Raw genomic sequence first — 43,178 nt, 5'->3', positions numbered from 1 at the left:
AACCCGCGACGGCTACACCGGAATGTCCCCGGTGATCGCCAACGCGCCGGCGGAAACCTTCAAGAAGTAACTGCCCTTAACGACGGCGGCACCCACGTTCCGGATTCCCGGAACCTGGGTGCCGCCGTCGGCGTTTAAGTCAGCTGCTGTGCTACTTTGACGGTTTGACCACCATGGCCGATCCGCCGCCGCGCCTGACGGGTTCGGCGGCCGCGAGGGTCCGTCCGCCCTCCAGGAATTCGATGGCGGTGGCCGCCCCGATCTCGGAGGCCGACGTGAAGGAGTCGCCCGATGGAGTCAGGGTGTGGCCGAAGCGCGACGTCAGTGCTGCGCCGTACTTGTCAATGAAGGCAGGCTCAGCAGTGACGCTGGCGGTATTCCGCTGGGAGGCGCGGGGCGCCGCGATGGCGTCCGGCGTGCTCATGCCCAGGTCGATGCGGTTGACCAGGGTCTGCAGCACGGTGGTGATGATGGTGGAGCCGCCGGGGGAACCCAGGGCCAGGAACGGTTCACCGTCCTTCAGGAGGATGGTGGGCGACATGGACGACCGTGGCCGCTTGCCCGGCTCGATCCGGTTTGGATCCGTGGCGCTGTAGACGGTGGAGAAATCGGTGAGCTCGTTGTTGAGCAGGAACCCGCGGCCGGGAACCACCATGCCGGAGCCGCCGGTCTGTTCAATGGTGAGCGTGTACTCCACCACGTTGCCCCACTTGTCCGAGACGGTCATGTTGGTGGTGGAGATGTTCTCCGTGTCCTTCTCATCGGCGAGCGCCGCTGGTTTGACAGGGCAGGCGCCGTCGTAGGATGCGACGTCACCCGGCGGAACCGGCTTGGTTGCCGCGTGCATCGGATCCAGTTCGCAGGCGCGCTCCTTGCCGAAGATGGGATCGGTCAGCGCCTTGGTGGGGACGTCCACGAATGCCGGGTCACCCACATACTTTGCCCGGTCCGCGAAGGCGAGCGCGCTGGCCTCGAGGTAGTGGTGCAGGACGGCGGGCTGGTCCTTTTTCAGCCCGGGAAGATCGAACACGTCCAGGATGTTCAGGGACTCCCCTACCGTGGTGCCGCCGCTGCTGGAGGGTGCCATGCCGTAGACGTCATAGCCGCGGTAGTCCACGTGGGTGGGGTCCTGGTCCACGGCCTTGTAGTTCTCCAGGTCCTTCTCCGTCATGGAACCTTTGGGGACCGGCAGGGTGGTGTCCTTGGACTTGGGCGGGTTCTGCACGGTCTTGGCGATCTCCTTCGCCAGCGGTCCATCGTAGAACGCATCCATGCCCTTGTCCGCGAGGAGCCGGTAAGTGTCAGCAAGGTCGGGGTTCCTGAAGACAGCTCCCACTTCCGGCAGCTTGCCGTCCCGCAGATACAAATCCTTGGTGGAGGTGAAGGCTTCAAACCGGAGTTGGTTGTCCGCCGTCTGCTGTCGGAACGTCTCATCCACGACAAAGCCGTCTTCCGCAACCTCAATGGCCGGTTCCAGCGCATCCCCCAGGCTGAGGGTCCCCCAGCGCTCCAAGGCCCGCTCCCAGGTTGCCGGCGTCCCCGGGACCCCCACCGAGACGCCACTGGTCACCAGGTCTGGAGTGAACTTGTAGGGCTCTTTAGTCTTCGGATCGATAAACGCGTCGCTTTTGATCTTTGCCGGTGCGGTTTCCCGCCCATCAATGGTGCTGACCTTTCCGGACTTCGCGTCGTAGTACACGAAATAGCCGCCGCCGCCAATGCCGGCACTGTACGGTTCGGTGACGCCCAGGGTGGCTGCGGCGGCAACGGCGGCGTCCACAGCATTGCCACCGTGACGGAGGACGTCAATGGCCGCCGCTGAGGCTTCCGGGTCCACGGTGCTGACCGCCCCGCCGTAACCGGTTGCGGTGGGGTTTTTGTCCGTTTGCCGGGGATCGGCGGAAGCGGGGCTGAGCGCCCCGGTGGTCACGCTCATGGCCAGCGCTGCAGTAACAGCTGCGAGCCGGCGTCCAAGATGTGGCATGGTGGCTCCTAAGTGGGGGTTTGAGTGATGTGGGCCACGCTACTCTTCGGGTGCGGGACACTCAACGGCTCCGGAAAGGGAGGGTGCACCATGGCAGGATCCAAGCTCGCAGTAGTGGGCGCGGGGAGCGTCGGGACGTCGTTGGCCTATGCCGCGCTGATCCGCGGCTCCGCCAGCAACATCGCGTTGTATGACGTCAACAGCCCCAAAGCGGAGGCCGAAGCCCTGGACCTCGCCCATGGCAGCCAATTCGCCGCGGCGTCGGCCACCGTCACCGGCGGCGGGGATATCGCCGTCACCGAAGGCGCCGACGTCGTGGTGATCACGGCGGGGGCCAAGCAGAACCCGGGCCAAAGCCGGCTGGACCTTGCCGGGACCAACGTGCGCATCCTGGAACAGCTGATGCCACCCCTGCTTGATCGGGCGCCGGACGCCGTCTATGTCCTGGTGACCAACCCCTGCGACGTCCTGACGGTCGCCGCCCAGCGCATTTCGGGGCTGCCGCCGGAACGCATCTTCTCGTCGGGAACCGTGCTGGACACCTCCCGGCTGCGCTGGCTGCTGGCCCGGCGGGCGGGGGTCTCCGTCACCAGCGTCCACGCCAGCATGGTGGGGGAACATGGGGACACCGAGTTCCCGCTGTGGTCCGGCGCAACGATCGGCCCGGTGCCCATCCGCGACTGGACGGACGGCGGCAGGCAGATCTTCACGTCCGGGTACCTGGATGAGGCTGCCCGGGAGGTGGTCCAGGCCGCGTACAAGGTCATCGCGGGGAAGGGGGCCACGAACTATGCGATTGGCCTGTCCGGCGCCCGCATTGTGGAGGCGCTGCTCCGCGACGACAACGCCGTCCTTCCCGTATCCACCGTCCTGTCCGGGCTCTACGGGATTTCCGGGGTGGCGCTCTCGCTCCCCAGCGTGGTGGGCCGAGGCGGGGTGCACCGCGTCCTGGAAACGCCGATGGACGACGGCGAGCTGGCAGCTTTGCAGCATTCCGCGGACACGCTGCGGACCACCATGGCACAGCTGGGGCTTTGAACCGGCGTCATGCAACGCCGCCGCAACCCTTTCCGGCACCTGGTTCACATATGCTCACCTGAGACATCCACGCTGGCTCAACGCGGAACCAACAGGAGCACCTCATGACCAATTGGCGGATCAGGGATTTCCATTCGGCGGACCTGGACGGGATCCTGCATTTGTGGGAGACCCTGAAGGCGAACAACGTCGAACCCGTTTACGCCCTGTCCGAGGTGCTTGCCTCGTGCGAGAAGGACCACGCCGTGGTGGCGGTGCTGGGCGAACAGGTGGTGGGCGCCGCCGTCGGGCGTGCCGCCCATGACCAGGGCTGGATCGTGTTCCTGGCCACCCTTCCCGAGTACCGCGGCAGGGGCATCGGCACCTCGCTGCTGGCCGCCGTCGAGAACCGCATGGCCCCGCACGGCCTGAACAAGCTGTCGGCCCTGATGCCCGAATCGGAAACCCGGGTGGAGGCGTTCCTGGGCCGGGGCTTCGCACTGAAGAAGAACCTGCGCTACTTCGAGCGCACCATCCCCGTCCAGCGCCAGGAACTCGGCGCCCTGGGCCAGCTGGGCGGCCGCGTCCTGGCCCGCGACCTGTGGGAAAACGTGGCGGGCATGCGCAAGGAGAAGGAACTGCTCGAACGGCGCCTGGTGCTTCCCCTGGCCGAGGCCGACCTGGCCGATGAGTTCGGGGTGGTGCCGCCGCGCGCCGTCGTCCTCTTCGGACCTCCCGGCACCGGCAAGACCACCTTCGCCAAGGCCATCGCCTCCCGGCTGGAATGGCCGTTCGTGGAGGTGTTCCCCTCGCGGCTCGCCGGCGATCCGCAGGGCCTGGCCGGCGCACTGCGCGAAACTTTCCTGGAGATCTCGGAACTGGAACACGCAGTGGTGTTCATCGACGAGGTGGAGGAGATCGCCTCGCAGCGCGCCGGGGATCCGCCGTCGCCCCTGCAGGGGGTCACCAACGAGCTGCTGAAGATCATCCCGGCCTTCCGCGAGCAGCCCGGGCGGCTCTTGGTGTGCGCCACGAACTTCATCCGGGCCCTGGACTCAGCCTTCCTGCGCCATGGCCGCTTCGACTACGTCATCCCCATCGGCCTGCCGGACCGGCAGGCGCGCGAGGCCATGTGGCAGCGCTTCATCCCGGCGGCCGTGGTGGACGGCGTGGACGTGGAGCTCCTGGTGGAGCGCACCGAAGGGTTTTCGCCGGCGGACATCGAATACGCGGCCCGCAGCGCCTCACAACGGGCGCTGGAAAAGGCAGTGTACGACGACGGCGGGCTGGCGTCAGCGGGCCAGGCCTCAGTCCGCGACGCGGTCAGGAAGGGGCCTTCCACCCAGGACTACCTCGACGCCATCGGGGAGACGCGGACCACCGTAAGCCCCGAGGTGCAGGCCGACTTCCTGGAGGACATTGAAGCCCTGGGACGGGTGTAGCCTGCCGGCCTTCCGGCCGGGGCGTGGGGGACCTTTGCCTCTTTGCCCGGCTGCTGCGCACCGCCAAAGTGGTGCCCATGGCAAAGATCCTGATCCCGTACGGAACCTCGGAGGGCCAGACGGCCCGCATCGCCGACTACATCTCCGACGTGCTGCAGGCCCACGGCCACCAGGCCGACACACTGGACCTCAGGCACGCAGACCACGACCTCCCGGACGGCTATGACGCCGTCATTGTGGGCGCCTCGGTCCATGCCGGAAAACACGAAGGCTACGTGGCCGATTTTGTCCGCAGGAACCTGCCCGCCCTGCAGGACCTGCCGGCCGCCCTGTTCTCGGTCAGCCTCTCAGCCCACGGCGACCCGGAGGACGCGGAAAAGTACGTCGCGGAGTTCGAGGACAGCACTGGCTGGCGGCCGGACAAGGTGGCGATGTTCGGCGGTGCACTCCTGTACACGCAGTACGGGTTCCTGAAGCGCATGATGATGAAAAAGATCGTCAGCAGCCAGGGCAGCCCGGATACCGATACCGGACGGGACTACATCTATACGGAATGGGACGGCGTCCGCCGGTTCGCGGAGGAGTTCCTGGTCTACATCAAGTCCGGTCCGGGTCCGGTGTCGTAGCGGAGGTTCTCGTAGTCAGTGTCGTCCGCCTCGTCCAGCTGCGCATCGAATTCCTCCAGTAGCCAGGGATTGACCCGCGCCAGGATCTTCCGGACCTCGTCCACCTCCACGGCGGCATAGAGCACGGGCCGGGCATCCCGGTACTTGGTCACCGGAGGCTTGTCCGGCCACTTCGCCGCCAGCGCCTCGACACGCTCAGGCAGCGAGTTATGCGCGTTGTCGGCGATCTTGACCAAGGCGGCGTCATGGTCCTGGGCGATCTCACGGATGCCGGACTGGTAATCGTCGGGGTTGCTGTGCAACCGGTTGGTGACGCGCTCAATGATGTCCACGGAGCGCTCAGGAACGCCCATTTCCAGCAGGGCCTGCCGTGTCATCGGCGTGTCCTCGGCGATGTCGTGGAGGTAGCCGGCGATACGGATCTCGTCGTCGAAGTCGGCCAGGGCATCTCCGACGGCCAGGACGTGGTCCCGGTAGGGCCGCTTCAGCTTGTCCTTTTGCCGGTTGTGGGCCACCTCGGCGAGGACTTTGGCGGTTTCCACCGTGAATGTTGGCGTCCGGCCCTGGGCCGGAATCTGCTCGTCTGACATCCACCAAGCTTAACCAGCCGGCGGACGCTCCATCCCGGGCCACACCCAGGGTTCGCGGGGCAACTGTGCCGGGTCGAGGGCGTGCAGGGCCTGGTCCAGTGTTCCGGCGGGCAACCCCAGGGACTCCAGCAGCAGGTTCCGCACCTCCCAAGCTGTTACGCCGGCTTGGGCGAGGTCCGCCAGCGTGACCGCCCCGTCGCGCTTGGCCAGCCGCGCGCCGTCGCGGTTCACCACCAGGGGCACATGGACATATTCCGGCACGGGAATATTCAGGAGGGAGGCCAGGTAGGCCTGCCGGGGCGTGGACGGGAGCAGGTCGTCGCCGCGGACCACCTGGTCAACGCCCTGCGCGGCATCATCCACCACAACGGCAAGGTTGTAGGCGGTCACGCCGTCGTTCCTGCGCAGGACGAAATCATCCACGACGCCGGTGAACGTCCCGTGCATGACATCCTCCACCGTGTATTCATGAACGTTGGCGCGCAGCCGGATGGCCGCAGGCCGGGTGGACCGTTTGTAGTCGAGCTCTGCCCGGTCCAGGTTGCGGCAGGTGCCGGGGTAGGCCCCCTGTGGAGCGTGCGGCGCGGACGGCGCCTCCTGGATTTCACGGCGGGTGCAGAAGCATTCGTAGGTCAGCCCCGCCGCTTGAAGCCGGTTGATCGCCTCGGCGTAAACGGGTCCGCGGCTGGTCTGTCGCACCACCTCCCCGTCCCAGGTGATGCCCACCGCCGCCAGGTCACGCAGCTGCACCGCTTCCGCACCGGCGCGGGCGCGGTCCAGGTCCTCCACCCGCAGCAGGAACCGGCGGCCGGTGGAACGGGCGAAAAGCCAGGCGAGGATTGCGGTTCGAAGGTTCCCGACATGGAGTTCACCCGATGGGCTGGGGGCAAAGCGGCCGGCGGAAGTCATGGAACAACCCTAGACGGAAGCACACAAGAGCCCCTCAGCTACCGATGACTTCCGGGAACCGGGCGTCGGTAGCTCAGGGGCTCTTGCCGTGTTTGCAGAATGAGCGTGGTGTGAACAAGCCTCAATCAGCGGCAGCCTCCTTGCGGGAAACGGTGTCCAGGAGCCGGGTGGTGTGCCGGGGAACCTGTAGCCTGCGGGGGACCAGCGGTAGCTTTTGCCCTTGTTGCCACTATTCCAGCAGACACCCTACAGTTGGGACAACCACCAGTACTTCAGTTGGTCAGACTGACCAATCCATGGAGTTCCCAGCGACAGGAAATGATCAGATTGCAGGAACTGGACCCCACCGACCGGCGCATCCTCAGCGCCCTTGACGAGGATCCCCGGGTTCCCATCATGGTGCTCGCGCAACGCCTGGGCCTTGCCCGGGGAACCGTCCAAAGCCGGCTGGAGCGGATGGCGGCATCCGGAGCCCTCCGCCCCAACAGCAGCCGGGTGCTGCCAGCGGCACTGGGCCGCGGCGTGGCCGCCGCCGTGAGCGCTGAACTGGACCAGAGCCACCTCAACGAGGCCATCGCGGCGCTGCGCGACATCCCGGAAGTGCTGGAATGCCATGCCCCTGCCGGGGACACCGACCTGCTGATCCGCGTAGTGGCCAAGAGCCCGGACGATCTGTACCGGGTGTCCGAGGAGATCCGGCTCTGCCCGGGCATTGTCCGCACCTCCACGAGCATGTTCCTTCGCGAGGTCATCCCATACCGGACCACCGGGCTCCTGACAGGCCGGCCGGAATAGCCGGCGGGCAACAGGGAACCTCTCCCCATCGCCGCCCGCAGGCTGCCCGGCTAGGCTGGCACGGAAGAGCCAACAGGGGGACAACATGGCGGGGAACTTTTACGGCGCGGATGTGGCGCAGCTGCGGCAGCTGGCCAAGGAGCTGTCAGCCGGCGCCAACCGGCTTAATGCCCTGGGGCAGCAGCTCGGCAGCAGCATCGGCTCTGGCCTTTGGAAAGGGCGCGACGGCGACAGGTTCCGCAGCGAGTGGACGGCATCGCACGCGAAACTGCTGAGGTCGGCCACTTCAGGGCTTGAATCAGCAGCCAGGACGCTCCTGGCCAATGCGGACGAACAAGAGAAGGCAAGCACCAGCGGTCCGGGCGGCGCCGGTGGGTCCGGGGCCGGCGGGGCTGGCGGGACCGGCGGGGCAAGCGCGCAGGACCTGACGGATATCCTCACCGCCATGACGCCTGCCGAGCGGCGCGCCTACCTGCAGAGCGATGAGTTCCGCCGGTGGGCCCAGGCAAACCCGGAAGCCGCCAAAGCCGCCATGGATGCCGCGGCGGACTCAGGCCTGATCAGCAAGAACTCCAAGGGGTACCAGGACTTCCTCAACGACTACTGGAACGGGCAGGCGATGCTGGCCATGGGCATCGATCCGGCCGACTGGGACACATCAAAGGGCACGGAATACAACTGGCAGACCATCGCAAAGGTCTACGACTTCTACGGCCGCGCCTACCTTGCCAATCCCGACCTGCAGTGGGCGGGCATGGCCAACATGATCGGTCCGTCCTTTGCCGGCGGCTTCCGGGACATGGCCATGCTGCGGGACCTGGCCCGGCAGATCACCGACAACCCCGCCTCTGACATCCCGCTCCCGGTCCTGGACCAGTTGGAACAGCTCGCTGGCATGACGGACGGCGAAATCCGTTTCTATGAGACCAGCATGCTGGACATGAACAAGGAAATCTTCCTGGACCAGGCCCGCCAGCACCAGGCGTACATGGACGGCGGCATCGAGGAAATCAACCGCCTTCGCGACTCCGGCGCCATCGACCATGCCACAGCCAACGCGTGGGCGCAGATCGATTCGGGTGATCCCGGCCAGGTCCGGGAAGGTAACACCACACTCCTCTACCGCGAACAAAACGAAATCATCGCGGACGACTACGACGCCATGCGCAGCCACCCCGGAGGCGAAGCGGTAACGTACATGGTCACGCTCGCCGGCGAACCATCCATCCCGGGAGCCAGGAGCTACCCCGAGGTGTTCCCCTACACCTTCAGCGTGGAAAGTCCTGGCCCGGAAAACATCCCGTTCACCAACTGGGACAACCCCGCCCAGTTCCGCACCGACTTCACCACCGGCTTCCCGGACGGCAACATCGCCGACGCGGACCAGCGCTGGAACCTCATCAGGCAGGACACCCTTCCCGCCTACCAGCACCTGCTGGCCACGGACCCCGACCGTGCTGCGCAGATCATCGGCTCCGATTTCAACGGAAGGGTGGACCAATACCGGCCCACCAACAATATTGCCGGCATCATGGACCGCTTCCTTGACGGCTTTGACGCGGAGGTCCACCAGTGATTGCCACCCACCGCGCCGCCGCACCCGGCCGGCGTGCCGCCGTCGCCAGTGCCCTGATGTCCCTCCTTGTCCTGACCGGCTGCCAGGCCGCCGCGCCGGCTCCGGCCGATCCCACCACCGCCACTTCATCCTCTGCAGGGAGCACCGTGAAAACATCTTCGTTCTCCACCCTTGACGCCGCCGGCGTGGAAAGCATCCGCAACAGCCGGACAGCCCGCCTGGACATGAGTTCGGGGCGCCTCGAGAAGGACGCGGTGCGCGTCACCAAGGACAGCTACGGCCCGGAGATCAACACCCGGGACTTAGGCAAGATCAGCCTCAGCATCCTGGCGCCCAGCGGGGAAATCACGGCGGAAACGGACCGGATCCGTTTCAACACCACGGACTCACGCACGGATTTCAGCGAGGTGACATACTTCCTCACCGCCGGCTCACCCGAGGAGTACTTCGAGCTGATCAGGGACGGCGTGCAGCGGTACGGAATAGCAGCAGATGCGGCCGAGGAATGGATCAGCAGCACCCAGGCGGACCCCGGCTCCAAGAGCGACTTCTCCATCACCCCAGGGACCGGCACCGGGCTGGTGGTGAACTACGATCTCCGCTACGACGGCAGCAAAGACACCCAGGTGATCATCGTCCACGTCCTCCCGGCATCCTGACCCACGGGAAGGTTTCCTAGACTGGCGGCCCGGCGTTGGACTTCAGGTTCTTCATGACGAGTGTTGAGGTCAGCCGCTCCACCCCGGGCAGGGACGTGAGTTCTGTGTCGTAGAAGCGCTGGTAGGCCGGCAGGTCCGCCGCGATGACCTTCAGCAGGTAGTCCGGCGACCCGAACAGCCGCTGGGCCTCCACGATGTTCGGGTTGTCCGCCACCCGGTTCTCGAAGATCTCCATGGTGGGCCGGTCCACCTGCCGGAGCGTGACGAAGACGATCGCCTCAAACCCCAGTCCTACGGCGGCAGGGTCGACGTCCGCCTTGTAGCCCCGGATCACTCCGGACTGTTCGAGGTCCCGCAGCCGCCGATGGCAGGGCGCCACGGTCAGGCCCACCTTCGAGGCGAGGGCGGTGGCGGTCATCCGGCCATCCTCCTGAAGGTGGCGCAAAATATTTCTGTCGATGTTGTCCAGCACGCAATAAACATACTGCCTCTGCTGCGGGGCGCGCGAAAAGGGGACAGCACTTTTGGGGCGATTCTTCCTATGGTTGCTCCTGAGAGACGTTCGACAGGAGAAACCGATGAATCCGCAGCTGTTCCTGGCCTTCCTGGTGGTGGCCGCAGCCTTGGCCTGCACGCCGGGAGTGGACTGGGCGTACACCATCGCGGCCGGACTCCGGCAGCGCAGTTTCGTGCCGGCGGTGGCCGGGCTCTGCGGCGGCTACGTCCTGCACACCGTCCTGCTGGTGGCCGGCCTGGCCGCCGTGCTGGCCGGGATGCCCGGCGTCCTGGGCTGGATAACCCTGGCGGGCGCGGGCTACCTGCTGTGGCTTGGCGTGGGAACCCTGCGGTCCTGGCGCGGCGCAAGCTTCAGCGCGGACGCTTCCGGGGGCGCCGGGACGCAGCTGCGCACCTTCCTCCAGGGAATGGGCACCAGCGGAATCAACCCCAAGGGGCTGCTCTTCTACGTGGCCCTCATACCGCAGTTCGTCAGCTCGGACGCCGCCCTGCCGGTGCCGGTGCAGTCCGGCCTGCTGGGCATGACATTCGTGGCGCTGGCCGGGCTGGTCTACACGGTGGTGGCCATACTGTCCCGCACCCTGCTGCAGAGCAGGCCCGGCGCGGCGCGGGCGGTGACGCTTGCCAGCGGCATCATCATGGTTGCGCTGGGGACTGTGCTGCTCGGCGAGCAACTGCTGCCCTTCCTGTCCGGCCACTCATAGGCAAACAGGGTCCTAGTCCCCGCTGAGTTCCTTCCAGTCCTGCTCCCAGATCCGGCGCATTTCCTCGTCCTTGCGGATGGGGATCGGGGCTTCCAGCTCACGCTGCGGTTCAGGGTCACCGCGCCGGCGTCCCCAGTCGCGCGGATTCAAGGAGCGCCGGCCCGATTCGAGCACGAGCAGCGCCCGGTCCGTCAGCGCATCGTTCCGCAGCGCAAGGTGGGTCTTGCGGCGGCGCAGGACCTCGGCGATCGCCTGGTGGGCCGCGTCCAGCCGGCCTTCCCGCCGCAGGGCACGGGCGCGGACCAGCAGCAGGGCGGCCGAAAGGTCGTCCGCGTTCAGCAGCCCCTCCGTCCAATCGATGACGGTGCGGCTGCGGCCAAGTGTGAGGGCCAGCGAGCAGCGGGCCAGGGCCATGGGGAGCGACGGCGGCAGTCCGGTCAGGGCGTCAAGGGCGGCTTCGGTGCGGCCGGTCTCGCGCAGCGCATGGGACAGGGCCAGGAACACGGACTCCTCGCTGAAGAGCACGGGAATCTCCACGCGCTCGGCCAGTTCCACCCGGGTGACAATCCGGGTGAGGTAGGCCGACGAGTAGCGGTTGGCCTCCTCGTCGTTCCTGGTGCTGAGACCCCGCTGCAGGAGTTCGGACGCGCGCAGGTAGCCGCCGTGCTTGTAGACCAGGAGCCCGCCCATGAGGTAGCAGAGTCCGGCCCACCCGGGATAGGTGCGGGCCAGGGTGATCAGGCGCTCCGGTTCCCGGCTGCTGAAAACCGCTTCGTGGACGGCTTTGGCGGGCCTGGGCACCAGGCGCTTGAGCCGGGGCACCTCGCCGTCGATGGACAGCAGGGCGGGGTTGCGGCCGCCCAGCACACCGGTCAGCAGGCCACCCACTCCCCCGGCAAGATCGTGGACCGGGGTGCGCAGCTGTGCCTGCCCGAAGGGCGTGAGGTCGCGGCTGTCCCAGTAGATCGGTGCGGTGTCCCCGGCGCTCATTCTTAAATGCTAACCGGGAGGAATGTCCTGCTTCCTGGCCATGAACCATTCGGTAAAGGCGGCGGCCCGGCCGGACCCGTCAAACCTGATGACCCACAGGTTGTCATACGTGGGGCGGCCGCCCGAGTAGGCGGTGACGCCCTGGACAAAAGCGGTGTTGCCGTCGCATCCGAGCAGCTCCCAGCTGAATGTCCAGTCGGCTGGCTCGTCGCGTGCGGAGAGCCAGCCTTCGACGATCCCCTCGTCGCCCCGCCAGGGTTCCGGATCGTGGGGACGGGTTTCGTAGACCGCGTCAGGGGTGAACAGGGCGCGGATGTCATCGGCGTCGTTGCTGTTCCAGGCCGCCTGGTACTTTTCCATCCAGGCGTGGACAAGATCCTCTGCCGACGCACGGCCTTTTGCTGAAGCTGGCTGGGTCATACCTAGGTTGTACCCGCGCCGCAGTGCCGGTGCAATGGCGTCACCCGTTGGCGGCCGCTATCCACACGCCGATCACCCAGGTGCTTGCGGCCAGGCAGGCCAGCCCGAATTCGGCGAGCATGCCCACCCCGGTGGCCTTCAGGGCGGCCCAGCTGGACCTCGCCGCCGTCGTAAGATTCCGCGTGCGGAGGAACTCGCTGGCCAGCAGGCCGGCAGCAAAGCCCAGGAAGAGCCCCACCACGGGGATGATGAACATCCCCACGACGCCCGCGGTCAGCGCCACCACGATGCTGCGGCTGGGAATGGCGTGCTGCTTGAGTTTCCTGCCGGTCAGGACGGCACCTGCCGTCATTCCCGCGGCGACGAAAATCATGGCCACCGCAAACACCACCCAGCCCGCCGTCCCGGCACCGCCCCAGATGGCCCATGCCAGCAGACTGACGCCGATCAGGACGCTGCCGGGCAGGACGGGGATGATGGTGCCCGCCACCCCCACCAGGATCGCCAGGCCGCACAGGATGGTCACCACGGTCTCGGAGCTCATGGACCCCAGTCTAGGGGCCGGTGCTTAACGCACGACGGCGGTGCCTCCTTGAGCGCAAGGAGGTACCGCCGTCGTGGTTTCCGGAGGTCAGGTCCCCGGAAAGGGCCTTACTCCGCTTCGACCGCTGCGGCGACCGCCGCGGTGACGGCGGGCGCGACGCGTGGGTCCAGCGGGCTGGGCACGATGTAGTCGGCGGAAAGGTCCTCGGCAGCAAGTTCGGCGATGGCACGGGCCGCCGCCAGCTTCATGGCCGGTGTGATGCGGCGGGCACCGGCGTCGAGGGCGCCCCGGAAGATGCCTGGGAAGGCCAGGACGTTGTTGATCTGGTTCGGGAAGTCGCTGCGGCCGGTGGCGACCACGGCGGCGTACTTCACTGCCACCTCGGGCAGGACTTCGGGGTCCGGGTTGGAGAGGGCGAAGACGATGGCGTCCTGGTTCATGGTGGCCAGGTGTGCCTCGTCCAGCTTGGAGGAGGAGACGCCGATGAACACGTCGGCTCCGGCGAGGGCTTCGGCGGGGCCGCCGGTGATGTCGCGGGGGTTGCTGCGGCCGGCGATGTCCGCCTTCTTGCTTCCGGGGCTGGCGGCCAGGTCCTCCCGGGCGCTGTTGATGACGCCCCGGGAGTCCAGCAGGACCACGTCGGTGATACCGGCTGCGAGGAGGATTTCGGCGACGGCGATTCCTGCCGCGCCGGCGCCGGACACCACTACCTTCAGTCCTTCCAGGCCGCGGCCGGTCACCTTGGCTGCGTTGGTGAGCGCGGCAAGGGCAACGACGGCGGTGCCGTGCTGGTCATCATGCATGACCGGGCAGTCGAGGGCTTCGATCAGCTTTTCCTCAAGCTCGAAGCAGCGCGGCGCCGAGATGTCTTCAAGGTTGACGGCACCGAAGCTGGGGCGCAGGCGGACCAGCGTTTCCACGATCTCATCCACGTCGGTGGTGTTGAGGACCAGCGGGATGGAGTCAAGGTCGCCAAAGGTCTTGAACAGGGCGGACTTGCCCTCCATGACCGGCAGCGAGGCGCTGGCACCGATGTTGCCCAGGCCCAGGACGGCCGTGCCGTCGCTGACAACGACCACCAGGCGCTCGGCCCAGGTCAGCGTGCGGGCGAGTTCGGGCTTGGCGTGGATGGCGCGGCTGACCTCGGCGACACCCGGGGTGTAGGCGATGGACAGGTCCCGCTTGTTGGACAGCGGAACAGTGCTGGTGACGGACAGCTTGCCGCCCTGGTGGGCGCTGAAGATCTCGTCTTCGGTCAGGGCAGTGGCTGCTGAATCGTCGGTGGCGGTGATTGCGTCAATGGACACGTCGTTGTCTCCTGGTGCTGGCCGTGGGCACACGGCACATCTGGAACCGGGGCCCTGCCGGGCCCGGGCGTGGAAGGTAGTGCGACAGGAAACCCAGGGGTGGCGGGTCCGCGGGAACGCCGGGGATGTTTCCGCCCTGCCGCTCCTGTGCCCCCATGGTAGGCAGCCCGGAAAGTGCCCTGCGCCCGGCCTTGACACGATTTTGGCATGCCAAAACGGTTAATCACGCCTTTTAGTGATCCACGTCACGGGATTATGGCGTATTTAATGCCGTATTGGTCTAGGCCAGTTACGCCGTCCTGCCGACTGTGAAGCCCGTTTCAGCTTCCGGGGAAAGCCGTTCGCAGGCTTTTTTGAGGTCCTCTTCGGCTTCGAAGAGGGAGAGGCGCCGGTTCCTGACGGACTGGACCAGACCAGTGACCGTGAGGAGGAGGACACGGGCCCCCACGGCGTCGCCGCAGGCGCCGGCCACGAGCTTTTCGCTGAGCACGTCGATCTCCCGCAAAAGTTCCGTGGTGTCTTTTCCGGGCTGGTATACGCCGCGGCTCAGGCACTGCTCCACGGCCGGCTGCATGACGCGCATGTGGAAGATCTCCATAAGCAGTCCGGAAAGGGCGCGTCCCCGGAAGCGAGGAGACGAGCCGCGGGCACCTGCCCGCAACTCGTCCAACTGCTGCCGGTAGAGCGCGAGCATCAGGTGGGTGGGGGACGGAAAGTAGCGGTAGAGCGTGCCGAGCGGAACGTCCGCTTTTTCTGCCACCTGGGGGAGCTCCACGGCATCAAGGCCGGTGCGGGCAAACCCGGCGGCGGTATCGAGGATCCTCGTATAGCGGAGGCGCTGGCGGGGAGCGGAAGGCCGGGCGGCCATGGGCGGATGGTCTGAAAATGTCTCGGGCATCAGCATTCCGGGGTTGGATTTGAGGAACTGCGGCCAGGAGCGCCCCCATTTCCATACCGCCCTGCAGTCCGGTTCAACTATACGGCACAGGCACGTGCCCTAATTAGTCAGCGGGCTTACCAACCGGCGCCCCCGGAGTCAGTCAACGCCCTTGATCTTCACCACGAAGACGGCGCCGAGCAGGCCAATCACGGCGGCCGTGAGGAACAGGGTCCGGTAACCGCCCCCGTGGGTGACGGCAAGCAGGGCCAGTCCCGGAGCGACCACCTGCGGCAGCGAGTTGGCCACGTTGATGACCCCCATGTCCTTGCCCCGGTTGACCGCGAAAGGCAGGACCTGGGTCAGCAGGGCAAAGTCCACGGCCAGGTAGGCGCCGAAACCGATTCCCAGCACGGCAGCCCCTGCAAGCGCGCCCGGCCACACCGGAAAGAACGCCATGATGGCCCCGGCCATGGCGATGGTGGCGGACGAAGCGATGACGAACGGCTTACGCCGGCCCACCCTGTCGCTCCAGGGGCCGGCCAGCACGGCGGTGACCATCACCATGACCGCGTAGATCCCGGTCAGGACCAGCACGCCGGTGGCGGGATCCTCATGGTGGATGATGTCCCGCAGGAAGAAGAGCAGATAGACGATGGTGAGCTGGTTGCCCACGTTGACCAGGAGGCGGGTAAGCCACGCCCAGGCAAAGTCGGGATAGATAAAGGGACTGATGTAGAAGCCGCGGATGAATGTGCGCGGCCTGAAGGCCTCGAGTTCATTCCTGGGCAGGGCGGGATCGTTCGGGTGGAAGAGGTACGGCAGCACGGACAGCAGCAGCGCGGCCGCGCAGAGCCAGTAACCCACCATGAAGTTTCCTGAGACCACGGCCCCGAAGACCGCCCCGGTGAGGATGCCGAGGGTCTGGCCCATTGCGGCCAGCCCGCCCACTCCCCCGCGCTGGATGACGGGCACCCGGTCCGGGACGGCCGCGGTGATGGCAGCGTAGGCGGCGTTGGCGCCCAACTGCACCAGGCACCAGAAGAGCACCATCAGTGCCACGGCGGCCGAAAAGGACATGGCCACCAGCGCTGCGGTGGCCAGGACGGCCCCGGCCAGAACCCACGGCGCCCGCCGGCCGAAGCGTGACGTGGTCCGGTCCGACAGGGCGCCAAAGAGGGGGTTGGCCACCAGGGACACGGCCGCGCCGCAGGCCGTGACCAGGGACAGGATGGCTTCCTTGGCGGGCGCGTCGATGCTGATGGCCTGCTGGCCGATGAAGACATTGATGGGGCCGAAGAATGCGGCGTTGATACCCACGTTGACCAGCACCAGCCCGGTCACCCAGCGGGCGGTGACCTTTTCCACCGGCTCTGCGAGCGCTGGCGTGGTGCCCTCTCCTGCAGACGCACCGTCCGGGGCAGGCGTGCTGGACAGACTCATGGCATGCTCCCCCTGGTGCGGCCGGTTGGCGGTGGGACCAGACTATCGTGGGCGGTAACGCGCCGCCCTGCGGCAGGCGCAGGATGTGCATAACCCACCACTATGCGAGGAGAGCCACGTGGCAACACCAGCAGGAAACGGATCCGCTCCGGCCGTGAACACCGCCGATCTCTACGATGAGCGCGGCGACGAACTGGCATCGGTGTCCCTGCAGTTCCAGTCCCTGGGTGGACGCTCCCACTTCAGCGGACCGGTCCGGACCATCCGCTGCTTCCAGGACAATGCCCTGGTCAAGGCCACGCTAGGATCGCCGGGCAACGGGGCGGTCCTGGTGGTGGACGGCGGCGGATCGCTGGGGACCGCTTTGATGGGGGACATGATCGCCGAAAGTGCCGTGACGAACGGCTGGGCCGGCGTCGTGATCAACGGCGCCATCCGCGACCGGGCGGCGATTGCCGGACTGGACCTCGGGGTGAAAGCCCTGGGCAGCAACCCGAAGAAGAGCCTGAAGGCCGGGGCGGGCGAAGTTGACGTGGATGTGGTGATCGACGGCGTGACGTTCCGGCCAGGAGCCACCGTCTGGTGCGATCCGGACGGCATCCTCGTGGAGCCGTAGCGCACGCCCGCGGGCACACTTTGCCGGGCCGGGAAACTTTGCTGGGCGGGGAATAGAAGTGCGGGTAAGATAGTTACTGAAAGCAACTATCGCTGCTTATATCCTTTTCTTCCCCTTGGAGCACCCATGTCCAAAGCCACTGCCGCGTCCGGCGTCGGCGAAACCCTGACGCAACGCCAGATCGTCACAGTAATGGTGGGCCTGATGCTGGGCATGTTCCTGGCATCCCTTGACCAGACCATTGTCTCGACCTCCATCTACACCATCGCCAACGACCTGGATGGGCTCTCCCTGCAGGCGTGGGCCACCACCGCCTACCTGATCACCTCCACCGTCAGCACGCCGCTGTACGGCAAGCTGAGCGACATCTTCGGCCGCCGCCCCCTGTACCTGGCCGCCATCGCCATCTTCCTGGTGGGCTCGCTCTACGCGGGATCGGTGCACTCCATGACCGAACTGGCCATTGCCCGCGGCATCCAGGGCCTGGGTGCCGGCGGCCTGCTGGCCCTGGCGCTGACCATCATCGGCGACATCGTCTCGCTGAAGGACCGGGCCAAGTTCCAGGGCTACTTCATGTCCGTCTTCGGCATCTCCTCGGTCCTGGGCCCGGTGGTGGGCGGCGCGTTCGCAGGTTCGGCAAACATCCTGGGCTTTGACGGCTGGCGCTGGGTCTTCTTCATCAACATCCCCATCGGCCTGGCAGCCCTGACAGTGGTGTTCCTGTTCCTGCACCTGCCCGCCAAGCACCTGAAGCAGAAGATCGACTACTGGGGTGCCGCGGCCATCACCGTGGCCATCGTCCCGCTCCTCCTGGTGGCTGAACAGGGCCGCAGCTGGGGCTGGACCTCAACGAACTCCTTCCTCTGCTACGGCCTGGGCGTGGTGGGCATTGCCTGGTTCCTGCTGGCGGAGAAGCGGGCCGGCGACTACGCCCTGATCCCGCTGCGGCTCTTCCACAACGTCACGTTCGGACTGTCCTCGCTGCTGAACTTCATCATCGGCATTGGCATGTTCGGTGCCATCGCCATGCTCCCCATGTACCTGCAGCTGGTGAAGGGCCTCACCCCCACCGAGGCAGGCCTGATGATGATCACATTCACCGTGGGCATCCTCTTCGGGTCCATCACCGCCGGCCGCACCATTTCGGCCTCCGGCACGTTCCGCATCTTCCCCATCATGGGGACCGGCATCCTGACCGCCGCCGCCCTGGTCATGGGCTTTTCCCTCCAGGTGGATACGGCACTCTGGGTTCCGGGCCTGATTGCGGTGTTCTTTGGTGTTGGCCTGGGCTTCTGCATGCAGCCGCTCACCCTGGCCATGCAGACCTCGGTGCCGCCGCGGGACATGGGCGTGGGAACCTCCTCGGCCGCATTCTTCCGCTCCATGGGCGGTGCCGTGGGAACCGCCGTCTTCATCTCCATGCTGTTCAGCCTGGCCGCTGACAAGATTGCCGACGGCATGAAGACAGCAACAGCCGACCCCGCCTACCTCGCTGTCCTGAAGGACCCGGCGGTCGCCGCAGACCCCGCCAACGCGAAGCTGTACGACTTCTTCAAGAACGGCGCCTCCAACGATTCCCTCAACGACACCAGCTGGCTGCACACCGCCAACAGCACCCTGACCCGGCCCATCACCGAAGGTTTCGCCAGCTCCATCGACGCGGTGATGCTGACGGCGGCGGTGCTGACCGGCCTGGCGTTCCTGATCAGTTTCGCCCTGCCACGGAAGAAGCTGACGGACCAGAAGGCGTCCCCGCAGGACAAGGACAACATGCAGATCCCGGCGCACTAGCCCCGAACAACCAAGCGGAGCGCAGGAACGGACGACGACGGCGGCACGGCCCGCCGTCGTCGTCCGGCGTTAAGGGGGGCCGAAGGCGCCAAGTGGAACCTGCGCCGGTGACGTGCCACACTGTTTAGCGCGTGTGCGCCGGCCCTTCCGGCCGGTACCGCAGCCGACGACGTCCGCACCGCAATCCATAAACCCCCAAACCCAGGGAGAACCATGCCCACTGCACAGGAGCAGACCACAACCGGCATTCCACGGCGGGTGATCTGGCTGGCGCTCGCGGGGGCGGTGGGTGGATTCCTTTTCGGCTTTGACTCCTCCGTGGTCAACGGCGCGGTGGACGCCATGAAGGAAGAGTTCGCCCTCTCCGAGGCCGTGACCGGCTTCGCCGTTGCCATCGCCCTGCTGGGCTGCGCCGCCGGTGCCTTCCTGGCCGGCAAGGTGGCAGACCGCTACGGCCGCATCCCCGCCATGAAGCTGGGCGCCCTGCTCTTCCTGGTCAGCGCCGTCGGTACCGGCTTTTGCTTCGGGGTGTGGGACCTGGTCTTCTGGCGCCTGGTAGGCGGCCTGGGCATCGGGCTCGCTTCCGTGATCGCCCCGGCCTACATCTCCGAAATTTCGCCGCGCAAGGTGCGTGGCCGCCTCGCGTCCCTGCAGCAGCTGGCCATCACCACGGGCATCTTCGCCGCCCTGCTCTCCGACGCACTCCTGGCCACCACCGCCGGCGGAGCGGACCAGTCCTTCTGGCTCGGCATCGAGGCATGGCGCTGGATGTTCCTTGCCGCCGCCGTTCCCGCCGTCGTCTACGGCTGGGTGGCCTTCACGCTGCCCGAATCGCCGCGGTTCCTGGTGTTCCAGGGCAAAGAGGACGAGGCCCGGAAGGTCTTCGCCTCGATCGCTCCTGCCGAGGACACGGACCGGCACATCCGCGACATCCGCGAAGCCATTGAGGAAGACAAGCTGGCCGGGCAGAAAGGCTCCCTGCGCGGAAAGGCATTCGGGCTGCAGGCTGTGGTCTGGGTGGGCATCATCCTGTCCGTGCTGCAGCAGTTCGTGGGCATCAACGTGATCTTCTACTACTCCACCACCCTGTGGAAGGCTGTCGGCTTCCAGGAGAAGGACTCGCTGGCCATCTCGGTTGCCACCTCCATCACCAACATCCTGGTCACCCTGGTGGCCATCGCCCTGGTGGACCGCATTGGCCGGCGCCCCATCCTTCTCGCCGGCTCCGTGGGAATGGCAGTGTCGCTGGCCGCCATGGCCCTTGCCTTCTCCTCGGCCACCGGCAATGGCGAAAACATCACCCTCCCCGGCGCCTGGGGCCCGGTGGCCCTGGTGGCCGCCAACGTGTTCGTGGTCAGCTTCGGGGCGTCCTGGGGCCCGCTGGTGTGGGTCCTGCTGGGCGAGATCTTCCCGTCCAGGATCCGCGCCCGGGCCCTGGGCCTGGCCGCGGCCGCGCAGTGGGTGGCGAACTTTGCCATCACGCTCAGCTTCCCGGTGATGGCCGCCGGATCGCTGCCCTTGACCTACGCCATGTACGCCCTGTTCGCGGCGGCATCCTTCTTCTTCGTGATGTTCAAGGTGCCCGAAACCAACGGGATGTCCCTGGAGCAGGCGGAGACGCTGTTCGTGCCCAAGGGATCCGCCAAGGCGAACTGACGCCCCATCACCTCCTGCTGCTTTTCCTTCGACGCCCCATCAGCTTTCGGCGGAAAACAAGAAACCCTCCATCACCTGGTGTGATGGAGGGTTTCTTGTTGTGCGGCTGCCTAGACCACGTGCGGTTCGTGGGAGGACAGGTAGCGGCGGCCGCCCACGGCGATCAGGATGGCCACCACCATGGCCGCGGCTCCGGCGAAGAAGGGCACCTGCGGGCCGAAGTGCTCGCCCAGCTGCGCGGCGGCGAACGGTGCCAGCGCGCCGCCCATCCAGCGGACGAAGTTGTAGCCGGAGGAGGCCACGGGGCGGGGTGAGTCGGATACGCCCATGGCCAGTTCGGTGAAGATGGTGTTGTTGATGCCCAGCAGGGCACCGGCCACGATCACCAGGACGACGACGGCCGGCACCGAGTGTCCGGCTGCCAGTCCCAGCCCGGCCAGGTCCAGCATCAGCAGGAACAGGGTCCCGGCCAGCACCTTGACAGCGCCGAAGCGGTTCTGCAGGATCGGGGCGACGAAGACGGAGAACACGGCCACGGCCACGCCCCAGCCGAAGAAGACCCCGCCGATGCCGTACGCATCCATGCCCAGGATGAACGGGGTGAATGCCAGGATGGTGAAGAAGCCGTAGTTGTAGAACAGGCTGCTGGCGGCCGTCGTGCGCAGTCCCTTGTGGCCGAGTGCCAGCAGGGGATCCCGCAGCCGCACTTTGCGCCCTGGGAGCGGCGTCGCGGGCAGCAGGGCAATCAGTGCGATGAAGGCCGCCGCCATCAGCACGGCGGTGCCGAAGAACGGTGCGCGCCACTGCCAGCCGCCCAGGAGCGCGCCCAGGAGCGGGCCGAGCGAAATGCCCAGGCCCAGTGCTGCCTCATAAAGGATGATGGCGGTTCCGGCGCCGCCGCTGGCCACGCCGACGATCACGGCGAGCGCGGTGGCAACGAACAGGGCGTTGCCCAGTCCCCAGCCGGCGCGGAAGCCGACGAGTTCAGCCACGCTGCCGGACAGGCCGGACAGGGAGGAGAAGACCACGATGACGGCAAGGCCGATCAGCAGGGTTTTCTTGCCGCCGATCCGGGACGACACAAACCCGGTGATCAGCATGGCCAGTGCGGTGACGAGGAAGTAGCTGGTGAAGAGCAGGGAGACCTGGCTGGGGCTTGCCTCCAGGTTGGTGGCGATGGCGGGGAGGATGGGGTCCACCAAGCCGATGCCCATGAAGGCGAAAACGGCGGCGAGGGCTGTGGCCCACACCGCCTTTGGCTGCTTCAGGAAGGAGGCCTTTTCGGCCTGCAAGGTTGATTCTGGTGCCGGCAGGGTTTCTGCGAGCTGGCCGTCCATGGAGGGTGCTCCTAAGGTCGTGGGGTAGTCAGCTGTTCTGGGCTGCATTAATGATCTTGTCGATGACCGGCAGGGCTGCGGCCAGCGCATCCCTGTCCTGGTCGCTGAGGGCGCCGAGGATGCCGGCCATCACCTGGTTCCGCCGGGTGTTGGCGGAGTCGACGGCGGCGCGGCCTTCGGGCGTGAGGATGACCCGGACGGCACGGGAGTCGGCGGGGTCCGGTTCGCGGCGGGCCAGCCCTGCCCGCTCGAGCTTGATGATCTGCTCGGTGGCGCTGGGAACCCTGACGCCGAGATTGCGCGCGATTTCGCCCACCCTCTGGCCGTCCTCGAGCAGCATCTTGAGGGTGCTGAGCTGGGCGGCACTGAGTTCACCGTCGGCATCCAGGCGGCGGACCAGGTACACGCTGTGGCGGAGTGCCTCACGGAATCCGCTGGCGAGTTCCTGCAGCTGGGCTTCTGTCGCATTCATCATTAGGTAGCCTAACATTTAGGCACCCTAACGGTCAAGGCTGGGTGTAATGCTTCACCCTTCGAGCGGCAGTTTCATTCCCACGTGGCTGGCTTCGAAGCCCAGGCGTTCGTAAAACCGGTGGGCTGCCGTGCGGCTGGTGTGGGTAGTGAGCTGCATGAGGCTGCAGCCGCGGCGCCGCGACTCGGCGATGGCCCACTCCACCATCAGCTTCCCAATCCCCTGGCTCCGAAGGGAGGATGCCACCCGCACGCCTTCAAGCTGGGAGCGCCAGGCCCCCTGGCGGGACAGGCCCGGCAGGAAGCTCAGCTGGAACGTGGCAATGACGGGGCCGCCCTCCCCGCCGGGAGGCACCAGTTCGCCGGCCAGCAGCAGGTGGGACGGGTCGGAATCGATTGCGTCGAGGGCGCTCTCGTACGGCCCCATGTCCGCGGCTGCTTCGCGGCCGGTCCCCAGGGCGTCATCGGCCAGCAGCTGCACCAGGGCCGGGAGGTCATTCCGGGTGGCGTGCCGGAGTCTGAACATTCCGCCGTCGACGTCGGCGGTAAACAGGGCAGGAACGGCATCTTCGGCAGGGGTCACCTGCCCAGCTTTGCACAGGAACCGAACGACGCCGGCACTTGGGTAAGTGCCGGCGCCGTTGTGATGGGGCGTTGCCGGAATTCCTGCAGGATCTGATGGCGCGTTGCGTTAGAAGCCGCAGGAAGTGATGGCGGGTGCCGGGCAGTGGTCAGGCGGGGGTGCCGGCCATTTCCGCCTGCCGCTCCTCCACCAGGGTGGCAACGGCGTTGAACAGCGGATGGTCCTTCTCGAGCCCGGTGATCCTCGCCGTGGCATCGGCCGGGCTGTCGGATCCGAGGATGGCCGCCAGCTCGGTGGCCTCGGCGTCGGCCGGATCGTTGAAGCGGAGGGCAGCCGCGATGGCGCCCAGCAGGGCTTCGGGCACTACGCCGCGTTCCGCCAGCTCCGCGGCCGGGCCGATGAAGCGCTCGTGCCGGCTCAGCTTCCGCAGCGGCGCACGGCCCACCCGGGTCACGGTGTCCGGTAGGTACGGGTTGGAGAACCGGACCAGGATCTTCTGGACGTAGGCTTCCTGCTCGTCATTGCTGAAGCCGTGCTTGGCCACCAGGAGCTGCTTGGTCTCCTCGAGCACCGCGCGGACGTCCTCGGCCACATCCTGGTCCGCCATGGCGTCCGAGATCTTCTCCAGCCCCGCCTCAAAACCGAAGTAGGCGGCCGAGGCATGCCCGGTATTCACGGTGAACAGCTTCCGCTCGATGTACGGCGAGAGGTCATCAACGAAGGTGGCCCCGGGGATCACGGGAGCAGCATCCCCGAAGGCGGTCCGGTCGATAACCCACTCGTAGAAGGTTTCCACGGTGACGTCCAGGCCCTGCCCGGCCTCCTGGTTGGGCACGATCCGGTCCACGGCGGTGTTGGCGAACACCGCCTTTCCGTCGAGAACAGCGGCCGTGACACCGGGCTGGGCTGCCACTTCCTTGGCCAGGATGTCGGTGGCGTTGATCGCGTTCTCACAGGCCATGACCTGCAGGGGCGCCAGGCCGGGTTCCCTGGCAACGATGCCCTTGGCGATCACGGGCGCCACGAACTTCAGGATATGCGGGCCCACCGCGGTGGTGACGATGTCCGCCGTCGCGATTTCCCCGACCAGCTCGGCTTCCTGGGCATTGGAGTTCAGCGCGCGGAAGTTGTCCACGGTGCGCACGGCAGGGTTCTCGCCCACCTCGTGCACCGCGTAGTTGTCAGCGGCGGAAAGCCGGGTGATCAGTTCCTCGGCCACATCCGCGAACACCACCTCGTAGCCGGCGTCATGCAGCAGCAGCCCCACGAAACCCCGGCCGATGTTGCCGGCCCCAAAATGTACTGCCTTCACTATGCGTTGACCTTTCCGAAAAGCTCCAGGACTTCATCCTCGGACGTCGCAGCCTCGAGCCGGGCAACCTGTTCCTTGTTGGTGAAGACCTTGGCGATGGAGGACAGGATGTGCAGGTGCTCGTTGTTGATGCCTGCCACGCCCACCACGAACTTCACCTGCTTGCCGTTCCAGTCAATGCCTTCCGGGTAGCGGATGACCGACACCGCCGACTTGCGGATGTGGTCCTTGGCGGCGTTGGTGCCGTGCGGGATGGCCAGGAAGCTGCCCATGTAGGTGGACACCGACTCCTCGCGCTCGTGCATGGCGGCGATGTAGCCCTCGTCCACGGCGCCCCGGGCCAGCAGGAGCCGGCCTGCCTCGTCGATGGCGGCGTCGCGGGTGGTGGCCGAGCCGTTCAGGACCACGCTTTCGCGGGCCAGGATCTCCGGGCTTCCGGCTGCGGAGGTTCCGGCCGCCGCTGCACCTGCAGCTGTTCCCGCGGCGGCAGGCGTTGCGTCCACCGGGGCGTCGGCGGCGTGGGCACCATGGGTGGTGCCGGCGTCGGCCGTTCCACCTTCGGTGTTGCTTTCCTTGACCAGTTCCACGATCTCGTCATAGCGCGGGCTGTTCATGAAGTTGTCCACGGAGTAGTGGACCGCGCTGGAGGTGGCTGGCTTGGCACGCTCGGTGAGGTCCTGGTGCGTGACCACGACGTCATAGGTGTCGCTGAGGTTGGCGATGGAGGCGTTGGTGACCTTGACGTCCGGGAAGCCGGCCGCCTTGATCTTGTTCCGCAGCACCGAGGCGCCCATGGCGCTGGAGCCCATGCCGGCGTCGCACGCAAACACGATGTTCCGGACCGGGCCGGCCAGCACGCCAACGCCGCCGCGCCCGGCAGCCGTGGTGCCTGCGGCGGTACCTGCACCGGCGCCGGTAAGGGTGGAGGCAACGGAGCTCTTCTTGCCCTTCATGGCCTCCATGCGGGAGGTGGCATCACCCAGGTCCGCCTCATCGCTGTGCTTCGTGGTGCGCAGGATCAGGGAGGAGACGAGGAAGGACACCGTCGCGGCGAGCACCACGGACAGGATCACGCCGAAGTAGCTGTCCCGCGAGGTCTGTGCGAGGACGGCAAAGATGGAACCAGGCGCCGCGGGGGCCACCAGGCCGGAATTCGTCAGGGCCAGGGTGGCGATGCCGGTCATGCCGCCGGCGATCGTGCCCAGGATCAGCAGCGGGCGCATCAGGACGTACGGGAAGTAGATCTCGTGGATGCCGCCGAGGAACTGGATGATTGCTGCGCCGGGGGCCGATGCCTTGGCAGCGCCGCGGCCGAAGAACATATACGCGAGCAGCAGGCCCAGGCCCGGGCCCGGGTTGGCTTCGAGCAGGAACAGGATGGACTTGCCCTGCTCCAGGGACTGCTGCACGCCCAGCGGGGTGAGGACGCCGTGGTTGATGGCGTTGTTGAGGAACAGGACCTTGGCAGGTTCGATGAAGATGCTGGTCAGCGGCAGCAGGCCGTTCTGGACCAGGAACTGCACGAAGTTGCCCGCGGCCGTGCTGAAGGCGGTCACCAGGGGCGAGATGCCGTAGAAGCCCAACAGGGCCAGGAGCGCACCCCAGATGCCGGCCGAGAAGTTGTTGACCAGCATCTCGAAGCCGGGGCGGATCTTGCCGTCCCAGATCGAGTCGATCTTCTTCATGGTCCAGCCGCCCAGCGGGCCCATGATCATGGCGCCGATGAACATCGGAATGCCGGCGCCGACGATCACGCCCATGGTGCCGATGGCCCCCACCACGCCGCCGCGGACGTCATAGACCATCTTGCCGCCGGTGTAGCCGATCAGCAGCGGCAGGAGGTAGGTGATCATCGGACCAACAAGGCCGATGTTCGGCTTTCCGCCCGTTTCGCCGAAACCACCCAGCTGCGGCACGGGCAGCCAGCCCTTCTCGATGAAGAGGGCGGTGATGATGCCCCAGGCGATGAACGCCCCGATGTTGGGCATGATCATGCCGGACAGGAATGTCCCGAACTTTTGGACGTGCACGCGCGCGCTGGTGCGGGGTTTCGCAACTGTCTCTGTTGCCATGGTGATTTCCTAACCGTCATTCCTGCTGCTCCGCAGGATTGGTTTGATGATGACGACGACGTAGTGCTGGGTGGTGCGGGTTGCTGGCTTAACCGGCGGGGCTGGTGGAGATCCGGTGCAGCCATTCGAGGAAAAGCTTGAGTTCCGAGCTGGAAAGCTGGTCAGAGTGCGAGGCCTGAAGTGCGGCGTTCAGGGCGATCGCTGCCACCACCACCGAGGACTTCCCGGTGCCGCCCGGGGCCGGGCCGCTGGCCGGCTCGGCAGACACCGCGAAGATCATGGCGTCCCGGGTCATGGTGGACAGTTCGAGGTTCCGTTCGGAGGCGGGTTCCGCAATCAGCATCAGCGTCACGCCCACGTTGGCCGCCAGGATGGACCTGGCCGCTTCCCGGGGCTGGACGTTCAGCTGGCCCGCCGCCGCTGCCTTGTTCAGCATTTCCTCCATCAGCGCCTCGGCGTCGGCCACAATGGCCGGCCGGCTTTCCGGGCGGATGTTGCCGAACATCACCAAGTACAGCTCAGGCTGGTTCAGTCCGAACTGGACGTGGTTGTCCCACATTCTCCGGATGTCCTCAAGGGGCTGGCCGGAGGGGGCGAAATCCCTTTCGCCCGCGACATATTCTTCAAACCCTGCGGCGACGACAGCGTCGAACAGACCTTCCTTGTCACCGAAGTGGTGGTACAGCGTGGGAGCCGAAACCCCCGCCAGCTGGGTGATCTGGCGGGTGGAGACCGGAGCTCCCGCGGATTTTGCCAGCAGTTCCGCGGCAGCACGGAGCAGCCGCATTTTGGGGGGAAGCTGGCCATCCAAACTCATAACCGCTACCCTAGCACCTATAGCGTTGCTATATGAACTGAATCACATACAATTTTTTCAGGCACGTTTCCCGCCCCGGACGTAGCAGTCCTCCGGCGGACCCGGCATGGCGCCGGAGAACTTGGCGGGCCTGTCTACCGGCAGAGAATGAGGACCTTCAGTGCAGAACTTCCCAGGAGTAGGCGTCAGTCCAGGCCGTGTCATCGGCACCATCCGCCAGATGCCCAAACCGATCAGCGAGCCTCCCGCCGGCGAACAGCTGGCCCCTGGCACCACCGCCGAGGAAGCCACCGCAGCCCTGAAGGCCGCCGCGCAGGCCGTGCACGACGAGCTGAAGGACCGCGCCGCCCATGCCACGGGCGACGGCAAGGCCGTCCTTGAAGCCACGGCACTGATGGCCAAGGACACCATGCTGATCAAGGGGGCGGCCAAACTGGTGGCCCGGGGAACCTCTGCCGAACGCGCCATCTGGGAGTCCGGTTCGTCCGTGTCCGAGATGCTGCACAACCTGGGCGGCTACATGGCCGAGCGCGCCACCGATGTCCTGGACGTCCGGGCCCGGATCGTGGCCGAACTCCGCGGCGTCCCCGCCCCCGGCATCCCCGCCTCCAGCACGCCATTCGTCCTGGTGGCGGAGGACCTGGCGCCCGCTGACACGGCAACGCTGGACCCCAACAAAGTCCTGGCGCTGGTCACCGCCGGCGGCGGCCCGCAGTCCCACACAGCCATCATTGCAAGGTCCCTCGGCCTGCCCGCCGTGGTTGCCGCGGTGGGCGTCGATGACCTCCCGGACGGCACCGAAGTGTACGTGGACGGCGCGGCCGGCCTCATCACGGCCGCTCCCGATGACTCCCTCCGGGCAACAGCGGAGGCCTGGGCTGCCACGGCGTCGCTGCTGGCCAAGTTCAACGGCACGGGCACGACGGCGGACGGCCACGAAGTGCCCCTGCTCGCCAACGTGGGCGGCGGCAAGGACGCCGAAGCGGCAGCGAAGCTGGGCGCCCAGGGCGTGGGCCTCTTCCGCACCGAGTTCTGCTTCCTGGAGCGGGACACCGAGCCCTCCGTGGAGGAGCAGGCTGCTGCCTACAAGAGCGTGTTCGATGCCTTCCCCGGCAAGAAGGTGGTCCTCCGGACGCTGGATGCGGGCGCGGACAAGCCCCTGCCCTTCCTGACGGACTCCACCGAGCCGAATCCGGCCCTTGGTGTCCGCGGCTACCGCACCGACTTCACCACGCCCGGCGTCCTGGACCGGCAGCTGGAAGCCATCGCCCTGGCCCAGCAGCAGTCCGAGGCTGACGTCTGGGTGATGGCCCCCATGATCTCCACCGCCGAGGAGGCCTCCCGCTTCGCATCGATGTGTGCGGACGCCGGCATCAAGACCCCCGGCGTCATGGTGGAGGTCCCGTCCGCGGCCCTCACCGCCGAAGCCATCCTGCGCGAGGTCAGCTTCGCCAGCCTGGGCACCAACGACCTCACCCAGTACGCCATGGCCGCGGACCGCCAGCTCGGCCCGCTCGCCAACCTGAACACCCCTTGGCAGCCGGCCGTCCTGCGGCTCGTCGGGCTGACGGTGGAAGGATCCCGCGCGGAAGGGCACAACAAGCCGGTGGGCGTCTGCGGCGAGGCAGCGGCAGACCCTGCCCTCGCCGTCGTCCTGACCGGCCTTGGCGTCAGCACGCTGTCCATGACGGCGCGTTCCCTCGCTGCCGTGGCGGCAGTACTCAAGACGGTGACCCTCTCGGAAGCGCAGGAACTGGCCAAGCTGGCCCTGTCCGCTCCGAGCGCCACCGAAGCCCGGGCCTGGGTGCGGGAGAAACTGCCGGTCCTGGACGAACTGGGCCTCTGACGCCTTGCCGGGCAGGCCGGCGCGGGCGGGATAGGCTACCTCCATGGCATTGGTAACACCCCGCGTTACGGCCGGCCTGCCCGAGGACGAGGCCCTCAGCCTCGCGCGTGCCCTCACCGGCGGCACGGACATCACCGTCTTCGTGGACGGCACCGTCCACCGCCTGCCCACCCAGGCGAGGGACGCCGTCGTGGATCTCCTGGCCCGTCTTAGCCGAGGCGAAACCGTGACGGTCAGCAGCGTGGAAGAGATGCTCACCACCTCCCAAGCCGCCGAGCTCGCCGGGATCTCGCACACCTACCTGCGCAACATGACGGACCGCGGCGAGATCCCCGTGGAGTACCGGGGGTCGCACCGACGGATCCGCCAGGCCGCCATCATGGCCTGGCTTGAGACACAGAAGCAGAAACGCGCCGCGGAGGCCGCCGGCAACGGCGACGCCGGCGCGGGAGCATAGTGCGGATCGGACCCGGGCGGTCCCGGAAAGAGCCGCAGCTTCAGGCCGCCGCCGTGGACGCCAACGGGCTGACCGGCCGGATCCTCTGGACCGGCGGGACACCCCCGCCGGGCAGCGGCACGGGGGCAATCGACGAGGCACCCGCCTTTATCCTGATCCACGGCATCGGCGTGTCGCACCGCTACCTGGCGCGGCTGCACCATGACCTCGCCCGCACCGCCCACGTCTATTCCCTCGACCTGCCCGGCTTCGCAGGGACGCCCCGGCCCGGGCGGCAGCTGTCGGTCGAGGACTACGGCGCGTTCATCGCCCAGGCCCTGAAGGCCAGCGGCATCCGCTCCTACATCCTGGTGGGGCACTCCATGGGCGTTCAGTTCGCCATCGAAGCCGCGCTCTATGCGCAGGCCCGGGTGCAGAAACTGGTCCTCATGGGCCCGGTGGTGGATGCCCGGCACCGCAACGTTCCGCGGCAGGCCCTGGCCCTGTTCCTCGACGCCCTCCTGCGGGAAAACGCCAGTTCCAACTGGATCGTGTTCTCGGACTATTTCCGGTGCGGGCCGCGCTGGTACTTCACGGAACTGCCCGTGATGATGGCCTACCCCACCGAAAAGAGACTGCCCGGCGTCGACGTTCCCGTACTGGTCCTGCGCGGCAGCCACGACTCCGTGGCAGGGCGGGAGTGGTCGCTGGGACTCTCCCGGGCCGCATCGCAGGGGACCTTGATGGAAATCCCGGGCGCCGGACATGTGGCCCAGCACCTGCGCCCCGGCGCGGTGGCGGATGCCATCAGGTCCTTCGCCGCCGCGGACCCGTCCGCCCGGCCCTAGATCCGCGGCCGCCCTGCCCAACGGCGCATCTTGAGCGCAGCGTGCAGTTCCAGGCGGGGCATCCCCTTTAGCGGGTCCACACCCAACAGCTGCCGGATCCTGCCCAGCCGGTTGTAGATGCTGCTGCGGTGCAGGTGGAGCTTGCCGGCCACATCCTGGACCGATCCGTCGTTGTCGTACAGCAGTTCCAGGACCGGGATCAGCTCGCCGTTGCGGTCATGGTCCTCAAGCTTGCGGAAGTACACCGATCCCGAATCGGCCCAGGCCCCCACCCCTCCCCCGGCTGAGGCGAGCAGCTGGTACACGCCCGTGGCCCGGCAGTCCACCAGCTCGCCGAGCTGCGGGTCCACCGCGGCCGCCTGCGCCGCCACCCGCGACTGGCGGTAGGCCTCGGAGAGCTGGCGGGTCTTGGCGAAGCCTTCGCTGATGCCAAGGATGATCCGCTGCACGGGCCGGCCGGAGCGCTTGGCCAACTCAAGCTGATAGTGCACCAGGAGCTGGGCATGGTTGGCCCTTCCGGTGGAATCCCGGAACAGCACCACCGAGTGGGTTTCGGTCCCGGCGCTGAACAGTGCAGCGTCCATGCCCACCGTTGCCTGCAGTGCCGTTGACCGGTGGATCAGGGTGGAGGCGATGGGGTCCGGGCCGCCTGCCCAGCCGTCCGCGTCCAGCACCGTGACCATCTGCCACGGCCCCCTGCCCTGGACTTCCTTCCAGCCCGCGACGGCCGCCACGGCGTTGGGTTCACCCGCGCAGGCCGAAAGGAACTCGCGCTCCCGGCTCCGCCGGAACTCGGATTCGGCCGTGTTGGAGTCGAGCAGGAGCCCGGACAGCAGCTCGAGCTCGTGGCTGACGGCCGGCAGCTGGGTGAGGATCGCCGTCGGGCTTTCCTCCGCCGAGTCCTGCTGCACCCAGAGGTACCCCACCCGGAAGCCCCGCACCATCAACGGAACACATACCCGGCCCAGCATGCCCAGGTCCGGGTTGGCGGGCACCACCACCGGCCGCACGGCGGTGGCAATCCCATGCGAGAGCTGCCACGCGCTCACATCCGCCGGAACCTTCTTGCTCAACAGGAAATTCACCCGCACCCGGTCGGCGTGGGACTGGTTGGAGCTGTAGGCCAGCAGCAGGCCGTCCAGATCCTCCAGCGAGAGGCCGCGCCCCAGCTTCTGCGCCACCTGCTCGACGAGCTCTTCCACACCCTGCTGCTGCATGCGCCCACACTACTGCCTCGGCGCAGCGCGGGACGAACGGACACGAGGCGACACCTGACGCCCCAGGGCACGACACCTGTCGAGGTAGCAGTCTGAAAATCCGCGTGATTCCGGGGCTTCCATGGAGGGAGGAACGCCGGCTCATGTCGGCTGGCTCACAACCGGATTTATCGTTGAAACACGAAATTCCTTCCCCTTTTCCGGCCTACCGGCCCCCTACATTGGAGCAGACGATGATCATCGGCGTCCCCAAAGAGATCAAGAACAACGAGTTCCGCGTGGCCATCACCGCCGCCGGCGTCCACGAGTTCCTCACCCACGGGCACACCGTCCTGGTGGAGCGCGGCGCCGGGCTGGGATCAGGTATTACCGACGAGGAATACTCGATCGCAGGCGCCGAAATCGTCAACGAAGCGGACGACGTCTGGGCCCGTGCCGACATGGTCATGAAGGTCAAGGAGCCCATCAAGTCCGAGTACCACCGCTTCCGCAAGGGCCTGATCCTCTTCACCTACCTGCACCTGGCCGCCGAGCCGGAGCTGACCAAGGAGCTCATCAACTCCGGCGTGACCGCCATCGCCTACGAAACCGTGCAGGAGGGCCGGTCCCTGCCGCTGCTGGCCCCGATGTCCGAGGTCGCGGGGCGCCTGTCCGTCCAGGTGGGTGCCACCTCCCTGATGGCGCCGGCCGGCGGCAAGGGCGTCCTGCTGGGAGGCGTGCCCGGTGTCCGCCCCGCCAAGGTGGTTGTCCTGGGCGCCGGTGTTGCCGGGACGAACGCCGCAGCCATGGCCCTGGGCCTCGGCGCCGACGTCACCATCATGGACATCAACATCAACCGCCTGCGCGAACTGGACGCCCAATACCAGGGCCGGCTGAAGACGGTCGCTTCCAACAAGTACGAAATCGAAAAGTCCGTGGTGGACGCCGACCTGGTCATCGGCTCCGTCCTGATCCCGGGCGCCAAGGCCCCCAAGCTGGTCACCAACGATCTCGTGGCCCGGATGAAGCCCGGCTCGGTCCTGGTGGACATCGCGGTGGACCAGGGCGGCTGCTTCGAGGACACCCACCCCACCACGCACCAGGAGCCCACCTATAAGGTGCACAACACCATCTTCTACTGCGTTGCCAACATGCCCGGCGCCGTGCCCAACACCTCCACCTACGCGCTGACCAACGTCACCCTGCGCTACGCGGTGTCCCTGGCCAACCTGGGCGTCAAGGCCGCCTTCGACCGCGACCCCGCCCTCGCTGCCGGGCTCAACATCGCCGCCGGCCACGTGGCACACCACTCCGTGTCCGAAGCCCACGGCCTGCCCCTCGTCGCGGACTGGCACGAACTGGTTTCGGCCTAGGCCCTGTTGCCGCCTGAACGGCAGTCATCCAACGCGTGCTGCTCCTTCGTCGCTTTGACGCACGCTTTCTGGATGGCTGCCGTTCCGGCTTTAAGGCCCTAACGTGGCCTTTTCCCTTGCACTCTCAATGATTCTCAGGACCTCGACCGCGTCCCCGGGATCTACGGGGAGGGGCAGCGACGACTCTGCTCCGCCGTCGAGGATCTTGGCTGCCAGCATGCGGTAGAACTCCGGGTAGCTGCCACGTTCGGTGGGGAGCCTGTCCAGGTGGCCGTCGCGGCCCAGGAGGCCGGCCCATTCGGGCGCCTCGACACCGTACTCCCCGTCCAGGGGGCTGCCGCCGGCCGCGAGGTACGGCTCCTGCGGGTCCACGCCGTTCTTGGTGAATCCGCCGATGGAGCCCAGCACCCGGAATCGGGGTGCCTCCTGCGGGCAGAGCACGTTCATGGCCAGATGGCTGATCACTCCGGACTTGTGCCGCAGCGCCAGGAAGACGTCATCGTCAGCGCGTTCGTCGGACCGGTGAGCCGCCAGTTCGGCGTGCATCACGGTGGCCGGACCGAACAACTGCAAAGCCTGGTCGATCAGGTGGCTGCCAAGATCGAACAGGACGCCGCCCCCGTCGGCGGCCGTGGCCCGCGCCTTCCACGCCTTGCTGATGGCCGGGGACCAGCGCTCAAAGCGTGATTCGAACCTCGTGACGCTGCCCAGCGCCTGGGCCGCCAGCAGCTTGCGCAGCGTCAGGAAGTCCCCGTCCCACCGCCGGTTATGGAACACGGTGAGTACCCGGCCCAGCTGCCGCGCCAGGTCCACCAGCTCCCGCCCTTCGGCGCTGGTGACCGTGAACGGCTTGTCCACCACCACATCCAGTCCTGCCTCCAGCGCAGCCTTGGCCAGCCGATAATGCGTGGCCGGCGGCGTGGCCAGGACCACCAGGTCAAGGTCCGTTGCCCGCCCGAGGACTGCGGCGCCGTCGCGCACCACCTCCGCCCCCGGAAGGCGGGATGAGGCAGCCGCCTGCCGCCCGGCGTCGGACGTCGCAACCATGTCCACGGAGTAGTTGGGGTTGGCCGCCAGCAGCGGCGCGTGGAAGACGCTGCCCGCCAGCCCGTAGCCCACGACGGCGGTGCGGATGGTCCGCGGGTCCTGTTCAGTTCCGGTCATGGAAGCTACGCTACCCCCGGCTCAACACGGTCCGGAAAGGACCGGAAGAAACGAAAAACCGGCATCCCTGATGGCCAGGGATGCCGGTTTCGTGGCGGTCAGGCCGCCGGTGGTGGTGTTACTTCTTCTCCCAGCCGATGGTGGTCCAGTCCGGAACCTGCGAGGTGCTCTTGAACAGGGACGGGCCGTAGTTGGCAAGGCCGGTGCGGACGAAGGAAATCTGCGGTCCGTTGAAGACCACGCCCATGGAGTAGTACTTGGCCATGTGCTCCTTCTCCACGTCCATGGCTGCCTTGTTGCGGGCAGCGTTGTCCTCGATGGAAGCGAGGTCGGCGATCTTCTTGTCCAGCTCGGCGTCGCCCAGCTTGTTTTCGTTGACCTTGGAGTCGTAGTACTGCTTGACGGCATCGGTGGCGTCGGGGCCAACGGTGTAGCCGGAGATGCTCAGGTCGAACTCGCGGCTGCCCAGGACCTTACCGAAGTCGGCGGAGGCGCGCTGGTCGATTCCCACATCCATGCCGCCGGCCTGGAGCTGCTTCTGCAGGGTCTGGGCCACGGCCAGGGTGGTGGGATCGTCACCGAAGTTGCTGATCTTGAAGGCGGCGGGCTTGCCGTCCTTCTCCATGATGCCGTTGGCGTTGGCCGTGTAGCCGGCGTCGGTGAGGACCTTCTTGGCGGCCTCGGGACCGGTTTCCTTGACCGGGTAGTTGTCCTGGTAGTAGTCCGAGAACGGCAGGAGCATCATGGAGCCGGAGCTCGGCTCTTCCCAGTTCAATCCGTTGAAGCGGACCTTGCGAAGGGCTTCACGGTCGACGGCGGCGAAAATGGCCTTGCGGACGTTGACGTCTGTGATGCGCTGGGCGTTCAGGTTGAGGCCGCCGGCGAAGAGGCGCTGGCCGCGGCGGACCTCGGAGTCCTTGGTGCCGTCCAGCTGCTTGTAGAGCGAGATGGTGTTGGCGGACATGGCATCAATCTCGCCGTTCTTGAACGCGGCGATCTGGGCGCTGGTTTCAAGCTGGCGGAAGGTCACGTTGGCCAGGACCGGCTTCTGGCCCCACCACTTGTCGTTCGGCACCATGGTGACGGTCTTGGCTGCGGTGTCGTACTGGTCCAGCTTGAAGGGACCGGCCATCCACTCGGGGTGCAGGTTGCCGTTGAAGCCCTCGTTGAAGATCTCGGGTGTGTTGACGGCGGGGTGGATGAGTCCAAAGAAGAGGGAATCCACCGGGAAGACCGGGTGGGAAGTCTTGACGATGACTTCCTTGTCGCTGCTGCCGGCCTCAACGGAGTCAACGAATTCGTAGGCTCCCGAGCTCACGATGTCGTACCCGGCGTCGGCGCTCTTGAGGATGTTCCACGTGTTCTGGAAGGCCTTGACGTCAATGGGGGTGCCGTCGTTGTAGGTGGCCTTGGGGTTCACCTTGATGGTGATGGTCTGCTTGCCGTCCTTGACCACGCTGTCCACCGACTCGCAGAAGTCCGTGTTGGGCGTGACCTTGCCCTTGAAGTCAACCTTCCAGCAGCCGCCGATGCCGCCGCTGTTCATGGCGACAGGGTTCATGGGGATCTGCAGGGCGGAGTTGTCCGCACTGTTGCCGTTGTTGGAGAACCCATTGAAGTCCGGGCCGATGTTGCCGAGCGGAAGGGTGACTTTGCCGCCCTGCTGCAGATCGGCGGCCGGCTTCTCGTTGATGCTGATCAGCTTGGACAGGTCGCTTCCCGATTCCTGTCCCTTTGCGGTTTCGGGGCCACTGGCACCGCCACCGCCGCAGGCCGTCAGCGCCAGGGCAGCAGCGATGGCTGCAGCTCCGCCGATCCTGTTCAGTTTCCTCATGGTTTTCCCTTCATTGTGATGCGAGTGGTGGTGCTTGTGGGGTCGAAAAGTCCTAGGGGGCATGGTCCGCCGTTTCGTGGACCACCAGCATGTCCTCATCCAGTTCCCCGTCCGGGTAGAAGCAGGCGAACTGCTGGTCCGTGGCGGATGCCGCGGCTTCCAGCGGCGGTTCCAGGGTGAGGCACTTCTCCTGCCTGGCCGGCGGCAGCGCCGCGAAGACAGGACACCGCGTGGCGAAATTGCAGCCCTTGGGCGCCTGCAGCGGCGAGGGCAGGTCACCCTGGAGGATGATGCGTTCGCGGGTGCGTTCCAGGTGCGGGTCGGGTACCGGAATGGCGGAGAGCAGGGCCCGGGTGTAGGGGTGGCGGGGGTTGTCGAAGACCCTGTCAACCTCACCGATTTCCACGATCTTGCCCAGGTACATGACCGCAACGCGGTTGGAGATGTGGCGAACCACGGAAAGGTCATGGGCCACCAGCAGGTAGCTCAGGCCCAGTTCGGCGCGCAGGTGGTCCAGGAGGTTGATGACACCGGCCTGGACCGACACGTCGAGGGCGGAGACCGGCTCGTCCAGGACCACCAGTTTGGGGTTGACGGCCAGGGCGCGGGCAATGCCGATGCGCTGCCGCTGGCCGCCGGAGAACTGGTTGGGGAAGCGGTTGACGTGGTCCGGCTGGAGGCCCACGAGCTTCATCAGCTCCATGATCCGCTTCTTGATCGCCGCCTTGTCCATGCCCGCGTTTTGCAGGGGTTCGGCGAGGACTTCGTACACCGTGAACCGGGGGTCCAGCGCGCCGGTGGGGTCCTGGAACACCATTTGGAGTTCCCGGCGCATCCTGCCCTTGGTCTTTGCATCGGCGGCCTGCTTGTTGCTGAGCCCGCCGATCACCACCTCGCCGTCCTGGTCGGGATGGAACTCCATGATTTCCAGGAGCGTGGTGGTCTTGCCCGATCCAGACTCGCCAACGATGGAGAAGCACTCCCCCTCGCGGATGTCGAAGCTCAGGCCGTCGACGGCCTTGACGGTGCCGATCCGGCGCTTGATGAGGGCGCCGCGGGTCAGCGGGAAATGCTTCCGCACGTTGTTGAGCTGCAGCACCGTAGTCCGCTCGGCGCGGGGAATCGCGTCGAATCTTGACACCGGGACCGGCGGGGCGGCGAACACGTCGTGGACATCGACGGTTCCGCCGAGTGATTCGGATTTGATGCAGGCGGCCCGGTGGCCTGCGCCGCCATCCACCGGTGCCAGGGCCGGCTCACCCTCCAGGCAGGCGTCCGAGGCCAGGGGGCAGCGGGGGGCGAAGGAGCAGCCGGTGGGGGCGGTGAGCAGGTTGGGCGGCATGCCCTCGATGGGCACGAGCGAGGACTTCTCCGCGGCATCCACGCGCGGCACGGCGCCAAGCAGGCCCATGGTGTACGGCATCCGCGGGTTGTAGTAGATGTCGTCCACTGCCCCGGTTTCCACCGGCTTGCCGGCGTACATGACCATGATGTCGTCCGCCATGCCGGCCACGACGCCCAGGTCGTGCGTGATCATGACGACGGCGGCACCGGTTTCCTCCTGCGCCGTGTGCAGCACCTCGAGCACCTGTGCCTGGATGGTGACGTCCAGGGCCGTGGTGGGTTCATCGGCGATCAGGACGCGCGGGTTGTTGGCGATGGCGATGGCGATCATGACGCGCTGGCGCATGCCACCGGAGAATTCATGCGGGAAGGCCTTCAACCGTTCCCTGGGGCTGGGGATCCCCACCATCGCCAGGAGTTCGACGGCGCGGGCTTCTTTGGCCTTTTTGCTCATGGCGGGGTTGTGGATGGTCAGCGCTTCGATGATCTGGGTGCCGACGGTAAACACGGGAGTCAGAGAGGAGAGCGGGTCCTGGAACACCATCGCGAGGTCGTTTCCGCGGTAGCCGCACATGGCCTTGTCACTGAGTCCCAGCAGTTCCTGCCCCGTGAGCCGGACGGAACCGGAGACCTGCGCCGTGGGCGGCAGGAGCCCCATGATGGCCAGGGACGTGACGGATTTGCCGGACCCGGACTCTCCCACGATGCCCAGGGTCTTCCCGGGCATGAGGTCGAAGTCCACGCCCCGGACGGCGTGCACCACGCCGTTTTCGGAGTTGAAGCGGACATTCAGGTCCCTGACGGACAGGACGGCGTCAGCCGGCGCATGCAGGCCTGCCACGTGCAGGCGCTCCACCTCGGTCCGTGCGGGCCCGGTGGCTCCGGTGGTGGTTTCGCTGCTCATGCCGTCTTCTTTTCCGTGCGGAGTGTCCGGGCTTTGGTCTTCCTGGCTTTGCCGGTGGAGCTGGACGTGGGGTCGAAGGCGTCCCGCAGGCCGTCGTTCATCATGGCCAGGGATCCGGTCAGCAGGAACATGACGGCCAGGGGAACCCAGAACATCCAGGGGAAGGTTGAGACCTGGGAGGTGGCCTGGCCGATCAGCACGCCCAGGCTCACATCGGGCACCTTGATGCCGATGCCGATGAAGGAGAAGGCCACCTCGGCGAGGATGGCGGCAGTGACGCCGCGGGTGATGTCCAGGATCAGCAGCGAGCCGATGTTGGGCACCAGGTGGCGCCAGACGATCCGGCGCGGAGGAACGCCCATGTACTGGGCCGCCTTGACGAAGTCGCGCTGCATGAGGGACATGGACATGGAGCGGATCAGGCGGGCCGTGCCCATCCAGCTGAAGACCAGCAGCACGATGATGAGCAGCAGCCAGGAAGGAAGGTCGCGTTTCAGTCCGGCGCCTCCGCCACTGGTGGCGACGGCCACCACCAGGAGGGCGGGCATCATGATCAGCGCCTCCAGGACGAACAGCATGACCTTGTCCACCTTGCCGCCGAAGTACGCCATGGTGCAGCCGTAGACGGCGGCGATCAGGACGGACACGAGGCCCACCACCAGGCCGATCAGGATGGAGATCCGGGTGCCCTCCACCGTCATCGCATAGAGGTCGATTCCCGCCTGGGAGGTGCCGAGGTAGTGCTCGGCGGACGGGGGCATTCCGATGCTGAAGGGGTCGATGGTTTCCTTGTCCCACTGGGTGAAGAATCCGCCAATGAAGGAAAAGAGGGTCAGGGCCAGGAAGATGGCCAGGCCGGCCACTGCGGTCCTGTTGCGCAGGAAGCGGCGGAAGATGATGGTGGTCTTGCCGATGACGACGTCGGCGCTTTCCAGGTGCGCGTCCTGCGCCACGGCTGCCGGGTCGACGGCGTTCAGGTTGGTCATTGCTACTGCACCCGCACTCTCGGGTCGACAAGCGTGGTGGCGAAGTCCGCCAGGATGGCGCCCAGGGCGAAGATCACGGAGCCGTAGGCCAGGGTGGCGGTGGCGGCGTTGACGTCCTGCAGCGAGATGGCGTCGATGCTCCAGGAGCCGACGCCGGGCCACGCGAAGATCTTTTCGGCGAAGAAACCGCCGGCAAAGATGGCCGGAATGGTGAACGCGATGCTCTGGGCCACCGGAATGAAGGAGACACGAAGCGCGTGCCGGGCAATGGCCTGGTTCCGGCTCAGTCCCTTGGCCCTGGCGGTGCGGACAAAGTCGGCGTTCACGTTGTCCAGAAGGTACTGCCGCTGGGCTATCTGGTAGGCACCCCAGCCCACGAGCGTGATGGCGACGGTGGGGACCGCGTAGTGCGCCAGCAGGTCGGCAAACTGGGGCCATCCGGCGGCGACGCCGGGGGTGGAGATGCCGGTGACGAAGAAGATCCGGTCCCCCACGGACTCGTTGATGTTGATGGCCGCCAGCTGCACCAGGAAGTACGCAATCGGTGCCGGCACGATGTACGCCAGGTAGCTGTAGGACGTGATGACGCGGTCCTGGAACTTGTACTGCCGGGCTGCCGAGTAGACGCCCAGTGCCACGCCGATGACGAGGGTGAGGATGATGGACGCCAGGAAGAGCCGGGTGGAGATCCACACACGGTCCCCGAACTCGGCGTTGATGTAGGCGCCGTTGGGGCTCCGGCCCCAGTCCCAGCGGGTGACGATGCCGGTGAGCCAGTCAACGTAGCGTTCCCATGGGCTGAGGTCGGGGTCCAGTCCCTTCAGGCGCATGGAGTTGGCAACCTGTTCGGGGGTGGGGCGGGGAATGCGTTCCTGTTCCAGCAGAGCCGGCTTCAGCGAGCTGACCGCCAGGAAGTAGCCTGCAGATGTGGTGAGGAAGATCATCACCAGGTAAGTAATGCCGCGCTTGGCGAGGTACTTGAGCATGGAGGCTAATTCTTCGGCAGTGCCGCCGGGAGGTGGGCGGGAGAACACGCCGGTGTCCACTGGTGCACCATGCTGCCGGCCACATCAACCATCACTGCTGGATCCTTCCGTCTGCCCCGGCCAAGCACGGATTGTGCCGCCCCACCGGGGTCCTGCACCAGCGGGTAGCTGGCCTCCCGCGGCCCGAAGGGCAGGTCCTGGTGGACTATGTCGCGGGTCACATTCCAGAGGAAACTATCACAAGCCCCCGCGCGAAAAGGGCGTGAACAGACCGAAAACCGGCGCGCCGTATCAGATCGTTATGAATAGTTCTGTGAAGTTGGCTTGACTGGACGGAGGCCGCTTGAACCGCGTAATCTACGCCGCTCCGGCCACGCGTGTGACAAGTTCACGCCATGAATCGGCCAGGCGAAGGGGGGTGACTCCGTGCTCCCGGATGAGGTGCAGCAGGCGCTCGGGGTCCAGGGTGGCGGTCAGGGAGCCGGCCAGGAGCCATGGCTCCGGGGACTCGGAACCGGCCGCACGCAGCAGCATCTCCACGTGCCGGGTCCAGAGCGCCGCAGCGGGTACTTCAAACCTGCTCCGGGAGGCATGCCCGGCGGCGAGGACCAGGTCCCCGTACTCCACCACGTAGGCAATCCGCTCGGTTCCGAAGGCGACCAGCCGGTCCAGCGGCGGGGCGCCGGGTCCCAGCGGCGGGGGGCCGGAGAGGAAGCGGGCCTGGAACGCCGCCTCCGAGTCGTTAAGGAGGGTCAGCATCAGGCCGGCCCGGCTGCCGAAGCGGCGGAAGACAGTGCCTTTGCCCACCCCGGCGTGCCCGGCCAGCCGGTCCATGGTCAGGGCGGCAGCCCCGCCCTGCTCAATCAGTTCGCGGGCAGCCACCAGGAGGCGTTCCCGGTTCCGGGCGGCGTCGCGGCGCTCGGCGGCCGTCACGGGGCTCGCCTCCGGCCGCACTGGGATGGAACTCACAGAGACAGTCTAGCCACGGGGAATAGAACCGGACTGCGGTCCGTTTAGTCTGGTGAAGGCTTGATGAGCCTGATGTCTGACCGAACGCGGCCCCCGCCGCGCCCCTAGCCAGGAGTTTCCATGACCAAGAGCACCGTCCTTACCCTCGTCGGCAGCCTTCGCGCCGAATCCACCAACCAGAAGCTGGCCGAAGCCATCCAGCTCAACGCCCCCGAGCAGGTGGACGTGGTAATCCACGAGAGCCTGGGCAACATCCCGTTCTATAACGAGGACATCGACGTCGAAGGCCAGGTCCCGGCCGCGGCTGCAGCCCTCCGCGCGGCCGCCGAACAGGCTGACGCCCTCCTGCTGGTCACGCCCGAACACAACGGCACCGTTCCCGCCGCCCTGAAGAATGCCATTGACTGGCTGTCCCGTCCGTTCGGCGCGGGCGCGCTGGCAGGCAAGCCCACCGCCGTCGTCGGCACCGCCTTCGGCCAGTACGGTGGCGTCTGGGCCCAGGATGAGGCCCGCAAGGCAGCCGGCATCGCGGGCGCCCAGGTCCTGGAGGACGTCAAGCTCGCCGTTCCCGGTTCCATGGTGCGGTTCGCTGACGTGCACCCGAAGGATGACGCCGAGGTTGTGGCGCAGATCAAGGGCGTCTTCGACTCCCTGGCGGCAGCAGCACCGGCCGCCTAGCCTGACGGCAACGCGGCGCCCGGCACGTTCCCGACGTGCCGGGCGCTGCCGGCTTAAGGCCACTGAAAGGCCGTGACCAAGTCTTGTCCCAAACGGTACCGGGCGGACATCTTTTCCGGCAGGAACGGCCGTAGCGTTAATCCACTGGAGCGACCGGATCGGATTTGCGGTGCCGCATGGCAGACATATGGAGCTGGATCAGGCCTGGACGCGGCACTGCGGCAGCCGCGGGATGCATTGTGTTGCTGCTTACGGGCTGCAGCCCGGCGCCGCCTCCGGGCCAGCCGCCCGTCACCCGCGCAACCGGGGAAGCCGGCACGCCCGCGCCCGCGGCGCCGATAGCTGTTCCCACCCCGAATCCCGGCGCAGAGCCCGGTACAGCCCCGGGACGGATGCCCCGAAGCGTGGAAAGCCAGCAGCGTTCAGCAACGCCCCCGGGCCCCGCAGGCGGCCCGGATGCGGCGGAATCTACCGGCAGCCCCCGGCTGTCCTCCACCAACGCGGAACCGCCGGGCCCGGCCGGTACGGCGGTAGCCCCGGGCACCACGGTAACGGCCTACTTCGTACTGCTGGACGACGGCGGCAGGCACGGGGTCCGCTTTGGCTGCAACGACAGCCTGGTCGGCTCCCCGCAAGGGAGCGCGGCGGGGGATGAGCCGCTCAAGACGGCCATCAGCGCCCTCCTCAGGCCCGGGCAGAAGGCGGGGAACCTGTACAACGCCCTGGGCACGTCGCGGCTGCGGTTCCTTTCCGGCAGCTTCGATGGCCCCACCGTCAGGGTCTACCTCGCGGGAACCCTGGATCCAGCCGGAGCGTGCGACCTTCCCAGGGTCGAAGCCCAGCTCACCCAGACGGCCCTTGAAGCCTCGGGGGCCGTCCGGGCGAACATCTACCTGAACGGCGAGTTGCTGGACGACTACCTGGACCATGCCCGGGCGGAACCCACCGGTAATCGTTGATAAACAGATGTTGCTTTTCAGGCAACACATGGCTGTATCCTGACCTTGTGACCCACGAAACACTTGATGCCGCTGCGGGGACGTTGCCCGCCGAAGCCATTGATGCGATTGAGCGTGCCGCCACCTCTGCCCACCGGCACGAGGAACTGTTCTCGGAACGCGCGGCGAACATCCGCCAGTCGGCGGTCAGGGACGTCTTCGACATCTCGATGCGGCCCGGGCTGGTCTCCCTGGCCGGGGGGAGCCCGTATCTCCAGTCACTTCCCCTGGACCGCCTGGCCGCGACCGCCGCCAGGATCATTGCGGAGGACGGACTGACCGCCCTTCAGTACGGGGCGGGCCAGGGCACGGAGGAACTCCGCGCGCAGATCTGCGATGTCATGGCCGCCGAAGGCATCCTTGATGCCAAGCCGCAGAACGTGGTGATCACTGCCGGTTCCCAGTCCGCCCAGGACATTGCCACCAAACTTTTCTGCAACCCGGGTGACGTGGTGCTGGTGGAGGATCCCACCTATGTTGGGGCCCTTAACACCTTCGAGGCCTACCAGGTCCAGGTGGAGACGGTGGAGATGGACCAGTACGGCCTGGTGCCGGAACTGCT

The 43,178-nt window shown here is 66.8% G+C and carries 40 protein-coding genes (1 of these 40 cut by a window edge); 17 read left to right on the top strand and 23 right to left on the bottom strand.

Going from position 1 to position 43,178, the window contains the following annotated elements; translation table 11 throughout:
• Positions 1–151: 151 nt before the first annotated feature.
• Entirely contained in the window at positions 152–1,984 is a 1,833-nt protein-coding gene (gene ggt / locus RM50_RS06005) for a gamma-glutamyltransferase (protein WP_043450904.1), read from the bottom strand.
• Positions 1,985–2,074: 90 nt separating this feature from the next.
• On the opposite strand from ggt, the gene RM50_RS06000 reads away from it, so the two are divergent.
• The 3 genes from RM50_RS06000 to RM50_RS05990 all read left to right on the top strand — a co-directional run bounded on the left by RM50_RS06000 (position 2,075) and on the right by RM50_RS05990 (position 5,069).
• Positions 2,075–3,022: an L-lactate dehydrogenase gene (locus RM50_RS06000; protein WP_043450902.1), complete on the top strand. Its 948-nt coding sequence runs from the start codon at positions 2,075–2,077 to the stop codon at positions 3,020–3,022.
• 104 nt (positions 3,023–3,126) lie between these two features.
• Positions 3,127–4,443, top strand: coding sequence for an ATP-binding protein (locus tag RM50_RS05995; protein WP_043450900.1), 1,317 nt, complete (start codon positions 3,127–3,129; stop codon positions 4,441–4,443).
• Positions 4,444–4,520: 77 nt separating this feature from the next.
• Positions 4,521–5,069: a flavodoxin domain-containing protein gene (locus RM50_RS05990; RefSeq protein ID WP_043450929.1), complete on the top strand. Its 549-nt coding sequence runs from the start codon at positions 4,521–4,523 to the stop codon at positions 5,067–5,069.
• Here RM50_RS05990 and RM50_RS05985 read toward each other — a convergent pair.
• On the bottom strand, positions 5,036–5,659 hold the full coding sequence (locus tag RM50_RS05985; RefSeq protein WP_043450899.1) for an HD domain-containing protein: 624 nt from the start codon (positions 5,657–5,659) through the stop codon (positions 5,036–5,038). The two genes, RM50_RS05990 and RM50_RS05985, sit on opposite strands and share 34 nt — an antisense overlap.
• Before the next feature lie 9 nt (positions 5,660–5,668).
• Entirely contained in the window at positions 5,669–6,568 is a 900-nt protein-coding gene (gene gluQRS, locus RM50_RS05980) for a tRNA glutamyl-Q(34) synthetase GluQRS (RefSeq protein WP_043450897.1), read from the bottom strand.
• Between the two features lie 318 nt (positions 6,569–6,886).
• On the opposite strand from gluQRS, the gene RM50_RS05975 reads away from it, so the two are divergent.
• The 3 genes from RM50_RS05975 (at position 6,887) to RM50_RS05965 (ending at position 9,598) form a co-directional block, all read left to right on the top strand.
• Positions 6,887–7,363: an Lrp/AsnC family transcriptional regulator gene (locus RM50_RS05975; protein ID WP_043450896.1), complete on the top strand. Its 477-nt coding sequence runs from the start codon at positions 6,887–6,889 to the stop codon at positions 7,361–7,363.
• 85 nt (positions 7,364–7,448) lie between these two features.
• On the top strand, positions 7,449–8,939 hold the full coding sequence (locus RM50_RS05970) for a WXG100 family type VII secretion target (protein WP_043450894.1): 1,491 nt from the start codon (positions 7,449–7,451) through the stop codon (positions 8,937–8,939).
• Positions 8,936–9,598: a hypothetical protein gene (locus RM50_RS05965; protein ID WP_043450892.1), complete on the top strand. Its 663-nt coding sequence runs from the start codon at positions 8,936–8,938 to the stop codon at positions 9,596–9,598. The genes RM50_RS05970 and RM50_RS05965 overlap by 4 nt, the downstream gene beginning before the upstream one ends.
• Positions 9,599–9,614: 16 nt before the next feature.
• Here the strand turns inward: RM50_RS05965 and RM50_RS05960 are convergent, their stop codons facing one another.
• Positions 9,615–10,070 (bottom strand): Lrp/AsnC family transcriptional regulator, encoded by a 456-nt coding sequence (locus tag RM50_RS05960; protein ID WP_082006995.1) that lies wholly within the window; start codon positions 10,068–10,070, stop codon positions 9,615–9,617.
• Positions 10,071–10,176: 106 nt separating this feature from the next.
• Here RM50_RS05960 and RM50_RS05955 point away from each other — a divergent pair, with 106 nt between their 5' ends.
• Positions 10,177–10,818 (top strand): LysE family translocator, encoded by a 642-nt coding sequence (locus RM50_RS05955; protein WP_043450888.1) that lies wholly within the window; start codon positions 10,177–10,179, stop codon positions 10,816–10,818.
• Between the two features lie 12 nt (positions 10,819–10,830).
• On the opposite strand, the gene RM50_RS05950 is transcribed toward RM50_RS05955, so the two are convergent.
• The 6 genes from RM50_RS05950 to RM50_RS05925 form a co-directional block, all read right to left on the bottom strand.
• Positions 10,831–11,808 (bottom strand): hypothetical protein, encoded by a 978-nt coding sequence (locus RM50_RS05950; RefSeq protein WP_043450887.1) that lies wholly within the window; start codon positions 11,806–11,808, stop codon positions 10,831–10,833.
• A gap of 9 nt (positions 11,809–11,817) precedes the next feature.
• Complete coding sequence (locus RM50_RS05945; protein ID WP_052259994.1) at positions 11,818–12,228, bottom strand: nuclear transport factor 2 family protein; 411 nt, start codon at positions 12,226–12,228, stop codon at positions 11,818–11,820.
• Positions 12,229–12,268: 40 nt separating this feature from the next.
• Positions 12,269–12,772, bottom strand: coding sequence for a DUF456 domain-containing protein (locus RM50_RS05940; RefSeq protein WP_043450883.1), 504 nt, complete (start codon positions 12,770–12,772; stop codon positions 12,269–12,271).
• Between the two features lie 107 nt (positions 12,773–12,879).
• Positions 12,880–14,079, bottom strand: a complete 1,200-nt coding sequence (locus RM50_RS05935; protein WP_043450881.1) for an NAD(P)-dependent malic enzyme — start codon at positions 14,077–14,079, stop codon at positions 12,880–12,882.
• A gap of 289 nt (positions 14,080–14,368) precedes the next feature.
• Positions 14,369–14,977 carry a TetR/AcrR family transcriptional regulator gene (locus RM50_RS05930; RefSeq protein ID WP_043450927.1) on the bottom strand — a complete coding sequence of 203 codons (609 nt, stop codon included), beginning with the start codon at positions 14,975–14,977 and terminating at the stop codon, positions 14,369–14,371.
• 138 nt (positions 14,978–15,115) lie between these two features.
• The gene (locus tag RM50_RS05925; protein WP_043450880.1) at positions 15,116–16,399 is read right to left on the bottom strand and encodes an MFS transporter; all 1,284 of its coding nucleotides are present in this window, start codon (positions 16,397–16,399) and stop codon (positions 15,116–15,118) included.
• 118 nt (positions 16,400–16,517) lie between these two features.
• Here RM50_RS05925 and rraA point away from each other — a divergent pair, with 118 nt between their 5' ends.
• From rraA to RM50_RS05910, 3 genes are all read left to right on the top strand, one after another.
• Positions 16,518–17,015 (top strand): ribonuclease E activity regulator RraA, encoded by a 498-nt coding sequence (rraA, locus tag RM50_RS05920; RefSeq protein ID WP_082006994.1) that lies wholly within the window; start codon positions 16,518–16,520, stop codon positions 17,013–17,015.
• A gap of 126 nt (positions 17,016–17,141) precedes the next feature.
• Positions 17,142–18,806, top strand: a complete 1,665-nt coding sequence (locus RM50_RS05915; protein WP_043450877.1) for an MDR family MFS transporter — start codon at positions 17,142–17,144, stop codon at positions 18,804–18,806.
• Positions 18,807–19,019: 213 nt separating this feature from the next.
• Positions 19,020–20,462 (top strand): sugar porter family MFS transporter, encoded by a 1,443-nt coding sequence (locus RM50_RS05910; RefSeq protein WP_043450876.1) that lies wholly within the window; start codon positions 19,020–19,022, stop codon positions 20,460–20,462.
• A gap of 110 nt (positions 20,463–20,572) precedes the next feature.
• Here RM50_RS05910 and RM50_RS05905 read toward each other — a convergent pair whose 3' ends face one another.
• The 6 genes from RM50_RS05905 to RM50_RS05880 form a co-directional block, all read right to left on the bottom strand.
• Positions 20,573–21,799: an MFS transporter gene (locus tag RM50_RS05905; RefSeq protein ID WP_043450874.1), complete on the bottom strand. Its 1,227-nt coding sequence runs from the start codon at positions 21,797–21,799 to the stop codon at positions 20,573–20,575.
• Positions 21,800–21,827: 28 nt separating this feature from the next.
• On the bottom strand, positions 21,828–22,271 hold the full coding sequence (locus RM50_RS05900; RefSeq protein WP_043450925.1) for a MarR family winged helix-turn-helix transcriptional regulator: 444 nt from the start codon (positions 22,269–22,271) through the stop codon (positions 21,828–21,830).
• A 54-nt stretch (positions 22,272–22,325) separates the two neighbouring features.
• Complete coding sequence (locus tag RM50_RS05895; protein WP_430929389.1) at positions 22,326–22,823, bottom strand: GNAT family N-acetyltransferase; 498 nt, start codon at positions 22,821–22,823, stop codon at positions 22,326–22,328.
• 178 nt (positions 22,824–23,001) lie between these two features.
• Positions 23,002–24,165, bottom strand: a complete 1,164-nt coding sequence (locus RM50_RS05890) for a mannitol-1-phosphate 5-dehydrogenase (protein WP_043450872.1) — start codon at positions 24,163–24,165, stop codon at positions 23,002–23,004.
• Positions 24,165–26,237: a PTS mannitol transporter subunit IICBA gene (locus RM50_RS05885; RefSeq protein WP_043450870.1), complete on the bottom strand. Its 2,073-nt coding sequence runs from the start codon at positions 26,235–26,237 to the stop codon at positions 24,165–24,167. Before RM50_RS05885 ends, RM50_RS05890 begins: the two co-directional genes overlap by 1 nt.
• Positions 26,238–26,325: 88 nt before the next feature.
• Positions 26,326–27,054 (bottom strand): TetR/AcrR family transcriptional regulator, encoded by a 729-nt coding sequence (locus tag RM50_RS05880; protein ID WP_043450869.1) that lies wholly within the window; start codon positions 27,052–27,054, stop codon positions 26,326–26,328.
• Positions 27,055–27,214: 160 nt separating this feature from the next.
• On the opposite strand from RM50_RS05880, the gene ptsP reads away from it, so the two are divergent.
• The 3 genes from ptsP to RM50_RS05865 are packed head-to-tail and all read left to right on the top strand — an operon-like array spanning position 27,215 to position 30,184.
• Positions 27,215–28,900 (top strand): phosphoenolpyruvate--protein phosphotransferase, encoded by a 1,686-nt coding sequence (gene ptsP / locus RM50_RS05875; protein ID WP_043450868.1) that lies wholly within the window; start codon positions 27,215–27,217, stop codon positions 28,898–28,900.
• Positions 28,901–28,943: 43 nt separating this feature from the next.
• Positions 28,944–29,357: a helix-turn-helix domain-containing protein gene (locus RM50_RS05870; protein WP_043450866.1), complete on the top strand. Its 414-nt coding sequence runs from the start codon at positions 28,944–28,946 to the stop codon at positions 29,355–29,357.
• Complete coding sequence (locus RM50_RS05865; protein ID WP_240471897.1) at positions 29,357–30,184, top strand: alpha/beta fold hydrolase; 828 nt, start codon at positions 29,357–29,359, stop codon at positions 30,182–30,184. Before RM50_RS05870 ends, RM50_RS05865 begins: the two co-directional genes overlap by 1 nt.
• On the opposite strand, the gene RM50_RS05860 is transcribed toward RM50_RS05865, so the two are convergent.
• Positions 30,181–31,401 carry a PucR family transcriptional regulator gene (locus RM50_RS05860; RefSeq protein WP_043450864.1) on the bottom strand — a complete coding sequence of 407 codons (1,221 nt, stop codon included), beginning with the start codon at positions 31,399–31,401 and terminating at the stop codon, positions 30,181–30,183. The two genes, RM50_RS05865 and RM50_RS05860, sit on opposite strands and share 4 nt — an antisense overlap.
• Positions 31,402–31,634: 233 nt before the next feature.
• On the opposite strand from RM50_RS05860, the gene ald reads away from it, so the two are divergent.
• Positions 31,635–32,753 (top strand): alanine dehydrogenase, encoded by a 1,119-nt coding sequence (gene ald / locus RM50_RS05855; RefSeq protein WP_043450863.1) that lies wholly within the window; start codon positions 31,635–31,637, stop codon positions 32,751–32,753.
• A gap of 90 nt (positions 32,754–32,843) precedes the next feature.
• On the opposite strand, the gene RM50_RS05850 is transcribed toward ald, so the two are convergent.
• The 6 genes from RM50_RS05850 to RM50_RS05825 all read right to left on the bottom strand — a co-directional run bounded on the left by RM50_RS05850 (position 32,844) and on the right by RM50_RS05825 (position 40,940).
• Positions 32,844–33,917 carry a Gfo/Idh/MocA family protein gene (locus RM50_RS05850; RefSeq protein ID WP_043450862.1) on the bottom strand — a complete coding sequence of 358 codons (1,074 nt, stop codon included), beginning with the start codon at positions 33,915–33,917 and terminating at the stop codon, positions 32,844–32,846.
• Between the two features lie 118 nt (positions 33,918–34,035).
• Positions 34,036–35,751: an ABC transporter family substrate-binding protein gene (locus tag RM50_RS05845; protein ID WP_043450861.1), complete on the bottom strand. Its 1,716-nt coding sequence runs from the start codon at positions 35,749–35,751 to the stop codon at positions 34,036–34,038.
• 52 nt (positions 35,752–35,803) lie between these two features.
• Positions 35,804–37,999: a dipeptide ABC transporter ATP-binding protein gene (locus RM50_RS05840; RefSeq protein ID WP_043450860.1), complete on the bottom strand. Its 2,196-nt coding sequence runs from the start codon at positions 37,997–37,999 to the stop codon at positions 35,804–35,806.
• Positions 37,996–38,985 carry an ABC transporter permease gene (locus RM50_RS05835; RefSeq protein ID WP_043450859.1) on the bottom strand — a complete coding sequence of 330 codons (990 nt, stop codon included), beginning with the start codon at positions 38,983–38,985 and terminating at the stop codon, positions 37,996–37,998. Before RM50_RS05835 ends, RM50_RS05840 begins: the two co-directional genes overlap by 4 nt.
• Positions 38,986–38,987: 2 nt before the next feature.
• Positions 38,988–39,971, bottom strand: a complete 984-nt coding sequence (locus tag RM50_RS05830) for an ABC transporter permease (RefSeq protein ID WP_043450858.1) — start codon at positions 39,969–39,971, stop codon at positions 38,988–38,990.
• A gap of 357 nt (positions 39,972–40,328) precedes the next feature.
• Positions 40,329–40,940, bottom strand: a complete 612-nt coding sequence (locus RM50_RS05825; RefSeq protein WP_043450857.1) for a TetR/AcrR family transcriptional regulator — start codon at positions 40,938–40,940, stop codon at positions 40,329–40,331.
• Positions 40,941–41,060: 120 nt separating this feature from the next.
• Between RM50_RS05825 and RM50_RS05820 the strand changes: the two genes are divergently transcribed.
• The 3 genes from RM50_RS05820 to RM50_RS05810 form a co-directional block, all read left to right on the top strand.
• Positions 41,061–41,618, top strand: coding sequence for an NAD(P)H-dependent oxidoreductase (locus RM50_RS05820; protein WP_043450856.1), 558 nt, complete (start codon positions 41,061–41,063; stop codon positions 41,616–41,618).
• A gap of 404 nt (positions 41,619–42,022) precedes the next feature.
• Positions 42,023–42,577 (top strand): GerMN domain-containing protein, encoded by a 555-nt coding sequence (locus RM50_RS05815; protein WP_240471896.1) that lies wholly within the window; start codon positions 42,023–42,025, stop codon positions 42,575–42,577.
• A gap of 47 nt (positions 42,578–42,624) precedes the next feature.
• On the top strand, positions 42,625–43,178 hold the 5' portion of the coding sequence (locus RM50_RS05810) for a PLP-dependent aminotransferase family protein (protein WP_043450855.1). 739 nt of this gene lie beyond the right edge of the window; the window shows 554 of its 1,293 coding nt (coding positions 1–554); its start codon is at positions 42,625–42,627; its stop codon lies beyond the right edge, outside the window.

Source organism: Pseudarthrobacter phenanthrenivorans (genome assembly GCF_000813845.1).
Classification (GTDB): domain Bacteria; phylum Actinomycetota; class Actinomycetes; order Actinomycetales; family Micrococcaceae; genus Arthrobacter; species Arthrobacter phenanthrenivorans_B.
The sequence above is the reverse complement of the archived record's forward strand: the minus strand, read 5'-3'. Positions and strand labels throughout refer to the sequence as shown.

Excerpts from the sequence above, each read along its gene's own strand:
- ggt (WP_043450904.1), bottom strand. The coding sequence starts at position 1,984 with ATGCCACATCTTGGACGCCGGCTCGCAGCTGTTACTGCAGCGCTGGCC.
- RM50_RS06000 (WP_043450902.1), top strand. The coding sequence starts at position 2,075 with ATGGCAGGATCCAAGCTCGCAGTAGTGGGCGCGGGGAGCGTCGGGACG.
- RM50_RS05995 (WP_043450900.1), top strand. The coding sequence starts at position 3,127 with ATGACCAATTGGCGGATCAGGGATTTCCATTCGGCGGACCTGGACGGG.
- RM50_RS05990 (WP_043450929.1), top strand. The coding sequence starts at position 4,521 with ATGGCAAAGATCCTGATCCCGTACGGAACCTCGGAGGGCCAGACGGCC.
- RM50_RS05985 (WP_043450899.1), bottom strand. The coding sequence starts at position 5,659 with ATGTCAGACGAGCAGATTCCGGCCCAGGGCCGGACGCCAACATTCACG.
- gluQRS (WP_043450897.1), bottom strand. The coding sequence starts at position 6,568 with ATGACTTCCGCCGGCCGCTTTGCCCCCAGCCCATCGGGTGAACTCCAT.
- RM50_RS05975 (WP_043450896.1), top strand. The coding sequence starts at position 6,887 with ATGATCAGATTGCAGGAACTGGACCCCACCGACCGGCGCATCCTCAGC.
- RM50_RS05970 (WP_043450894.1), top strand. The coding sequence starts at position 7,449 with ATGGCGGGGAACTTTTACGGCGCGGATGTGGCGCAGCTGCGGCAGCTG.
- RM50_RS05955 (WP_043450888.1), top strand. The coding sequence starts at position 10,177 with ATGAATCCGCAGCTGTTCCTGGCCTTCCTGGTGGTGGCCGCAGCCTTG.
- RM50_RS05950 (WP_043450887.1), bottom strand. The coding sequence starts at position 11,808 with ATGAGCGCCGGGGACACCGCACCGATCTACTGGGACAGCCGCGACCTC.
- RM50_RS05945 (WP_052259994.1), bottom strand. The coding sequence starts at position 12,228 with ATGACCCAGCCAGCTTCAGCAAAAGGCCGTGCGTCGGCAGAGGATCTT.
- RM50_RS05940 (WP_043450883.1), bottom strand. The coding sequence starts at position 12,772 with ATGAGCTCCGAGACCGTGGTGACCATCCTGTGCGGCCTGGCGATCCTG.
- RM50_RS05930 (WP_043450927.1), bottom strand. The coding sequence starts at position 14,977 with ATGCCCGAGACATTTTCAGACCATCCGCCCATGGCCGCCCGGCCTTCC.
- RM50_RS05925 (WP_043450880.1), bottom strand. The coding sequence starts at position 16,399 with ATGAGTCTGTCCAGCACGCCTGCCCCGGACGGTGCGTCTGCAGGAGAG.
- RM50_RS05915 (WP_043450877.1), top strand. The coding sequence starts at position 17,142 with ATGTCCAAAGCCACTGCCGCGTCCGGCGTCGGCGAAACCCTGACGCAA.
- RM50_RS05910 (WP_043450876.1), top strand. The coding sequence starts at position 19,020 with ATGCCCACTGCACAGGAGCAGACCACAACCGGCATTCCACGGCGGGTG.
- RM50_RS05905 (WP_043450874.1), bottom strand. The coding sequence starts at position 21,799 with ATGGACGGCCAGCTCGCAGAAACCCTGCCGGCACCAGAATCAACCTTG.
- RM50_RS05900 (WP_043450925.1), bottom strand. The coding sequence starts at position 22,271 with ATGAATGCGACAGAAGCCCAGCTGCAGGAACTCGCCAGCGGATTCCGT.
- RM50_RS05885 (WP_043450870.1), bottom strand. The coding sequence starts at position 26,237 with ATGGCAACAGAGACAGTTGCGAAACCCCGCACCAGCGCGCGCGTGCAC.
- RM50_RS05880 (WP_043450869.1), bottom strand. The coding sequence starts at position 27,054 with ATGAGTTTGGATGGCCAGCTTCCCCCCAAAATGCGGCTGCTCCGTGCT.
- RM50_RS05870 (WP_043450866.1), top strand. The coding sequence starts at position 28,944 with ATGGCATTGGTAACACCCCGCGTTACGGCCGGCCTGCCCGAGGACGAG.
- RM50_RS05860 (WP_043450864.1), bottom strand. The coding sequence starts at position 31,401 with ATGCAGCAGCAGGGTGTGGAAGAGCTCGTCGAGCAGGTGGCGCAGAAG.
- ald (WP_043450863.1), top strand. The coding sequence starts at position 31,635 with ATGATCATCGGCGTCCCCAAAGAGATCAAGAACAACGAGTTCCGCGTG.
- RM50_RS05850 (WP_043450862.1), bottom strand. The coding sequence starts at position 33,917 with ATGACCGGAACTGAACAGGACCCGCGGACCATCCGCACCGCCGTCGTG.
- RM50_RS05845 (WP_043450861.1), bottom strand. The coding sequence starts at position 35,751 with ATGAGGAAACTGAACAGGATCGGCGGAGCTGCAGCCATCGCTGCTGCC.
- RM50_RS05840 (WP_043450860.1), bottom strand. The coding sequence starts at position 37,999 with ATGAGCAGCGAAACCACCACCGGAGCCACCGGGCCCGCACGGACCGAG.
- RM50_RS05835 (WP_043450859.1), bottom strand. The coding sequence starts at position 38,985 with ATGACCAACCTGAACGCCGTCGACCCGGCAGCCGTGGCGCAGGACGCG.
- RM50_RS05830 (WP_043450858.1), bottom strand. The coding sequence starts at position 39,971 with ATGCTCAAGTACCTCGCCAAGCGCGGCATTACTTACCTGGTGATGATC.
- RM50_RS05820 (WP_043450856.1), top strand. The coding sequence starts at position 41,061 with ATGACCAAGAGCACCGTCCTTACCCTCGTCGGCAGCCTTCGCGCCGAA.